Annotated in this window: 52 protein-coding genes and 1 pseudogene (2 of these 53 cut by a window edge); 33 read left to right on the top strand and 20 right to left on the bottom strand. The window is 68.9% G+C overall.

Translation table 11 applies throughout. From position 1 onward, the window contains the following. Positions 1-888: the 5' portion of a class II fumarate hydratase gene (locus ACMGFH_RS12605; protein ID WP_415378796.1), read on the bottom strand. 522 nt of this gene lie to the left of the window's left edge; 888 of the gene's 1,410 nt are visible here — the first part of the coding sequence; its start codon is at positions 886-888; the stop codon falls past the left edge of the window. A gap of 112 nt (positions 889-1,000) precedes the next feature. On the opposite strand from ACMGFH_RS12605, the pseudogene ACMGFH_RS12610 reads away from it, so the two are divergent. From ACMGFH_RS12610 to ACMGFH_RS12625, 4 genes and pseudogenes are all read left to right on the top strand, one after another. After that, positions 1,001-1,447, top strand: a pseudogene (locus ACMGFH_RS12610) (DUF5680 domain-containing protein). Between the two features lie 43 nt (positions 1,448-1,490). Then, entirely contained in the window at positions 1,491-2,240 is a 750-nt protein-coding gene (locus ACMGFH_RS12615) for a hypothetical protein (protein ID WP_415378797.1), read from the top strand. A gap of 102 nt (positions 2,241-2,342) precedes the next feature. Continuing rightward, positions 2,343-4,823, top strand: a complete 2,481-nt coding sequence (locus ACMGFH_RS12620; protein WP_415378798.1) for a GAF domain-containing protein — start codon at positions 2,343-2,345, stop codon at positions 4,821-4,823. Between the two features lie 130 nt (positions 4,824-4,953). Beyond that, positions 4,954-6,597: a methyl-accepting chemotaxis protein gene (locus tag ACMGFH_RS12625; RefSeq protein ID WP_415378799.1), complete on the top strand. Its 1,644-nt coding sequence runs from the start codon at positions 4,954-4,956 to the stop codon at positions 6,595-6,597. A 90-nt stretch (positions 6,598-6,687) separates the two neighbouring features. Here the strand turns inward: ACMGFH_RS12625 and ACMGFH_RS12630 are convergent, their stop codons facing one another. Both ACMGFH_RS12630 and fen read right to left on the bottom strand, forming a co-directional pair. Further along, positions 6,688-7,872 carry a twin-arginine translocation signal domain-containing protein gene (locus ACMGFH_RS12630; protein ID WP_415378800.1) on the bottom strand — a complete coding sequence of 395 codons (1,185 nt, stop codon included), beginning with the start codon at positions 7,870-7,872 and terminating at the stop codon, positions 6,688-6,690. 215 nt (positions 7,873-8,087) lie between these two features. After that, positions 8,088-9,068, bottom strand: coding sequence for a flap endonuclease-1 (fen, locus tag ACMGFH_RS12635; protein ID WP_415378801.1), 981 nt, complete (start codon positions 9,066-9,068; stop codon positions 8,088-8,090). A 102-nt stretch (positions 9,069-9,170) separates the two neighbouring features. On the opposite strand from fen, the gene ACMGFH_RS12640 reads away from it, so the two are divergent. The 5 genes from ACMGFH_RS12640 to ACMGFH_RS12660 all read left to right on the top strand — a co-directional run bounded on the left by ACMGFH_RS12640 (position 9,171) and on the right by ACMGFH_RS12660 (position 14,899). After that, positions 9,171-9,965, top strand: coding sequence for a hypothetical protein (locus ACMGFH_RS12640; protein WP_415378802.1), 795 nt, complete (start codon positions 9,171-9,173; stop codon positions 9,963-9,965). Continuing rightward, positions 9,962-11,293, top strand: coding sequence for a hypothetical protein (locus tag ACMGFH_RS12645; RefSeq protein WP_415378803.1), 1,332 nt, complete (start codon positions 9,962-9,964; stop codon positions 11,291-11,293). The genes ACMGFH_RS12640 and ACMGFH_RS12645 overlap by 4 nt, the downstream gene beginning before the upstream one ends. A gap of 61 nt (positions 11,294-11,354) precedes the next feature. Further along, positions 11,355-12,764 carry a hypothetical protein gene (locus ACMGFH_RS12650; RefSeq protein ID WP_415378804.1) on the top strand — a complete coding sequence of 470 codons (1,410 nt, stop codon included), beginning with the start codon at positions 11,355-11,357 and terminating at the stop codon, positions 12,762-12,764. A 9-nt stretch (positions 12,765-12,773) separates the two neighbouring features. Beyond that, positions 12,774-13,580, top strand: a complete 807-nt coding sequence (locus ACMGFH_RS12655; protein WP_415378805.1) for a hypothetical protein — start codon at positions 12,774-12,776, stop codon at positions 13,578-13,580. Beyond that, positions 13,577-14,899 carry a hypothetical protein gene (locus tag ACMGFH_RS12660; RefSeq protein ID WP_415378806.1) on the top strand — a complete coding sequence of 441 codons (1,323 nt, stop codon included), beginning with the start codon at positions 13,577-13,579 and terminating at the stop codon, positions 14,897-14,899. The genes ACMGFH_RS12655 and ACMGFH_RS12660 overlap by 4 nt, the downstream gene beginning before the upstream one ends. Positions 14,900-14,938: 39 nt before the next feature. Here ACMGFH_RS12660 and ACMGFH_RS12665 read toward each other — a convergent pair whose 3' ends face one another. Further along, positions 14,939-15,388: a TIGR00725 family protein gene (locus ACMGFH_RS12665; RefSeq protein WP_415378807.1), complete on the bottom strand. Its 450-nt coding sequence runs from the start codon at positions 15,386-15,388 to the stop codon at positions 14,939-14,941. 108 nt (positions 15,389-15,496) lie between these two features. Here ACMGFH_RS12665 and ACMGFH_RS12670 point away from each other — a divergent pair, with 108 nt between their 5' ends. Next, positions 15,497-16,762, top strand: a complete 1,266-nt coding sequence (locus tag ACMGFH_RS12670; RefSeq protein ID WP_415378808.1) for an alkaline phosphatase family protein — start codon at positions 15,497-15,499, stop codon at positions 16,760-16,762. Between the two features lie 39 nt (positions 16,763-16,801). Here the strand turns inward: ACMGFH_RS12670 and phaC are convergent, their stop codons facing one another. The 4 genes from phaC to ACMGFH_RS12690 are packed head-to-tail and all read right to left on the bottom strand — an operon-like array spanning position 16,802 to position 19,653. Then, positions 16,802-18,217, bottom strand: coding sequence for a class III poly(R)-hydroxyalkanoic acid synthase subunit PhaC (gene phaC / locus ACMGFH_RS12675; RefSeq protein WP_415378809.1), 1,416 nt, complete (start codon positions 18,215-18,217; stop codon positions 16,802-16,804). A 1-nt stretch (position 18,218) separates the two neighbouring features. Further along, on the bottom strand, positions 18,219-18,764 hold the full coding sequence (locus ACMGFH_RS12680; protein ID WP_415378810.1) for a poly(R)-hydroxyalkanoic acid synthase subunit PhaE: 546 nt from the start codon (positions 18,762-18,764) through the stop codon (positions 18,219-18,221). A 38-nt stretch (positions 18,765-18,802) separates the two neighbouring features. Beyond that, positions 18,803-19,351, bottom strand: coding sequence for a hypothetical protein (locus ACMGFH_RS12685; protein WP_415378811.1), 549 nt, complete (start codon positions 19,349-19,351; stop codon positions 18,803-18,805). 5 nt (positions 19,352-19,356) lie between these two features. Beyond that, on the bottom strand, positions 19,357-19,653 hold the full coding sequence (locus ACMGFH_RS12690; protein ID WP_415378812.1) for an AbrB/MazE/SpoVT family DNA-binding domain-containing protein: 297 nt from the start codon (positions 19,651-19,653) through the stop codon (positions 19,357-19,359). A gap of 473 nt (positions 19,654-20,126) precedes the next feature. Between ACMGFH_RS12690 and ACMGFH_RS12695 the strand changes: the two genes are divergently transcribed. Then, positions 20,127-20,681, top strand: coding sequence for a MaoC family dehydratase (locus ACMGFH_RS12695; protein WP_415383245.1), 555 nt, complete (start codon positions 20,127-20,129; stop codon positions 20,679-20,681). A 121-nt stretch (positions 20,682-20,802) separates the two neighbouring features. Here the strand turns inward: ACMGFH_RS12695 and ACMGFH_RS12700 are convergent, their stop codons facing one another. After that, entirely contained in the window at positions 20,803-22,176 is a 1,374-nt protein-coding gene (locus tag ACMGFH_RS12700; protein WP_415378813.1) for an NADH:flavin oxidoreductase, read from the bottom strand. A 126-nt stretch (positions 22,177-22,302) separates the two neighbouring features. Here ACMGFH_RS12700 and ACMGFH_RS12705 point away from each other — a divergent pair, with 126 nt between their 5' ends. Both ACMGFH_RS12705 and ACMGFH_RS12710 read left to right on the top strand, forming a co-directional pair. Further along, positions 22,303-22,731 (top strand): universal stress protein, encoded by a 429-nt coding sequence (locus tag ACMGFH_RS12705; RefSeq protein ID WP_415378814.1) that lies wholly within the window; start codon positions 22,303-22,305, stop codon positions 22,729-22,731. Between the two features lie 72 nt (positions 22,732-22,803). Then, on the top strand, positions 22,804-23,307 hold the full coding sequence (locus ACMGFH_RS12710; protein ID WP_415378815.1) for a phosphopantetheine adenylyltransferase: 504 nt from the start codon (positions 22,804-22,806) through the stop codon (positions 23,305-23,307). Positions 23,308-23,390: 83 nt separating this feature from the next. On the opposite strand, the gene ACMGFH_RS12715 is transcribed toward ACMGFH_RS12710, so the two are convergent. The 3 genes from ACMGFH_RS12715 to ACMGFH_RS12725 all read right to left on the bottom strand — a co-directional run bounded on the left by ACMGFH_RS12715 (position 23,391) and on the right by ACMGFH_RS12725 (position 26,941). Then, the gene (locus ACMGFH_RS12715; RefSeq protein ID WP_415378816.1) at positions 23,391-23,831 is read right to left on the bottom strand and encodes a universal stress protein; all 441 of its coding nucleotides are present in this window, start codon (positions 23,829-23,831) and stop codon (positions 23,391-23,393) included. Between the two features lie 100 nt (positions 23,832-23,931). Continuing rightward, positions 23,932-24,453, bottom strand: coding sequence for a KEOPS complex subunit Cgi121 (cgi121, locus tag ACMGFH_RS12720; RefSeq protein WP_415378817.1), 522 nt, complete (start codon positions 24,451-24,453; stop codon positions 23,932-23,934). 19 nt (positions 24,454-24,472) lie between these two features. Then, positions 24,473-26,941 (bottom strand): ATP-dependent DNA helicase, encoded by a 2,469-nt coding sequence (locus tag ACMGFH_RS12725; RefSeq protein WP_415378818.1) that lies wholly within the window; start codon positions 26,939-26,941, stop codon positions 24,473-24,475. Positions 26,942-27,303: 362 nt separating this feature from the next. On the opposite strand from ACMGFH_RS12725, the gene ACMGFH_RS12730 reads away from it, so the two are divergent. The 6 genes from ACMGFH_RS12730 (at position 27,304) to ACMGFH_RS12755 (ending at position 33,218) form a co-directional block, all read left to right on the top strand. Further along, entirely contained in the window at positions 27,304-28,623 is a 1,320-nt protein-coding gene (locus ACMGFH_RS12730) for an MFS transporter (RefSeq protein ID WP_415378819.1), read from the top strand. Positions 28,624-28,710: 87 nt separating this feature from the next. After that, entirely contained in the window at positions 28,711-28,953 is a 243-nt protein-coding gene (locus ACMGFH_RS12735; protein ID WP_415378820.1) for a ferredoxin, read from the top strand. A 205-nt stretch (positions 28,954-29,158) separates the two neighbouring features. Further along, entirely contained in the window at positions 29,159-30,283 is a 1,125-nt protein-coding gene (gene nadA / locus ACMGFH_RS12740; protein ID WP_415378821.1) for a quinolinate synthase NadA, read from the top strand. Positions 30,284-30,285: 2 nt separating this feature from the next. Next, on the top strand, positions 30,286-31,845 hold the full coding sequence (locus ACMGFH_RS12745) for an L-aspartate oxidase (RefSeq protein WP_415378822.1): 1,560 nt from the start codon (positions 30,286-30,288) through the stop codon (positions 31,843-31,845). A gap of 16 nt (positions 31,846-31,861) precedes the next feature. After that, complete coding sequence (gene nadC, locus ACMGFH_RS12750) at positions 31,862-32,689, top strand: carboxylating nicotinate-nucleotide diphosphorylase (RefSeq protein WP_415378823.1); 828 nt, start codon at positions 31,862-31,864, stop codon at positions 32,687-32,689. 76 nt (positions 32,690-32,765) lie between these two features. Beyond that, positions 32,766-33,218 (top strand): hypothetical protein, encoded by a 453-nt coding sequence (locus tag ACMGFH_RS12755; protein WP_415378824.1) that lies wholly within the window; start codon positions 32,766-32,768, stop codon positions 33,216-33,218. 150 nt (positions 33,219-33,368) lie between these two features. On the opposite strand, the gene ACMGFH_RS12760 is transcribed toward ACMGFH_RS12755, so the two are convergent. Together ACMGFH_RS12760 and ACMGFH_RS12765 are read right to left on the bottom strand one after the other, a co-directional pair. Further along, entirely contained in the window at positions 33,369-35,576 is a 2,208-nt protein-coding gene (locus tag ACMGFH_RS12760; protein WP_415378825.1) for a glycoside hydrolase family 3 N-terminal domain-containing protein, read from the bottom strand. Between the two features lie 81 nt (positions 35,577-35,657). After that, positions 35,658-36,503, bottom strand: coding sequence for a TrmB family transcriptional regulator (locus tag ACMGFH_RS12765; protein ID WP_415378826.1), 846 nt, complete (start codon positions 36,501-36,503; stop codon positions 35,658-35,660). A gap of 101 nt (positions 36,504-36,604) precedes the next feature. Between ACMGFH_RS12765 and ACMGFH_RS12770 the strand changes: the two genes are divergently transcribed. Beyond that, entirely contained in the window at positions 36,605-36,943 is a 339-nt protein-coding gene (locus tag ACMGFH_RS12770; protein WP_415378827.1) for a DMT family transporter, read from the top strand. Between the two features lie 64 nt (positions 36,944-37,007). Here the strand turns inward: ACMGFH_RS12770 and ACMGFH_RS12775 are convergent, their stop codons facing one another. Then, a complete protein-coding gene (locus ACMGFH_RS12775) occupies positions 37,008-37,178 on the bottom strand; it encodes a DUF5786 family protein (RefSeq protein ID WP_274322675.1) in 171 nt (56 codons plus the stop codon). A 150-nt stretch (positions 37,179-37,328) separates the two neighbouring features. Here ACMGFH_RS12775 and ACMGFH_RS12780 point away from each other — a divergent pair, with 150 nt between their 5' ends. The 4 genes from ACMGFH_RS12780 to ACMGFH_RS12795 all read left to right on the top strand — a co-directional run bounded on the left by ACMGFH_RS12780 (position 37,329) and on the right by ACMGFH_RS12795 (position 40,517). Further along, the gene (locus ACMGFH_RS12780) at positions 37,329-38,015 is read left to right on the top strand and encodes an RNA 2'-phosphotransferase (RefSeq protein ID WP_415378828.1); all 687 of its coding nucleotides are present in this window, start codon (positions 37,329-37,331) and stop codon (positions 38,013-38,015) included. A 71-nt stretch (positions 38,016-38,086) separates the two neighbouring features. After that, positions 38,087-39,025 (top strand): carbohydrate kinase family protein, encoded by a 939-nt coding sequence (locus tag ACMGFH_RS12785; protein ID WP_415378829.1) that lies wholly within the window; start codon positions 38,087-38,089, stop codon positions 39,023-39,025. Positions 39,026-39,092: 67 nt separating this feature from the next. Beyond that, positions 39,093-39,566, top strand: coding sequence for a TIGR03668 family PPOX class F420-dependent oxidoreductase (locus tag ACMGFH_RS12790; RefSeq protein WP_415378830.1), 474 nt, complete (start codon positions 39,093-39,095; stop codon positions 39,564-39,566). 39 nt (positions 39,567-39,605) lie between these two features. Next, positions 39,606-40,517, top strand: a complete 912-nt coding sequence (locus ACMGFH_RS12795; protein ID WP_415378831.1) for a dihydrodipicolinate synthase family protein — start codon at positions 39,606-39,608, stop codon at positions 40,515-40,517. A gap of 72 nt (positions 40,518-40,589) precedes the next feature. Here ACMGFH_RS12795 and ACMGFH_RS12800 read toward each other — a convergent pair whose 3' ends face one another. Continuing rightward, complete coding sequence (locus tag ACMGFH_RS12800; RefSeq protein ID WP_415378832.1) at positions 40,590-41,159, bottom strand: NADPH-dependent FMN reductase; 570 nt, start codon at positions 41,157-41,159, stop codon at positions 40,590-40,592. Positions 41,160-41,459: 300 nt separating this feature from the next. Between ACMGFH_RS12800 and ACMGFH_RS12805 the strand changes: the two genes are divergently transcribed. The 3 genes from ACMGFH_RS12805 to ddh all read left to right on the top strand — a co-directional run bounded on the left by ACMGFH_RS12805 (position 41,460) and on the right by ddh (position 44,656). Then, on the top strand, positions 41,460-42,239 hold the full coding sequence (locus ACMGFH_RS12805; protein WP_415378833.1) for a hypothetical protein: 780 nt from the start codon (positions 41,460-41,462) through the stop codon (positions 42,237-42,239). A gap of 189 nt (positions 42,240-42,428) precedes the next feature. After that, positions 42,429-43,637 (top strand): CynX/NimT family MFS transporter, encoded by a 1,209-nt coding sequence (locus ACMGFH_RS12810; protein ID WP_415378834.1) that lies wholly within the window; start codon positions 42,429-42,431, stop codon positions 43,635-43,637. Between the two features lie 89 nt (positions 43,638-43,726). Continuing rightward, entirely contained in the window at positions 43,727-44,656 is a 930-nt protein-coding gene (ddh, locus tag ACMGFH_RS12815) for a D-2-hydroxyacid dehydrogenase (protein ID WP_415378835.1), read from the top strand. Positions 44,657-44,689: 33 nt separating this feature from the next. Here ddh and ACMGFH_RS12820 read toward each other — a convergent pair whose 3' ends face one another. Next, complete coding sequence (locus ACMGFH_RS12820; protein WP_415378836.1) at positions 44,690-45,655, bottom strand: NADPH:quinone reductase; 966 nt, start codon at positions 45,653-45,655, stop codon at positions 44,690-44,692. A 120-nt stretch (positions 45,656-45,775) separates the two neighbouring features. Next, complete coding sequence (locus ACMGFH_RS12825) at positions 45,776-46,765, bottom strand: ferritin-like domain-containing protein (RefSeq protein ID WP_415378837.1); 990 nt, start codon at positions 46,763-46,765, stop codon at positions 45,776-45,778. 1,496 nt (positions 46,766-48,261) lie between these two features. Between ACMGFH_RS12825 and ACMGFH_RS12830 the strand changes: the two genes are divergently transcribed. Both ACMGFH_RS12830 and ACMGFH_RS12835 read left to right on the top strand, forming a co-directional pair. Next, positions 48,262-49,467, top strand: a complete 1,206-nt coding sequence (locus ACMGFH_RS12830) for an enolase C-terminal domain-like protein (protein WP_415378838.1) — start codon at positions 48,262-48,264, stop codon at positions 49,465-49,467. A 6-nt stretch (positions 49,468-49,473) separates the two neighbouring features. After that, a complete protein-coding gene (locus ACMGFH_RS12835) occupies positions 49,474-50,505 on the top strand; it encodes a TIGR03560 family F420-dependent LLM class oxidoreductase (RefSeq protein WP_415378839.1) in 1,032 nt (343 codons plus the stop codon). Between the two features lie 102 nt (positions 50,506-50,607). Here ACMGFH_RS12835 and ACMGFH_RS12840 read toward each other — a convergent pair whose 3' ends face one another. Together ACMGFH_RS12840 and ACMGFH_RS12845 are read right to left on the bottom strand one after the other, a co-directional pair. Continuing rightward, on the bottom strand, positions 50,608-50,865 hold the full coding sequence (locus ACMGFH_RS12840) for a hypothetical protein (RefSeq protein ID WP_415378840.1): 258 nt from the start codon (positions 50,863-50,865) through the stop codon (positions 50,608-50,610). 107 nt (positions 50,866-50,972) lie between these two features. Further along, on the bottom strand, positions 50,973-51,176 hold the full coding sequence (locus tag ACMGFH_RS12845) for a hypothetical protein (protein WP_415378841.1): 204 nt from the start codon (positions 51,174-51,176) through the stop codon (positions 50,973-50,975). 175 nt (positions 51,177-51,351) lie between these two features. Between ACMGFH_RS12845 and ACMGFH_RS12850 the strand changes: the two genes are divergently transcribed. The 4 genes from ACMGFH_RS12850 to ACMGFH_RS12865 form a co-directional block, all read left to right on the top strand. Continuing rightward, positions 51,352-53,211 (top strand): ABC transporter substrate-binding protein, encoded by a 1,860-nt coding sequence (locus tag ACMGFH_RS12850; protein ID WP_415378842.1) that lies wholly within the window; start codon positions 51,352-51,354, stop codon positions 53,209-53,211. A 90-nt stretch (positions 53,212-53,301) separates the two neighbouring features. After that, positions 53,302-54,297: an ABC transporter permease gene (locus ACMGFH_RS12855; protein WP_415378843.1), complete on the top strand. Its 996-nt coding sequence runs from the start codon at positions 53,302-53,304 to the stop codon at positions 54,295-54,297. Beyond that, positions 54,284-55,414: an ABC transporter permease gene (locus tag ACMGFH_RS12860; RefSeq protein WP_415378844.1), complete on the top strand. Its 1,131-nt coding sequence runs from the start codon at positions 54,284-54,286 to the stop codon at positions 55,412-55,414. The genes ACMGFH_RS12855 and ACMGFH_RS12860 overlap by 14 nt, the downstream gene beginning before the upstream one ends. A 73-nt stretch (positions 55,415-55,487) precedes the next feature. Continuing rightward, positions 55,488-55,790 carry the 5' portion of an ABC transporter ATP-binding protein gene (locus tag ACMGFH_RS12865; RefSeq protein WP_415378845.1) on the top strand. It continues 1,842 nt past the right edge of the window, so the window shows 303 of its 2,145 coding nt (coding positions 1-303); it begins with the start codon at positions 55,488-55,490; the stop codon falls past the right edge of the window.

A 55,790-nucleotide genomic window follows, 5' to 3' on the forward strand; every position in this document is an offset into this window, starting at 1 on the left:
CAGGTCGTTGGCGATCTTGTTCAGGCTGCCGGCGACGGTGCGCAGGGCGCCGTGGGCCTCGGACATCGCGTCGTGGGCGGCCTGGGCCTCGAAGTGGTTGTCGGCCTCGCGGAACTCGATGCCCGTCTCCTCGCTGATGTACTCGGCGGCTTTGGAGGGGAACTCGGGGTGGGTGTTGAGGCCCGTGCCGACGGCGGTCCCACCGAGGGCGAGTTCGCTCAGGTGGTCGGTGACGCTCTCGACGCGCTCGACGCCCTTCTCGATCTGGGTGCGATAGCCCGAGAACTCCTGTCCGAGGGTGATCGGCGTCGCGTCCTGGAGGTGCGTGCGGCCCGTCTTGACCACGTCGTCGAACTCGGCCTCCTTGTCGGCGAGCGCGTTGGCGAGTGTCTCCAGCGCGGGGAGCACGTCGTTCTCGACCGCTTCGAGACTGGCGACGTGCATCGCGGTCGGGATCACGTCGTTGGACGACTGGCCGTAGTTGACGTGGTCATTGGGGTGGATCTCGCGGGAGCCGATCTCGCCCCCCGCGAGTTCGGTCGCGCGGTTCGAGATGACCTCGTTGGCGTTCATGTTCGAGGAGGTGCCCGACCCGGTCTGGAACACGTCGACGGGGAACTGGTCGTCGTGCTCGCCGGCGATGACCTCGTCGGCCGCGTCGACGATGTGGCCCGCCGTCTCCTCGTCGAGGAGTCCCAGATCGCGGTTGGCCTGCGCGGCGGCCTTCTTCACGACCCCGAGCGCGCGGACGAACCGGCGTCCGAACGTCTCCTCGCTGATCGGGAAGTTCCCGATCGCGCGCTGGGTCTGAGCGCCCCAGTAGGCGTCTGCCGGAACCTGCATCTCGCCGAGGCTGTCCTCCTCCGTGCGATAGTCCTCGTCTGACATACGCGGACCGACGGCTGGAGAGGCGTAAAAGGCACCGAAGACGGGCGGGGATCCGTCGCCCGCGGCCCCGCCGGCACACATGCTTTTCTCGCTGCCGTCCCCGACCGCCACCATGGAGACCGACGAACTCCGCGCGTTCGTCGTCGACGCTCACGCGAACGGATACGCGACCACCGAGGCCGCCGAGACCGGCGACGGACAGCGGGTGATCGAGTACGAGCGCGGCGACTGGCGGTACGTCGACCGCTACGTCGGCGGCCGGGACTTCCTCGGCGCCGAAGCGGTGACCTACCGGGACGACCCCGTCTGGGGGATGCACTACGACGGGTATCTCACGACCGACGACGCCGACACCGACGAGGTCTAAGACTTCCTCCGTGACGCGCTCGAACGCGTCTCCGCGTCCGACCCGTTTCGCGGCCCCGACTTCGAGCGCGGCGAGTTCACGTACGAGTGCCGAACGAACGGCGATCTCGGGCGATTCGAGGGTGCAGAGGAAATTCGACTCGCCGGTCGGACCGTCTACGAGGGCCGTTTCGCCGGCGGACGTGTGGAGTGACGGCCACCCAAGACATTTGTCGGCGGCCGCGGATCGGCCAGCCATGCGTCGTCCAGCCCTCCACCTCGCGATTGCTGTCTGCGTCCTCCTGGCCGGCTGTTCGCTGCTCGGGCCGGATCACACCCGCGACGAGCGCGCCGAGTCCGCGCTCGCGGACGCCAGGGACGCGGTCAACGACACCGAGACCTACCGGTTCGACGGCGACCTCTCCGTCGTCGCGACCGTCGACGACCGGACCGAACGCGTCGACGTGCGACTGAACGGCACCGTCGACGCGGCCGCTCAGCGGATGCACGGCTTCGCCGAGCGCGACGGCGAGGTCGTCGAGTCGTACCTGCACAACCGGACGCGGTACCAGGAGTGCGGCGGGATGATGGACATGTGGGCCGTCACGGAGCGCGATGCCGACGACTGGTCGACGCTGACCCCCGCCGACCGGCAGCTCTCCCTGCTCGAATCCGGATCCCTGTACTACAACGGGACAGAGACCCTCGACGGCGAGGAGACCGTCCTCCTCGTCGGCGAACCCACGACCGAGGCGCTGACGCGATATCAGGAGCGCCGGTCGCGGTCGCTGCTCGGCGGCCCCACCGTCGAGAACGCCGAAGTGCGGGTCTGGATCGACGAGGAGACGGACCGGCCGCGCGAGACGCGCGTCCGGTTCGAAGTGTCCCAGGACGGGAACACGGCGACCGCGACGATGACGACGCGATTCCACGACTACGGCTCGGACGTCTCGGTCGACGTGCCCGTGATCCCCGAGGAGGAGCGCTGGTCGGGCGAGTGCCCGTAGCGTAGCGAAACCCTCCACGGCGGGCCCGTCGAATCTCTTCGTTGATACTGACCCCACGACGTTTATGCCGGGGTACGTTGTCGGTGTCCAACAGACACACGGATGCGAGACGCTCCACGGGACGGGAGCGGGGTGGCCGACGCCTCGGACAGCGACGACGACGACGGCGCGGGGCGAGTCCCGAGTCTGCTGGCGCTGGGACGGACGGCGCTGGACGCGAGCGGCGGCGCACTCCTCCGGGTGGACGGCGACCGGTGGGCGGTCCACACTGCCGTGTCCGACGACGACGCGACGCCGAGCGTGCTCGATGACGCAGTGCGGGCGGCGGCGCGAGCCGACGCGCCAGTGACCGTCGAGCGACCGGATGGCGACGCCGGCGTCGAGACCCGGTTCGTCGCGACCAGAGTGCCGCTCGACGACCGGTCGGGCGTCGTCTACTTCTCCGACGCGGCCCAGTACGACGACGCGGCGGCCGCGCCCGCCCGAGCGGTGGTCGAACTGGTCGGCCGCCTCGTCGCGGTGGAGTTCGGTGCCACGACGGCCGGCCCGGGGTGGTCCGAACGCGCGTTCACCGAGACGCTCTTCGAGACGGTGACGGACCTGCTGTACGCCTTCTCGGCCGACGGGACCATCGTCCAGTGGAACGACGAGTTGGAGGCGGTGACGGGGTACGACACCGCGGATATCGCGGGGATGGACGTCCTGGAGTTCGTCGCCGAACCGGACAGGGACCGCGTCGCGAGGTCGATCCGGGATCTGGGTCCCGGGACCGAACCGGAGCCGGTGGAGGCGGACCTCGTGACCGGCGACGGCGAGCGGATCCCCTACCAGTTCAACGGGGCGCCGATCGCCGACGACGGCGAAGTCGTCGGGTTCGCCGGCGTCGGCCGCGACGTCTCCGAACAGCGCCGCCACGAGGAGACGCTGACCGCGCTGCACGACGTGACCCGCGAACTCCTCCCGCTGGACTCCGAACGGGCCATCTGCGAACGGGTGGTCGAGGCGGTGACGGACCTGCTCGATATCGAAGTCGTCGGGACGTTCCTGTTCGACGAGGCGGCCAACGAACTGGCGCCCGCCGCGCAGAACGCCGGCGCCGACGAAGTGGTCGACAAGGTTCCAACATTCGGTCCGGGCGAGGGGATCGCCTGGGAGGTGTTTATGCGAGGGGAGGTCGCCATCTTCGACGACGTACGCGGCGCAGAGGACGTGTACAACCCCGAGACCGCGGTCCGGTCGGAGCTGTTCGTCCCGCTGGGCGAGCACGGGATCTTGCTCGCGGGGTCGACGGCGACCGGCGCCTTCGACGAGCGGACCGTCGAACTGGCCGACCTGCTGGCGGCCAACGCGGAGGCGGCCCTGGACAACGTCGCCCGCAAGCGCGAACTGGCCGACCGCGACGACAAACTGTCCCGCCAGCACCGCCGGCTCGAACGGCTCGTCGAGGTCAACGATCGGGTCCGCCGGATCGGCCACGCGCTGGTGGGCGCCGACAGCCCCGAGGAGATCACCGACCTCGTCTGCGAGCGACTGGCCGCAGTCGAGCGATTTTCGCTGGTCGGCCTCTCGGCCCCGGACGGGCCCGGCGATGTGGCGCTGCGGGCGACGGCCGGCCGCGGCGAGGACTACTTCGAAGCGGTCGAAGCGGCGGCCGACGCCGACGCGGAGACGCCGATGCGGCGCGCAGCCCGGACGCGCGAGCCGGTGGTGGTCAACCGCGTCGGCAGCGATTTCCGCGACGAGCCGTGGCGGCGGGCGGCGCTGTCGCGGGACTTCCGGTCGGTGGCCGCCTTCCCGCTGGTCCACGACGCGGTCTCCCAGGGCGTGATCGAGGTCTGTGCGGACACGCCGGAAGCGTTCGACGAGGAGACGGTGACCGTGCTGGCCGAACTCGCGGACATGGTCGCGGAGGCGACCGGCGAGGCCAAGCGACGCCGGGCCGCGAGCGCCGGCGACGAGGTCGAACTCGTCGTCCGCATCGACCCCTGGCCCGACCCTATCGGGCCGCTGGCCGACGCGGTCGGCGCGCCGGTGACCGTCACCCGCGCCGTCCCGGCGGCCGACGGCTCCTGTCTCCTCTACGTCCGGACCGACGCCGACGCCGACACTCTCGCGGACGCGCTCGCGACGGCGCCGGGCGTCACCGACGGTCGCGTGGTCGCGTCCGGCGGACCGACGCGGTTCGAACTGACGACCGCTCGCCGCACGGTCGCGGCCGCGCTTCGCGACGCCGGCGGGCGGTTCGTCCGTCTCGATCTCTCGGACGGGGCGGCCCGACTGGTCGCCCGCGTCCCGGCCGCGACGGACGTGCGCGAGTTGGTCGAGCGCCTCGGCGACGACGGAACTGTCACGGTCCTCGCCCAGCGGACGGACCCGGCCGACCCGGACCCCCGCCCGCTCGACGCGCTCACCGACCGACAGCGGGCGGCCCTGCTGGCCGCCTACGACGCCGGGTTCTTCGAGTGGCCCCGCGAGAGTTCCGGGGAGGAGGTCGCCGCCGACCTCGCGGTCTCCCAGCCGACCTTCGTCGAACACCTCCGGCGCGCCCAGTCGAACCTCCTCGCGGACCTCCTCGACGAGTGACCCGCTCGACCGATTCTCAGGACCGATACTGGCTGCCCCGGACGGTCCCTATCCACATTGGGGTTGGTCCGGGCCGACCCAATCCCGATAGGAGCGACGCTCATTGGGGATAATTCACATACTTCGAGGTATGTTGTCGCTACTGGCGTCACGCATCGAGACCGGCAGTCCCTCTGACGAGCGCGACCCGACGGGACCGGACGCGGATCGATCACGAGACGGAGACGTCGAGACCGGGACCGACTCGTCGGCCGCGGCGCTGGTCGAGAGCGTCCTGAACGGGCTGACCGAACCGACCGTCGTGGTCGACACCGACGGCGAGATCTCACACGTCAACAGCCAGGCGCTGTCCCTGTTCGGGACGGCCGAGGATGCGGCGACCGGCGAACACCCCCACGAACTGTGGGACTCCGACGTGTCGGACGTGGTCGGTGAGGCCCTGGCCGAGCGCCGCGACGTGCAGGACGACGAGGCGACGCTCGTCGTCGACGGCGAGGAGACGCCGGTCAGCCGGACGGTGACGCTGCTGTACGACGACGACGGGAGTTGCGTCGGCGCGATGGCCGTCTACGACGACAGCTCCGAGCGCCGGCGCGAGCGCCGACGGAAGCGGGCACTGGAGGGGTACCAGGAGACGGTCATGGACGACCTGCAGGACAAGCTCGACCGCCTCGCGGAGGGCGACCTGACGGTCGACCCGACGACCCCCGAACCGGAGGCGGACTTCGAGGCGGTCCGGGCGATGCACGAGAGGGTCGAGGCGATGAACGGCGATCTCGGTCGCGCGGTGTACAACATCCGGCAGGTGATCGATGCGCTGACCGAACAGTCCGACGACCTCGCGGGGACGAGCGACCAGCTGGCGGCCTCCTCGGAGGAGGTCACCAGTTCGATCGAGGAGATCGACGCCTCCAGCGCCGAACTGGCCGACGGAGCCGAGGACCTGGCCGGCCGCTCCGAGCAGGCGAACGGCACCGTCGACGACCTCTCGGCGTCCATCGAAGAGATCACCGCGACCGTCCAGGAGATCGACGCCCAGTCCGAGGAGGCCTCGGAGCTGGCCGAAGAGGGCGTCGGGGAAGTCGACCGGGCGGTCGGCGAGATCCGCGAGGCGACCGACGCGACCGCCGACGTGACCGACCGGATCGACTCGCTGGAGGCGTCGATGGAGGAGGTCAACGACATCGTCGAGATGATCGCCGACATCGCCGACCAGACGAACATGCTGGCGCTGAACGCCAACATCGAGGCCGCCCGCGCCGGCGAGGCCGGCGAGGGGTTCGCGGTCGTCGCCGGGGAGGTCAAGACCCTCGCCGAGGAGTCTCAGGACTCCGCCGAGGACATTACCCGGATCATCGAGCGGGTCCAGGCCCAGACCGCCGACCTGGTCGACAGCATCCACGAGGCCAACCGGCAGGTCGACGAGGGCGCCGACGCCGTCGAGACGGTCGGCGAGCGCCTCACCGCTATCCGCGAGCGGGTCGACGCCACCAGCCAGGGCGTCACGGAGATCACCGGCGCCGTCGAGACGCAAGCTCAGAACGCCGAACGGGTCAGTTCCATCGTCGAGGACAACACCGCGCTGGCCGAGGAGATCGCCGCCTCCGTCGAGCAGATCTCCGTCGGCCTCGACGACCAGACGACCGCGATGGACGAAGTGGCCCAGTCCGCCGAGCACCTCAACGCCATGGGCGAAGACGTGCACGACCTCGTCGACCGGTTCCGTCTCGCCGCCGCCGAGAATGCGACGATTGACGAGGCCGACGCGGTCTGAGCGATCTCTGGGAGGCGGTCACGCCGCGACCGACTGGCGCCGGTCGGCCCGCGGCGGGCGCGACGGCGATCCCGAGGCCGCGACGACCGCTCAGGACTCGTCGGTGTCAGTCGGCGTCTCGGTCTCGGTCGGGGTGTCGGTCATCTCGCCGTCGTCGGTCGGCGTCTCGGTCTCGGCGCCGGCCGTGCCGGTCGCCGTCCCCTCGCTCTCCGGCAGCACGAACCCGAGGTCGACGACCGCCTGGCCGATCTCGGTGTAGGGGCCGTCCTCGGCGCCCTCGCTGGTGACGAAGTCGTAGGTCTCGTCGTCGTCCGTCTCCAGGTGCGGCATGGGGATGAGCGGCTTCACCGGCGCCGGCGGGAACGGGACCTCGGCGACCGCGTCCGGGTCGTCGAGCGTGACCTCGATCATCCGGTGGCGACCCGGTTCGAGGTACTCCGAGACGCCGACGACGCTCTCGAGCGTCTGCCCCTCTACCAGACGCGCGTCGTGGAGCGCGACGTACCCGCCTTCGGAGAGCACCGCCTCCCCGACCGAGACGGTGTCCCCGTCGAGCACCTGGTTCTCGAAGTCCACGGTCGCGAAGGGCATCGCTTCCTCGTCGGTGGCCGTGTCCGTCGCGGTCTCGCCGACGTTTCCGCCGGGCGTGTCCGTATCGGTGCCAGCGGGCGTCTCCGTGCCGGTGCCGGCGGGCGTCTCCGTCGCGGTACCCTCGCCATCCCCGGTCGCGCCGACGAACGCCAGATCGACGACTGGCAAGCCGGCCTCCGCGATGGGGCCGTCCTCCTCGCCGTCGCTCTCGACGAAGTCGTAGGTCTCGTCGTCGCCGGTCTCGGCGTGGGGCATCGCGACGAGCGCGCCCATCCCCTCGAGACTGTCCTCCTCGAAGTCGGCGCCGGGCACGTCGAACAGTTCCGTCTCCGTCTCGTAGTGGACGCCCGCATCCAGCCGGTCTGTCACGCCGACGACGCTCTCCAGCACGTCGCCCTGGAAGAGGCTCAGGTCGTGGAACGCGACGTAGCCAGGCTCGGAGAACGTCGCCTGGTCGACGACCACGTCGGTCCCGCCGGTCTCCTGATTGCTGAACTGCACCGACGCGAACGGAGTGGTCTCCGACTGGCTGTCGCCCTCCTCGTCGTCGCCTTCCTGGGCCGTCCCGCTGACGACGGCACCGGTCCCGATCGCGAGCGCGCCGGTCGCCAGCGCGCCGGACTTCATGAACGTTCGTCGGCTCGTTTCACCGGTAGCTGCTCGGTCTGTGGAGTCGTCTGTCATGGTTTTCTCCGCCGACACTTAGGATTTTCCGTGAATAAACCCGGGAAACCGTTTTTCCGGTAATCTCGCGGTACGGCTCGGTAGGTCGGCCTACTCAGAGTAAGCCGGCTCACAGCAGAGTAGCGACCGTTTTCGCGGGCGGACGCCGGACAGACGGCCTTGCATACGCGCGCCGCAGTTCGTGCGGCCGGCCGACGGCTCCGGTTCGGGGTCGGTCAGGTCCAGCGGTCGAGGCCGGTCTGGACGACCGACTGCTCGATGCGCTCGAAACCGCGCTCGACCTCGTCGGGGTCGACCTCCCACTCCTCGCAGACGTACGCGCGAGCGGCCTCCATGTCCGGCTCGATCTCGCGGTCGAAGTCGTACTCGTCGGTGACCGCCGGGTTCAAGAAGAGATCGCGGATGCGGTCGGCGTTGTCGACGTACACGTCGCGGGCCTCGAAGACGCCCCAGATGTCGCCGTGCTCGCGGACGGCCTTCACGGCGGTCTTGGGACCGATCCCGGAGACGCCCTCGTTGAAGTCAGTGCCCATGAGGATGGCGGCGTCGACGAGTTGCTCCCACGTCAGATCGTGCTCGTCCAGCGTCGCCTCGAAGTCCATCAGTTCGGGGTCGCCCTTGCTGGTGAGCTGGCGGAGCGTCAGCGGCGCGCCGAGCAGGAGCGCGTCGTAGTCCTCCGTCCCGACGTAGTCGACGCTCCCCTCGCGGGCCATGTGGGCGGCCTGGGCTTCGCCCTCGGCGGGCGCCTCGATCACGGGAACGTCGAGCAGTTCGAGGATCTCGCGGGTTGTCGTGAGGATGGTGTCAGTGAGCCGCTGGGTCTGCGATTCGAGGCGTGCGACCGCGATCCCGTCGCCCTCTTCGCGGGCCGTCTCCAGTTGCTCCTCGCGCTTCTCGCGCTCTTCGCGGCGCTGTTCGACCTCGTCGTCCTTGAGGTCGACGACGGCGCCGTCGAAGACGAACACGGGCGTCACGTCGTGCTCGAAGAACTTCGGGAGGCCCTGGACGATGCCGACGAGGTTGGCGACCTCGTCGCCGTCGACGGTGGTGTAGATGTCGTCGTTGGTCCACCGGACCGTCGTCGTCAGGTACCGGTACAGCCAGTTGTGGGCGTCGACGGCGACGACCGACCCCGCCAGGTCGTCGAACGGCACGTCCTCCAGCGCAGCCAGGTCGCGCAGATCTGCGTTTCCCATCGGCCCTCGATACGGCCGAGGCCGATTTGAATCCCCCGACACGCCGACCCCACCGACCTATCCATGAGATATATATTTCTGGCGAAATGACATCTCGTATCGATGCGCCCATTCACGCGACGCCGCGCCCTCCAGGCCGCTGTCGGCCTCACCGCCGGTTTCGCCGGGTGTAACGACTCCGGCGGCGGCGGTGGTGGTTCGCCGACGCCCTCGGCCGGTCGGCGCCCCGACGACGACCACGTCGCGCTCGACCCCGAATACGTGACTCTCAGGGCGAGCGACTACGAACTCGGCGAGCGGTTCGCCTGGTTCGTCGACCCCGAGGCGCGACCGACCGACGGCGGGACGGTCGAGCGCGGCGACCGGCTGTTCCGCGGGCTCGTCGCCGACCGCGCGACGGCCGACACGCTCACCATCGATGAAGACGCCGTCGCCGAGACCGAGATATCCGACTCCCCCGGTGCGGTCCGGGAGTTCGTCGCCGAGACGGACTTCGACCGGGAGACGCTGCTCCTCGACCGGCAACTGACGTACGAGTGTTACCGGCTCATCCTGTGCTACGTCAGCTGGGCCGACCGCGAGGTCGAGACCCGCTACGGCCGATTCCTCCGCGACCACGACGTGTCCTGCGAGGCAGACGCGCGCGACGGACACCTCACGTTCGTCCGGATCCCGACTTCCCTCGACCCGGAACGGTACGAACACGGCGGAACCGGGGTCGGGAACGGGCACTGTTTCCCACCGCCCGGCGAGCGCGGACGGCCGACGCCGCCCGTCACCCACCCCGGGACGACAACCGGCTCGGGGACCCCGGCAGAATCCGAGACCGTGACGGACTCGGAGGCCACGGGGGAGACCTCGGCAGACGCCGTGTCCCGTGACGGGGGGACGCGGTGAGCGACGAGGCGCCACCGGCCGAGGCGCGCGTGACCCGACGGGGTGCCCTTGCGCTCGGCGGCGCGACGCTGCTCGCGGGCTGTGGCGTCCCCGGGAAGCTACTCGGGACGGGTCCGGTGGAACTCGACGGCCCGGAACTCCGGGTCGTGACCTCCCGCGAGGCACCGGCGGTCTCCCGACCGTTCCCGGTCGAGGTCGCCGGCTCGCACGTGACCGCCTCCAGAGAGCGAGCGTACGCGACGCTCGACGCGGTCCCCCTCCCGCTCACCGCCGACGAGGTGCCGAACGGGGCGATGCGCGAGGAGGTCGCCGACCACGCCGAGCGGGCGCGAAGCCGCCTCGCCGAGGCGATCGAGGCGCCGGGCGTCCGCGATCGCCTCGAACGGCTCGGCGACGCCCGCGGGTTGGCCCGCGTCGCCGAGGGGATCTGGGCGGTCGCGAACGACGACCTGACGGCGGCGGACGTGCGGTCGTCCCGCCGCTCGACGCGCGAGGCGATCGACGCGTTCCGCGAGGACTGGACGTACGTCGGCGACGACGCGGTCCGGGCGCTGCTCGTCCACGACCTCGTCGAGGGGTGGGGCGCGAGCGCTCGCACCGCGATCGAACCGGACGACCGCCACGCCGAGGGGGTCGTCAACGCGCTCGTGGTCGGTGAGCGAGCCGGGTCCGTCGAGGGAGCCCGCGCGACGCTCGCGGACACGGAGCACGTCGGCGACCGATTCAGGGAGTCGCTGACGGACCCGCGGTCGCTGCGTTCGACGTTCGCGGACGCGCACGACTCGCTGGCGTCCGCCGTCGACTCGCGGCTGGCCGACCTGCCGGGCGCGAACGCCGACGTGAGTTCGATGGTCGACGGCGACGCGGAGGGGACGGTCGCCGGCCAGGCTCTCGCCGACCTCCACGGTGATCTCCACCGCGAGAGCCGCCGGACGTCGACCGACCGGCCGGCCGGCAGCGTCGTCGAAGCCACCGAATCACTCGCCCGGGTTCGCGCCTTCGAGGCGCTCCGCAACCGGATCGAGGCCGACGAGTACCATACGGTCCAGAGCGCCGAGGACGTGCAGGCGATCCGGTCGGCGGCGGCGGAAGCTGTCGAGGACGCGCTCGCAGAGGGCACCGACGAGCGCCTCGCCCGGGCCGTGTTGACCGGGCCGGTCGGCTGGTTCGACTACGTCGGCCGGTACGTGGAGCGGTACACCGGCGGCGACTCGGTCCGCCTCGACCTGGTGGACAGGGACATCGCCCTGTACGTCCAGATCGAGGTCATTGCCGCGGCGACGCCCGCCGCCGTCGACGAGGCGCTGGCCGCGCTGGGCGTCGAATGAGGCGCCGCCGCGCGTCCGTCGGCCACGAGACTTTTACCGCACCGCCTCGCCGCTCCTGTCAATGGACGGACTGACGCGACGGCGGTTGCTGGCGGTCGCGGGGACGACGGCGCTCGCGGGCTGTCCTGATTTCGGCGCCAGCGGGGAGGCGGAGACGACGCCGTTCGACGCGACGGCGGTCCAGACGGCCGTCTCGGGACCGCTCCCGGAGGTGCCCGAACCGTTTCCCGTCCTCGTCGCCCCGTCGCACTTCGACGGCGCTCGACGGGCGGTCCGGTCGACGCTCGACGAACTCCCCGATCCGATCCCGTCGGCGGGGACCCTCGACGAGACGACGCGGGCGCCGGTTCGGCGCAGCGTCGAACGCGCTCGCGAGAAACTGGCGGCGGCCGACGACGCCGCGACGACGCGGGAGCGGCTCGGCAGCCTCCGCTACGCGCAGTACTCAGCCGAGCGCGCCGCGAGCACGTGGGCGTTCGCGACCGACGAACTCTCTCGCGAGGCGGTGCGCTCGCGCGGGATAACGCTCGAACGCAACGTGGACTCGTTCCGCGACGACCGGACCCTGGTCGGCGACCCCGACGACCCCGTTCGGGCGCTGCTCGTCCACCCGATCGTCGAGTCGCTGACCGAAGACGCGGCCGACGACGCCACGCCGGAGTGGGACGACTACGAGCCGGCGTCGTCGGACGCGCCGACGGCCGATGACACCGAGGCCGAGCAGTTGCCCGACGCACTGGCCGTCGGGCAGCGCGCCGCGGCGGTCGCGATGGGGCGGGCGCGACTGGCCGACGCCCGTCACCTCGCCGAGCGATTCGCCGACTCGCTGACCGATTCGCGCTCGATGAGACCGCGCTTCGTCGACGCCCGGGAGTCGCTAACGACGACGCTGGACGGGCGGGTCACGGACCTCCCGGGAACGGAGGCGAACGACGCCGAGGAACTGGTCGGGTCCGACGCGAGCGGCGTCGGCCGTGCGGTCGAGTCCGCGCTCCGAAAGCTCCACGCTCACGCTCACTACTTCGCCGACCGCGACCCGACGGCAGACCCGGCGTCGGACGTGCTCGCGCGCTACGAGGGGATCGCGACTGTCGACGCCTTCCTGTCGCTGCGCGATCGAGTCGCGAGCGACTCGTCGTTCGCCGTCGACAGCGCCGCAGCGCTTCGGGAGCGACGATCGGCGGCCGTCACCGGCATCGAGAACGCGCTCGAAGCCAGCGCCGACCGCCGGCTGGCGCGGGAACTGCTGGCGTTCCCGGTCGCCAAGCTGGCGAGCACCGACGCGGCGCTCCGGGAGTGGGGCGAACCGGCTATCCAGCGAGCCGCCGTGGGCGACCGGGCCAGGTACTACGTCGAGTTCGCCGCGCTGGCCCGCGCCGTCCCCGCAGCCGTCGACGAGACGCTGGCAGCGCTGGGGGCCGGCGGGTCAGACCGAGCCACGAGATATTTACCGCGCAGGAACGGACGGTGAGTACGTCAGATGTCCCCGCTCACGCGACGCCGCGCCCTCCAGGCAGCCGCCGGCCTCACTGTCGGCCTAGCCGGCTGTAACGACACGACAGCCGGCATCGGCCGCGAGAACCCGCCGAGCGGCACGCCCGCCGTCCCCCGACGGGGCGGCGACCAGGTCGCCAGTGACCCGGACTACCTCGTCCTGCGCGCCGAGGGACGGGATCGAAGCGAGCCCTTCCTCTGGTTCGCCCACGACGCGGACGAACTCCCGACCGACGCGGAGACCGCGAGGAAGGGGAACCGCGTCAGCGACGGTCTCATCGCCGACGCCGCCGTCGCGGAGACGTTCACCGTCGACGACGACGCCACCTGGAGCGACCTCTCGGACTCGCCCGACGCGGTCCGGGAGTTCGTCGCGGCGACCGACTTCGAGACCGAGACGATACTCGTCGACAACTATGCCGTCCGCGCGTGCTACCGGCTCGAACTCTGTCACGTCACCTGGAGCGACGACGACGTCGGGACACGCTACGGCAGGTACCTCCGCGACCACGACGTCCGGTGCGAGGCCGACGCCCGCGACGCGCGGGCGACGGTCGTCCGCCTGCCCGTCGCACTGGACCCCGACCGGATCACCGGCAGCGGGACCGCCATCAGCAGCGGCGGGTGTTTCGCCTCGCCGGACGAGCGCGGCGAACCGGGCGCGATGGCCGCGGGCGCATCGGGAACCGAGACCGAGACGACGGGCGAACCCGAGACCGAAGCGGCGGCCGGGCCGGCGACTGGAACGCCTACGCCGACCGGCACCGCGGAGACCGACGGGGGCGACCGATGAGCGACGGCCACGAGGGCGCGGTTGGGCCGCGCGTGACTCGACGCGGTGCGCTCGCCGTCGGCGGCGCTGCCCTCCTCGCAGGCTGTGGTGTCCCGAAGTTCCTCGGGTCGGGGCCGGTCGAGGTCGACGGCGGCGAGGTGGCCGATATCGCGGGTCGCGACTACCCGCAGATCACCGAACCGTTCCCGGTCGACGTGACGCAGTCGCACGTCGCGGCGTCGCGCGAACGGGCGCACTCGCTGCTCGCGGCGGCGCCCCTGCCACTGACCGCCGACGAACTGCCGAACGGCTCGATGCGCGACGACCTGCACAACCACGCCGAACACGCGCGGACCCACCTCGCGGAAGCGGTCGAGACCCCGTCGACTCGCGAGCGCCTCGAACTTCTCGCACACGCTCGCGGACCCGCGCGAACCGTCGCGGCGACCTGGGCGTACACGCGCGACGAACTCACCGCCGCGGACGTGCGCGAGGCGTGGGAGTCACACGCGGCAGACCTCGAGGCCTTCCGCGAGCGGCGCGAGTTCGTCGGCGCGGACCCGGTCCGCGCGGTGATCGTCCACGACGTCGTCGATCGGTGGCTGACGGACGCCGAGGACGACGGCGTGCTCCGGTCCACGGGGGATAAGCCCGCCACCGCTCTCGTCGTGGGCGAGCACGCCGGCACGGTGGAAGAGGCGGAGGCGGCGCTCGGCGACGCTCGTCACGTCTACGAGCAGTTCGTCGACTCGCTCTCGGACCCGACCTCGATCCGCGAGCGGGTTCTCGCCGCGCACGACTCGCTCGCCGAGACGATGGACTCTCGGCTGGCCGACCTGCCGGGGGAAGACGCGGACGTGCTCGCCGAGTTCGAAGGGGACCTGGAGCGGACCGTGGTCGGCGAGACCCTCCGGAGCCTCCACACGGACCTCCCGTACGAGGTACGAGTACCGCAGGACACCGGCGCAGCGACGACCTTCCTCGGCCGAGTGGACGGTCTCGCGACGATCGGCGCGTTCGAGGCGGTGCGCGACCGCGTCGAGGCCGGCGACTACCGGACGGTCGAGGACGTCGAGGACGTCCTGGCGATCCGCCAGGCGGCGGTCACCGCGATGGAGGACGCGCTGGGAGCGTGCGCCGACGAGCGACTCGGGCGGACGGTGCTCGCCGATCTGACGGGCTGGTTCGACTACGCCGAGCGAGATATGAGCCGCTACGACGACCCGGTCGAAGTCGAGGACATCGCGGACGAACTCGCCATCTACGTCGGCGTCGAGACCATCGCGGCGGCGACGCCCGCCGCCGTCGACGAGGCGCTGGCCGCGCTCGATGTCGCCTGAGCGACCGAAGCCCCACGGGTCCCGGCGCGCGGGCTTCTCTCACGCGCGCCGCTCGACAGATTCGACCGCCTCCTCCGGTGTCTCGACGTGGTCGATGCCGTCGACGCCATCGATTCGGTGTGTTCCCAGGCCCGCGACGGGTCTGCCGAAATCGAGCGCGTGGCCGAGTTCCGAGAGGGTTCCCGTCCCGCCGTCGACGGCGATCACCGCGTCGCCGTTCATCACGACGAGTACGTTCCGCGCGTTGCCCATCCCGGTCGCGATGGCGGTGTCGACGTGCTCGTTCGCGTCCGCGCGGCGCTCGGTCGGCAGGATGCCGATAGTGTGGCCGCCCGCCTCGCTCGCGCCGCGACAGACCGCCTCCATCACGCCGCCCAGCCCGCCACAGACCACTTCGTGCCCGCGGTCGCCGAGTTCGCGGCCGAGCGTTTCGGCCGTCGTCGCCTCCTCGTCGGTGACTCGTCCGCCGCCGATGACGCTGACTCGCATAGCGACGGCTGGGGCCCGACCCACCTAAATCGATCCGCTGTAACCGGTCCCGGCGATAATGTAACCCATACGGAAAGCTTACTTAATCGAAATGTGTAACACAGGCTAATGCTTCGCCACGGCGAGACCGCGACCCTCCTCGAACGGCAGGCGCGAGACGGGCTCGTGGTCCCAGACTACGAGGGATACTGCTTCGCGAACGTGCCCGGGACGGCGGGAGACGTGCTCGGCGTCGACGTCGGCCGGGCGCTCCCGGCGGACGCCCTGTCGGGGATCGAGACAGCGGTATCCCACGTGGTCGTGGCGGTGCTGGACAGCCTCGGCTGGCACCGGTGGCGCCGCGACGCCGACGACCATCGGTTCCTGTCCCGCCTCGACGAGCGCGGCGCGGTGGCGCCGTTGACCTCCGTCGCCTCGGCGTCGACGGCCCCCGCGATCACGAGCGTCCACACCGGCGCGACGCCGGCCGAACACGGCATCCTCGGCTGCGACGCCGCGCTTCCCGGCGCGGAGACCATCGTCCGACCGTTCCAGCACGACGTCCGCCCGGACGTCGCCGGGGCGTCGACCGAGCCCCCTGTCGAGGCCGGCGAGTGCATCCGCGTCGAACCGGTGTACCCGCGTCTGGAGCGGGAGGGCGTCGAGACGCGGGTCGTCCAGCCCGCCGAGACGCTGGACACCGAGTACGCGGAGGCGACCCTCCGCGGCGCGACGCAGGTGGCTTACGACGACCCCGCCGACGGCGCGCGGACGCTCCGGCGGGCCCTCGCCGACGCTCGCGGCCCGTCCTACACGTACTGGTACACGCCGGTACTCGACGAGCTCACCCACGAGTACGGCCCGGACTCCGGCGCGTATCACGACGCGCTCGGCCGGGTGACGCGGTACCTCTCGCGGGCGCTGTACGACGGCGTCGACGCCGAGACCGCGGCGGAGACGCTGCTGATCGTGACGGCCGACCACGGGGCGATCCCGCTCGATTCGGGACCCGCTGGGTCACTCCGGGTGCTCGACGTCGAGGGGATCGGCCAACGGCTCCAGCGGCGCGGCGGCGACGCGGTCCCGCCGTTCGGCGACCCGCGAGCCTGCCACCTCGCGGTCGAGCGCGGCGAGACGGGCGCGGTCGTCGACGCGGTCGAATCCGCCGGCGCCACGGCCGTCACTCGCGAGCGCGCCCGCGAACTGGAACTGTTCGGTCCGGCCGACGCGCCGGGCTGGGAGCGCTGTGGCGACGTGATCGTCACGGACGACGACCGGGCGCTCGTCTACCCGAGCATGGAGAAGGTCGCGGACTTCGCCGGCATCCACGGCGGGTTCACCCCCCGTGAGATGGGGGTCCCGTTCGCGGCCGCGCGGCTGTCCGAGTTGCAGTAGCATCGGGAAACGCGAAAGCGGAATCGAGAGTGAGCGACCTTACTCGACCTGCTCGAACCAGTCTTCGACGCGGGCGACGGGAGCGCCGGTGACGTCGGCGACCTCCGCGGGGTCGCTGGCGACGAGGTCGGCGACGGTGGCGATGCCGGCGTCGCGCAGGCGGTCGGCGTAGGTCGGGCCGATCCCGGCGACGGTGTCCACGTCGGGGCTGTCCGGCTCGTCCTCTGCGGACGCCTCTTCCTCCGCGGCGGCCTCGTCGTCGGATTCGACCGCCGCTTCGGCGTCTGCCGCAACGGCCTCGACCGCGGCTTCGGCCGACTCCTCGTCGTCCTCGGCGGGCGCACGGTCGGCGTACCACTCGCAGACCTCGGGCCAGACCTCGTCGTGCGACGACGAGGACACCGAGAGGCCGATGTGACCGGTCGCGTACTCGATGGTGGTCACGTCGTCGGAGCCGACGACCTCGTTGAACGGCTTCGAGGCGTCGGCGGGGATGAGGTGGTCGTACTCGCCCATGATCTGCAGGACGGGCATGTCGATGTTCTCGACGTTCACGTGCTTCCCGTCGAGGTACATCTCGTTGTTGTAGAGCTTGTTCTCCTGGTAGAGGTCGGTGAGGAACTGGTCGTAGGCCTCGCCGGCGACGTCGATGCCCTCGGAGAGCCACCGCTCCATGCGACCGAAGTTCTCGACGAAGTCCTCGTTCTCCAGGTTCTCGTAGAAGCGGACGTACTTCGAGACGTAGTTGTCGACCGGGTCCATCAGCGCGAACCCGACGTCGAGGAACTCCGCGGGGACGTTGCCGAACGTGTCGGTGACCTCCTCGGGGTCGTAGTACTCGTCGGCGCCCCACTGTTCGAGGACGCCGCCGGTCCCCCGGAAGCACAGCCCCGCGGCCATCAGGCCGAGGGCGTTGACCTTCTCGGGGTGGAGCGCGGCGTACATGGCCGACATCGTGCCGCCCATGCAGTAGCCGAGGATGTTGATCTTGTCCTGGCCGGAGCGCTCACGCACCTCGTCGACGCAGTTCTCGATGTAGCGGTTGACGTAGTCGTCCAGCGTCAGGTGCTGGTCCATCCGCGAGGGCTCGTTCCAGTCGATGAGGTAGACGTCGTGGCCCGCTTCGAGCAGGCGTCGGACCACCGACCGCTCAGGCTGGAGGTCGAGGATGTACGGCTTGTTGATCAGCGCGTAGACGATGAGGATGGGGACGTCGTGGGTCTCCTCGGGCTCGATGCCGGTCTCCTCGGGCTTGTAGTGGAGGAGTTCGAGCTTGTTCTCTCGGTAGACGACCTCGCTCGGCGTCTGGCCGACGTCGACGGTCTCGACGGTCGTCAGCGCCTCGGGGAGGTCGGCGTTGCTCTCGGTCGCCTGGGTCATCGTCTCCAGCGCGGTGCGCTGGGCGTCCAGGGCCATCGAGATGGGGTTGAACGGGTCCGCGCGTTCGCTCGCCATCTTACTCCTCCAGGTGGTCGAGGATGCGATCGAGCTTCTGTTCGACGTCGTGCTGGCGTCGCTCGAGTTCGACGAGTCGCTCGCCGACCTCGTCGATGTCGTCGCGAGTCGAGAACCCCATCTGGGAGAGGGTGTCCTGGCTCACGTCGTCGGCCTCGCGGCGCATCTCCATCATGCGCTCGACGAGCTGGCCGTTCGCGGCGGCGAAGGCGCTGGTCGACATGACCTCCTTGAACGCCTCGTTGGCCGACTGCAGCCAGATGTCCCGGTACTCCGCCGGGGCAACGTCCTCGCCCTGAGCGGCGTCGGTGCTCCGCTCGAACATCTGCTCGGCGGCGTCCATCCACACCTCGTAGGCGCGGTTGTACCCCTGGATCCCCTCGGCCATCGCGTCCTCCTCGGGGACCGAGTCCTCGACGGCCTCGGCCCACGACTCGACGAAGGCGGCCTGGGCTTTCATGTTCTGTTCGAGGGAGTCGGCGACCGCGTCGTTCATCTCCTCGACCATCTCGGTCCACTGCTCTTGCACGTCGTTTGCGTTACTCATGGTATGTGTTCGTGTATGCTGAAAGAAAAAACCGTGTTCTACGCCTCGACGGCCTGTGCGGCGCGCTCCTGGACGTCGCTGACCTGGTCCTGCAGGTCTTCGACCTGGTCCTGAAGCGTCTCGAGCTGGTCGCCCCACTGCTCGGCCACGTCGACCGACTGGGACTCCAGTTCCTCGTGGGCCTCGACCAGCATCGCGACCTGCTCGTCGACCGCTTCGACGTAGTCGGCGGTCAGCTCGTCGTAGGCGTCGGCGCCCTGCTCGTACTCTGCGGCGACGGTCTCGAAGACCTCCGCGTGGTTCTCGAGCAGGAAGTCGTACTGCTCGTCGACGGCCGCGCGGACCTCGTCGACGCTGCCGGCCGCGCCGGGCACCGAGGACTCGACGACGTCGAGGTAGCTGTGGAGCATCGTCTGGGACAGCTCGACGCCGCGGCGCTGGGCCGACTCCTGGCTGTCGAAGCTGTCGACGACGGCCTCGTTGACCGTCTGCTGGAAGTCGATGGTCTGCTCCAGCGCCTTCTGGCTCTGCTCGATCGTCGCGCGCTGCATCTCGAACGCCGTGGTGATGGGGGTCGTGTATGCCATGTGTATCACTCTCGATTTCGCTTGACCGGGATGACGACGGTCTGGACGATGTCTCCCTCCTCGATGTCGAGCGCCTCGCGCTCGGCGTCGGGGATGGAGATCCGGCCGCCGGACTGCACGCGAGTCTTGAAGGTAGCCGTCTGACTCATCGCGCCGAGCTGGTTCATGTCCAGCCCGCCGGCGCCCGCCTGCATCATCTGACTGAGGAACTCCTGTTGGGTTTCCATCGCCTGCTCGCTCATCTCCTGCATCCCGCTGAACATCGTCGGCGGCCACGCCGGACCGTCGTTCTCGTCGGTCATCAGTCAACTGTCGGTACACCCCTCAGATACATAAGGGTTGCGCTGAATACCATTCAATACCATCGTGTACCACTCAATGGAACACCATCGCGATATCGACCGCTCCAGAGAGGGAGTGATCCGGTCGCACCGGCGAGACATTGCCCACGTAGGCACCACTGATCGAAGCCGAAGAGCCGGACAGAACGGGATCCGGGGGAGACCCGGACGGGAACCGGCCGGTAATCGGTCGTTACCGCTCCGTCGGCGCCGGAGCGAATCGACGGTGACCGACCGAGTCCGAGCGAGCGGAAACCACCGGGTGGTAAGACCATCGTATCCCACCAGGAAGCCACAGAGACGCGTTCTCGGCCGATTTCGTGAGACCACGTACCACTACGTTTTAATAGCATCAAACCCAAACGAGGGTATCGATGAGTTCTGAACCGCACCGAAACGCGCTGCTTGACACGTGGACGCAGACGTCGTCTCACATGTTCAACAGCGTGGTCGCGGCCAACCGGGCGGCGTTCGCGGCGTTCGGCGTCTCCCCGTCGTCGGAGGAGGACGGAGTGGACGCCGTCGACCGGATCGAGGCCGACGAAGACCTGCCCGAGTGGCACGTCGAGTTGACGGAACACGACCGCGGACGCCTCGGCGTCGGCGACCGCGTCGAATTCACCAAGACGATCTCCGACCGGGACGTCAAGTCCTTCGCCGCCGCCAGCGGCGACACCAACCCGCTCCACCTCGACGACGAGTTCGCGAGCAAGACCCGCTTCAAGGGCCGCATCGCCCACGGGACGCTCGTGGGCGGCCTGATCAGCGCCGGCCTCGCCCGCCTGCCCGGCCTGACTATCTACCTCTCCCAGGATCTCGAGTTCCACAACCCCGTCCGTCTGGGCGACCGCCTCACCGCCGAGTGCGAGATCGTCGAGGACCTCGGCGACGACCAGTACCGCCTCACCACCCGCGTCGTCGACGATGGCACAACCATCATCGACGGCGAAGCCGTCGTCCTCGTCGACGAACTCCCCGACGACGACTGAGGACCTTCTGTCCGTGTTCGACCCGTTTGCCGCCGACCCGTGAGCGCCGTCGCTGTCGCCGCTGCGAGACGGTTCACCGCGGTTCGAACGGACCGGACCTACACACCGGCCGGGATCGCCGTCACCGACCGCTTTCCGACCCTTCGTTCGCCCCCCGGTCGTAGACGCCCGCTCCGTCCAGCCGAGCGCGCTCGCGAACGACCGAAGGAGTTCGACAGGTCCCCGGTGCGCCGGTCACCTGCGGGACGGTGCAGTTGTTGCAACTGGCACAGAGCGCCCCCGAGTTCCCGCGCCGCCCGCTCTCTCCGAGCAGTCGCGCACCCAGTCGCGGTTCGGCGTAGAAGGGCCGACCCATCCCGACGAGGTCGCAGGCCGGTTCGCCGCCGGAGGCGCCCAGCAGCTCGTCACACGTCTCGCGCTCGCGAATCCCGCCTTCGCAGAGGACGGGTACGTCGACGCGCCGCCGAACTCGACGACAGAGGTCGGCGTTCCAGCCGGGTTCGCGGGGGAAGCGGCGACTCTGGAGCCGGTTCAGCGCCGCGACGGCTTTCGCGTGCAGCGGGCCACCGAACGCCGCGGCGTAGTCGCGCTGCAGGTCCGCGGCCGCCCACGCACGGTCCGGGTAGGCGCCCCTGACGACGCTCATGTCCCAGAACGTCGAGACCGCGACCGGGACCACGGCGTCGTATCCAATATCGGCCACCCGTTCGCAGATCCCGACCGCGTCGTCGCGCGAGAGCCGACGGCGGACGAACCGCGGGGCGGCGGTCTCGGCCGGCACTTTCGTCGCCAGCGGTACGTCGCCGGCGTGGTCCCGAACGGCGTCGTGGACCGCTTCCAGAAAGCGCACACCGCCGCTACCCGGCGGTTCGCCGGGCCCGTCGCCGAACTCGTCGTCGCGGCGGTTGTAGAACGGCGAGAGGAACTGCTGGACGACGCCCATGTTCGCACCGGAGAGGTGGATCCCGTCGTATCCGGCGTCGGCCGCGTAGCCCGCGGCCCTCCCGAACTGCTCGGCGAGGTCGTACACCTCCGCCGTGGACATGACTCTCGGCTCGAAGTCGACGAGCCCCAGTCGGTCGAGCGCGCGCAGTTGCGGAGGGGGCCGGGAGACCGCGAGTTCCTCGTGGTCCGGGTTGCGTGCGCGGTGGCCGGCGTGCCAGACGGCCATGCTCCGCAGGCCGCCGTGGGCCAGCTGGACGAAGATGCGGCCGCCGTGGTCGTGGACGGCGTCGGTCAGCCGCGAGCAGCGCGCGACGAACTCGGGGTCGTGGAATCGGGTCATGTTCGGCGCCGCACAGCCGCTCTCGGCCGTGACGACGCTGGCGCCCTGGAAGATGAGCCCGACGCCCGACGCCGCTGTCGGTCCGAGCTCGTCGATGAACGTATCGACGGCGTCGGGGCCGTTGCCGGCGCATTCGAGCAGCGGCGCTCGGTAGAGGCGGTTGGGAACGTCGACCCCGCCGACGGAGACCGGATCGTCGAGCGTCGCCATACGCGAACTACCCGAGTGGACAGGTTAAGCCTACTCCCGACGTATGCCGAGGGCTACCGCTGCCGGGAGCGGTCGAACCGTCGCGCACCTATTTACCGCCGATCCGCCTCGGTCCGCACGAGGACTATGACCGATCGAATCCTGCTCTCGCTGGACGAGAGCGCGGCGAAAGGGGGAGACGCGACCTGGGTAGCGGTCGACCACGCGCTCGACCTGGCGGCACGCAGCGGGGGCGTCGTCCACGCGCTGTACGTCGTCGACACGAGCCGGTACGGGGAGCCGGCGCTGAGCAGCGGCGAAATCCTCGTCGACGAGGCCGAGGACGCGGGCCACGACCTGCTGGCGATCGTCGACACACGGGGTCGCGAGCGCGGCGTCCCCGTTCGCACGCGCCGTTGCCACGGCCGCCCGAACGAGGAACTGCCGGCCTACGCCGTCGATATCGACGCCGACGCGGTCGTCCTCGCCGGTCGGCGCCGGCCGGGACGCGTCCGTCGCGAACTCGAACGGGTCGCCGAGAGCGTCGTCGCGCCAGGTACCGTCGTCCGTCGGTGACCGCTACGGGCGAGGCCCGTGTCCCGGTTCCGATGCCGTGAGACACTTCTCCCGGGGACGCCACGGGTAGGTATGCGCGTCGCAGTCGCCGGCACCTTCGGCCCGATCCACGACGGACACCGCGCCCTGTTCAGGAAAGCGCTCGAACGCGGCGACGAGGGCGTCCTCGTCGCGCTGACCAGCGACGAGTTCGCCCGCGGGAAGCGCGAGCGGCCGGTCCCCGACTTCGCGGACCGTCGCGAGCGGATCCGCGAGGAGATCGAGACGCTCGACGAGTGGGGCCGCGAGGTCGAGATCCGGGAACTCCACGACGAACACGGCATCGCGTCGACGGACCCGTCGCTCGACGCGCTGGTCGTCTCCCCGGAGACGGCGGGCGAACTGGCCGACATCAACGACGAGCGCGCCCGACGCGGGCTCGACCCGATGGAGGGATTCGTCGTCCCGTTCGTCCGCGCCGCGGACGGCGAACGGATCTCCTCGACTCGGCTCGTCGGCGGCGAGATCGACGAGCACGGGGCGCTCACCGCCGACGGGAACGGAAACGAGAACGAGAGCGAAAACGAGAGACACTGAGGAGTTCCTCGGGTCGATGCGTCGCTCGGCTACACCGCGCTACCCATCGGTCTCGTCCCCGCTACCCAGCGGTCACATCCGCGTTATTCCTCGGTTTCGTCCTCGCTCGCGCGGATCGTCAACACCGGCACCTCGGCCGTGCGAACGACTTTCTCCGTGACGCTCCCGAGGAGGTATCGCTCCAGCCCGGTCCGCCCGTGCGTGCCCATCACGACGAGGTCGATCCCCTCCTCGTCGACGTAATCCAGGATCGAGCGGTGGGGCGTCCCGGTCGTGACCGAGCCGACGGCGTCGACGCCGGCGTCGCGCGCCCGGGTCACGGCCGCGTCGGTAGTGTTCTCGCCCATCTGCTCGAACGACTCGACGAGGTCGACGGTCCCGGTCTCGGGACCGACCGCCGACACGTCGACGACGTACAGCGAGTGGACCGTCGCATCGAACTCGGCGGCGATGTCGACCGCCTCGTCGAGGGCCCTGCTGGCGCCCGCACTTCCGTCCGTCGGAACGAGGATGTCCTCGTACATACTCGAACGTTCGGCTCACGGACGTAAACTGGTGGCGCCGGTTCTCACCGCCCGGGAACCGGCCACTCGGTAACGGGGTCGTCCGAAACGGGCCGGCGCCCTACTTCTCGACGTCGAGGAGCGCGACGCGCTCGCGGACGATATCGGCGAGCGTCCCATCGACCGCGCGGAGTTCCGCGTCGCCCACGTCGAAGAACTCGCGGACGCGGTCGCCGTCGTACTCCCCGAGCGTCTCGGCAGGGTCCAGCGTCGCCGGCCCGTCGAGGTCGCGAACGGCCACCGCAGCCCGGTCTTCGGCGTCGCCGACCGCCCCGTCTCCCGCGTCGACAAGGACCACGGTCGGGCACTCGCCCTCGCTGACGCCGAGTTCGAGCGCGCGGTCGATCTGGCGCGTCCCGGCGGCGTACAGCAGGATCTCGACGCTGCGCTCCCGGGCGACGTTCTCGCCGCGGTCGATGGCCCGGTTGGCGAGTTCGACCGAGCGTTCCAGATGCGCCCGATCGACCACGTACCGCGCGTCGAACGCCTGGACCGTGACGCCGTGCTCGTCGCCGATCTCCCCGAGTCGCGCGACGAACCCGTCCAGGTCGGCGACCGTCGCGACGGCCTCGACCAGTTCCATCAGGCGCTCCCTCCGGCCATCAGAAGTCACCCAGGCTGGACTGGTCTTCCTCGTCGTCCGGCTCTGCCGCGCCCTCGCTGCCGCCGTCGGCGTCGCCGTCCTCGTCCGGACGGGCGCTCGCGTCGGGGTCGACGCCCTCCATCGAGGGGTCACGGTGGCCGGCGTTCTCCAAAACGGTCTCAGCCGTGCGCTCGCGGCCGCGCAGCGCGCCGAGGACGACCGATTTGTCGGCCTCGCGCAGGTCGGCGCGGTCCTCGATGCCCGCCTGGTAGAGCCGGCGGGCACGCTTGCGGCCGACGCCGCGGACCCCAGCGAGGTCGGTTAGCTCCTCGCGGACGCCGTGTTCGGCGCGGACGCGCGCCTCGCGGATGGCGGGCGCGAGCCCGAGCCCCAGTTCGCCCGCGAGCGACTCGGCGGCGCCGAGCAGCCACTGGGCGGTCTCGACCTTGCCGCGGACGTCGCCGGGGCCGACGCCGTAGCGGTCGGTTATCTCGTCCTCGTCGACCTCGCTGGCCCAGTCTTCGAGCAGGCGGGCGGTCTTCAGCGCCGAGAGCCAGTCCTCGAAGGCGGGGTCGAACTCGCTCGGCATCGACCCGAGGAACTCCTCCTCGCGCTCGAAGGCGAGCATCTGGTACTCCTCCTCGTCGCCCGAGCGCAGGTAGAGCTCGTACATGTCCGGGGTACGCGCGACGAGGTGGTAGAGGCCCATGGCGGTGGGGTCCGGGCGCTCGGCCTGCTCGTCTTGATCGGCGTCATCGGCCAAGTCGCTCGCGGTCGTGAACCCCGACGGCTCCGCGTCAGGGTCGGCGCCGGCGTCCGGCGCTAGCGTCGATGTCGGCTCCGACTCCGAGCGCGCCCGGCCGTCGCCGCGTTTCCACGCGCGCAGGCCGTCGATGATCTCCGCGGCGCTCATCGGGTCGAGGTAGAGCCGCGAAACGGTGTGGCCGAGCGAGGTGGCGGTCAGTCCACCGCCCGCCTCGTGCTCCATGAACTCGTTCACCTCCAGGTACTCGATCATGTCGTCCATCACGCGCTCCAGGCGCCCCCGCTCGGTCGTCTGGGAGGCGTACAGCGTCTGTTCGAGGAACTCCAGCAGTCCCTCGCGGGAGTTTGCGAACCCGGAGGCGACGGTGGCGAGGATGTGGGTGCGCAGCGCGGGCTCGGCGGCGAGTTTCGACTGGACGGGCTCGGGGTCGGCCCAGACGTACCGCTCGAACAGTTCGTCGAGTTCGTCGTGGCTGTTGGCGATCAAGAGGGCTTCGCCGTAGGGGTCCAGCCCCGGGCGGCCGGCGCGGCCCATCATCTGGTGGACTTCGAGCACAGAGAGCGGCTGCATCCCGCCGGCGGTCCCGTCGTAGCGGCGCCAGTCGCGGACGACGACGCGCCGCGAAGGGGTGTTCACGCCGGCGGCGAGCGTGGGAGTGGCGGAGACCACCTTCACTAACCTATCGCGGAAGGCGTCCTCGACCAGCGAGCGGTGGCCGCTCGCGAGGCCGGCGTGGTGGAAGGCGGCGCCGCCCTCGACGGCGTCGGCCAGGTCGTCGCTCGTGTCCGTGTCGCTCACGTCGCGGATCTCGTCGGCCACGTCGGCGAGCTGCGCCTTCTCGTCCGGTGTGAGGTGCGGTTCGACCGTCGAGGCGAGCCGTCCCGCAGCGGCCTCGGCGTTGCGCCGCGAGTTGACGAACACGAGCGTCGATCCCTCGTCTTCGAGCGTGTCGCGGACGATGGCCGCGGTCGGTTTCTCCGAGTTGCGGACCGATAACTCGCTCTGGCTCCCGTCTTCGAGATGGAGCGCCTGCCCGTAGTGGACGCCCTTCTTGAGTTCGATGGGCCGCCAGTCCGAGTCGACCAGGGCGGCGTCGAGCCACTCGGCGAGCGCCTCGGCGTTGCCGATGGTCGCCGAGAGCGCGACGGTCTGCAGGTCGGGGTTGAGCTGTCGCAACTTGGCGAGCGTAACCTCCAGCGTGGGGCCGCGCTGGCCGTCGTCGACGAGGTGGACCTCGTCGGAGACGACGCAGGTGAGGTCCTCCAGCCACGGCGCGTCGTTCCTGACCAGCGAGTCGACCTTCTCGCTGGTGGCGACGACGATGTCCTTGGTCGCGAGCCAGCCGCCTTCGGACTCGTAGTTACCGGTAGAGACGCCGACGTCGAGACCGTACTGCTCGAACTGTTCGAACTCCTCGCGCTTTTCGCTGGCGAGCGCGCGCAGAGGGACGATATAGAGTGCCTTCCCCCCGCGCCCGCTCGCGGCTTCGTCGTTCTCGCTGTCCGGCGCGCTTCGGCCCCCGCGCTCGACGCTGGAGAGCATGGCGAGCGTGGCGACGAGCGTCTTCCCGCTGGCCGTGGGGACGCTGGCGACGAGGTTCTCGCCCCGCGTCACGCCGGCGTCGACCGCCTCGGCCTGCGGCGGGTACAGCGACTCGATGCCGTCGGCGCGCAGGTGGTCGGGCAACCAGTCGGGCACGCCCGGGATGTCCGCGACGTCCATTACTCGCGTGGTAGTGCGCTCCGCGATTTAAAGTGTCGCACTCTGTCCCTTCCGGCGGGCGTGACCACTTCGACGGACGCGCCCGCCGCCTCCAGTCTCGCCCCGCCGCCAGTGATCCCGTCTGTCACCGGTTCCTCCCGCACTCACTTTCCTTAAGGAGTCCATATCTGATCCCAGACTGGGTGACAATGCAACCGCTACCGCATAACTTCCACAACCTAGACGGTTAGCGTTATTAGGTGGACCTACGCCGAGAAATATGAGAGGATGAGTTCAAGCATCCATATTCCGGGCAGAATGGTGGTCAAATGGTCAGAGGGGGCCGTGCGTCACTTCGAACCGGTCAGCGCGGAGGTGGGTTCATGGGCCTGATCCGAATGACCAAGTGGCGGACGCTGGTGCTCGCCACGGTCGGGTTCAACTTCTCGTTCCTGATCTGGTTCTCGTTCGCGCCGTTCACGGGGCCGATGGCAGACGAGTTCGGGCTCTCGCTGGCCGAGATCGGGATCCTGGCGAGCGCGGCCATCTGGCTGGCGCCGTTCGGCCGCATCCTGACGGGCTGGCTCTCGGACAAGTTCGGCGCGCCGGCCGTGTTCGCGATCGTGCTCACGTACGTCGGCGTGTTCTCGATCGCGAGCGCGTTCGCACAGAGCTACACCGTGTTCTTCGTCGAGCGGCTCATCGTCGCGACGGCGGGGATCACGTTCGTCATCGGCATCCAGCACGTCTCCGAGTGGTTCGAGGAAGAACAGCTCGGGACGGCCGAGGGGATCTACGCGGGCATCGGTAACGCCGGCGCGGCGGGTGGTGCGCTCATTCTCCCGCGCGTGTTCGGATCGAACTGGAGCGGGCCGCTGTTCGACACGAACTGGCGAGCGGCCTTCTTCTACACGGGATGCGTCTCGATCCTGCTCGCGGTCGTGTACTACGCGCTCGGCGAGGCGGCCAAGAGCGACGAGAAGCGACAGGCGACGGCGGACAACGCGAGCTTCAAGGGCTGGTTCTACACGGCGACGCGCTACGGGACGGTCGTCCTCGCGCTCGCGTACGTGATGACCTTCGGACTCGAACTGTCGATGAACGGGTGGCTCGCGACCTACTACCGCGAGGGGTTCAGCACGGACAACCTCGTGCTGGCCTCGACGTTCGCAGCCACGTTCTCGGTCGCTGCGGGCCTGCTGCGACCCATCGGCGGGTACGTCAGCGACGTGCTCGCGCGCAAGGAGAAGAACATCATCCCCCTGTTCACGGGCCGCTACCGCGAGCAGTGGACGTTCGTGACGCTGTGTTTCGTCGTCGTCTCGATGTTCGGCATGACGCTGGCCGGCCTCTCGGGGCAGGTGCTGGTGGCGGTCGGCGCCGGCTTCGTGGTCGGGATGGCCTGCGCCTTCGCCGAGGGTTCGATCTTCGCGCAGGTGCCGGCGATGTTCCCCAACAGCTCAGGGGCCGTCGCGGGCGTCGTCGGCGGTATCGGCACGGTCGGCGGCATCGTCTACCCGCTCGTGTACTCGGCGCCGTTCCTCGCGAACCTGCACCTCGGGTACTCGATCGTCGCCGTCTCGATGATCCCCATCGTGCTCCTGACGGCGTGGGTGTTCCAGCCGAAAATCGCCCGCGTCGCGAACACGAGCGGGTTCGTCGGGAGCGACATCGACCAGTCCACCGCCGGCGCGGACGACTGACCGCCGTTCTCGGTCCCGCGAGGACCGGCCGCCGGACACACGGGGCCGTCCCGCCATTCCTATGCCGTTCGCCGGCCAACGCCCGGTATGCGCATCGAGTACGACCGCGACACCTGCATCGGGATGTTCCAGTGCGTCGCCGAGTGGGACGGCTTCGAACGCGACAGCGACGCCGGGAAGGCGATCCTCCGCGACAGCGAGGAGCGCGAAGAGGACGTGTTCGTCCGCGAAGTCCCCGAGGACGCCGAACTCGACGCGAAGTTCGCCGCCCGAGCCTGCCCCGTCGACGCCATCGAAGTCTACGACGACGACGGCGAACAGATCGTCTGAACGGTTCTGCGTTCCCATCGGTCAGCTGTTTTGCAACCCCTGGAAACACACATCCCTATCCATCAATACCACCATTCACAACCGATATCTGGTCGAAATGGCATCAGACCATTTCTGAGTCACCAGTCCGCACGTTTGAAGACAAAACTTTTTCAATACAGTGGTCTATAGACTCACCTAACCCAAGTGACCACTCGTGCCGGAAATGGAAACAGCGCAGTTCGAGACTGACCTCAGTCTCTTCAAGTACGACAACCTGGAACAGCTACCGCCGGCCTACCGCGAGTTAGACGAGGCCGAACGCACCGAGCGCATCGAGGCCGCGCTCGACGAGCTCGGCGACGACGTGGTGATCCTCGGCCACAACTACCAGCGCCGGGAGATCGTCGAACACGCCGACTTCGTGGGCGACTCCTACCAGCTCTCGAAGGAGGCGGCCAACGCCGACGCCGACTACGTGATCTTCGGCGGCGTCACGTTCATGGCCGAGTCCGCGGACATCATCACCGACGACGACCAGTCCGTCATCCTCCCGAGCATGGAGGCGTCGTGCCCGATGGCCGGCATGGCCGAGGCGCTTCAGGTCGACGCCGCGTGGGCCGAGATCACGGGCGCGGCGCCCGACGAGGAGATCATCCCGATCACCTACATGAACAGCTACGCGGATCTGAAGGCCTTCTGCGCCGAGCAGGGCGGACTCGTGTGTACGTCCTCGAACGCCCACAAGGCCTTCGAGTACGCCTTCGAGAAGGGCGACAAAGTCCTCTTTCTCCCCGACAAGCACCTCGGGGAGAACACCGCCTACCGGCTCGGCATGGAGGACGAGATCGCGGAGTGGGACCCGTGGGACCCCGAGGACAAGGACGCCGACGAGGTCGTCGAGAACGACATCGTGCTCTGGGACGGCTACTGCCAGGTCCACGAGCGCTTCCGGGAGGAACACATCGAGGACCTGCGCGAGCGCCGCCCGGACGCGAACGTCGTCGTCCACCCCGAGTGTCGCCGCGAGGTGGTGGAAGCGGCCGACGTGGTCGGTTCGACGTCGACCATCTGCGAGGTCGTCGAGGAGGCAGACCCCGGCGACGCGTGGGCCATCGGCACCGAGATCCACCTCGCCAAGCACCTCGACCGCTGGCACCCCGAGGTGGAGGTGCTGCCGCTGTGCGGCGACGCCTGCATGGACTGCAACGCCATGCGCCAGATCGACCCGAACTACCTGACGTGGGTGCTCGAAGAGCTCGTCGCGGGCCGCGAGCGCAACGTCATCGAGGTCGCGCCGGAGGAGAAGGAACTCGCGCAGGTCGCCCTCGACCGCATGCTGGAGATCTAAATATGGCCGACGAGACAACGGAACTCGAAGACTACGACGACTACCAGGCGACGGACGTGCTCGTGGTCGGGTCAGGCATCGCGGGCCTTGCGGCGGCGCTCGGTGCCGCTCGCGAGGGCGCCGACGTGATCGTCGCGACGAAGGCCACTCGCCCGGAGGGCGCCTCCTCGTGGTGGGCACAGGGCGGCATCGCCGTCTCGCGGGACGACCCCGGCCAGTTCAAAGAGGACATCCTAGCGGCCAGTGCCGACACCTCCGACCCCGAGGCCGTCGACGTGCTCGTCGACGAGGCCAACGGTGCCGTTCAGGACGTGCTGGTCGACACACTCGGCGTCGAGTTCGACACCAGTGACGGGGACGGGGCGGAAAGCGACGACTTCGACTTCGGCCGCGAGGCCGCCCACGACGAACCCCGAATTCTCCACGTCGACGCCTCGACGGGCAAACACATCCACGTCCCGTTCCTGAACCACCTCGACGACCGAGAGGGCGTGGAGATCCTGGACGACACCGCCGCGCTCGAACTCGTCAGCCACGAGGGCCGCGTCCACGGCGCGCTGCTCGAACGCGAGGACGAGGTCACACCGACGTTCGCGGGTGCGACGATTCTCGCCACGGGCGGCATCGGCGATCTGTACCCCCGGTCGACCAACCCCGACGGCTCGACGGGCGACGGCATCGCGATGGCCGCGCTCGCGGGCGCGGAGGTGGAGGACATGGAGTACGTGCAGTTCCATCCGACGGTGTATCCGGGGAGCGATACCGACCCCGACGACGGCCCGTTCCTCGTCAGCGAGGCCGTCCGCGGCGAGGGCGCCGTCCTCCGGGACGGGGAGGGCGAGCGCTTCATGCCCGACTACCACGAGGACGCCGAACTCGCCCCCCGCGACGTGGTCGCCCGCGCGGTGCAGAAAGAACGGGAGGCCACCGACGAGGTCGTGCTGGACGTGTCGCCGCTCGACTTCGCCGGCGAGTTCCCCGACCTGGCCGCCAAGTGCGAGGAGCGCGATGTCGACTGGGAATCTGGCATCCCGGTCGGGCCCGCCGAGCACTTCCTCTGCGGCGGCGTCGACGTGGACACTCGCGGACGGGCGTCGCTCGATCGGCTCTACGCCGTTGGCGAGTGTTCCCGCACGGGCGTCCACGGCGCGAACCGGCTGGCCTCGACCTCGCTGCTGGAAGGACTGGTCTGGGGTCTCCGGGCCGGTGAGGACGCTGCCGACTACGACCCCGAAGTCGTCGAAGCGCCGGAGCTGCTCGACCGTGACCCCGCGCTCCCCGAGAACTTCGCCCGCGAGAAGTTCGTCCGCCTGCGCCGCGTGATGGACGAGTACGTCGGCCTCCGCAGGAATCGGGACGACCTCGGCCGCGCGCAGGCGGTCCTCCGGCGGCTCAAGGGCGAGGTCGACGCGTACGTCCGCACGCGGACCTCGCGGTCGCTGTACGAACTCCGCCACGCCTCGGTGACGGCCCTGCTCGTCGCGCGGGCCGCCGCGGAGAACGAGGAGTCCGTCGGCACGCACAACCTCGTCGAAGCGCCCGCCAAACCCGGGGCGGACTGAGAGGGTTCGACCCGAGATGATCCCCGATTCGCAGATCGAGCAGTGGCTCCGCGAAGACGTCGGCCACCACGACGTGACCAACCAGGTGCCCGGTGAGACGACGGGCCGGCTCGTCGCGAAAGACTCGGGCGTCGTCGCCGGCCTCGACGCCGCCCGCGCCGTCTTCGGGTACCTGGACGTGACCGTCACCGACAGCGCGGGCGTCGGCGGCCGGATCGAACCCGGCGACGCCGTCCTCGAAGTCGAGGGGCCCGCCCGCGACGTGCTGCGCGGCGAGCGCGTCGCCGTCAATATCACCGGCCACGCGTCCGGCATCGCGTCGAAGACACGGCGGGCAGTCGACGCAGCCCGGTCCGAGAGCGACAGCGTGCGGGTGGCAGGAACGCGGAAGACCACCCCTGGTCTCCGCGGTATCGAGAAGCGCGCGGTCGTCGCCGGAGGCGGGGACACGCACCGCCTGGACCTCTCGCACATGGTGATGGTCAAGGACAACCACGTCGCCGAGATGGGTCTCGAATCCGCCGTCGAGCAGTTCCGCGAGCGGGCGTCGTTCGCGACGAAGATCGAGGTCGAGGTCGAGGAGCCCGCAGACGCGCCGCGAGCCGCCGAAGCGGGGGCGGACATCGTCCTGCTCGACAACATGGACCCCAAGACGACCGAGCGCGCGGTCGGACTGCTTCGCGACGCGGCCGACGAACTGGACCGCGAGGTGCTCGCCGAGGCCTCGGGCGGGATCACCGTCGAGACTGTCCCCGACTACGCGGCCACCGGGGTCGACGTGATCTCGATGGGGAGTCTCACCCATTCCGCCCAGACGCTCGACTACTCCTTCCGGACGGGATAAGCGGCACCCGTTCCGGAGGAGACCACAGCGGGCGCCGTCCCCTATCGTTTTATTGACAGAGAGTGATCGCACGGGCATGGCAGAATCGACGATGGACGAGAGCGTGATCTCCCCGGGCTTCGTCGGCGGGGCCGCCGCCGTGCTCACGTTCGGGATGCTCGCGTACGTGACCGTCCTCCTCTTCGAACAGATCGCCGTCGGGGTGCTCGTCGGTGCCCTCTCCGGCGTCGGGATATTCTACACCGTCCCGTACACGATCCGGCGTGCCGACGAGAACTACGTCCGCGACGGCCACGAGAATCTGGCGCGGAGCTTCCACCCCGGTGCGGCGGGGTACGCGCTCTCCGGTGCCGGAATCGTCGTGCTCGCGCTGCTGTTCGTCTTCGAGAGCGCGGTCGTCCCAGTCGCGGTCGCGCTCGCGCTCGCGATGGCGGAGTACGTGATCCTGTCGCGGGTGCTCCCGCGCGCCGGTGAGTCGTCGGTCGAAGACCACGAAGACGCGTGGTCCAGCGACGCGTGGGACGAGTGAGGGTAGCGCGCGTTCGGGATCCACTCGACCAGTCGCCGGATCGGTCGGTCTCGTCCGGACCGGCGTTGGGTGGGTCTACGCGCGCCAAGGCAACGAGCGCGACGGCCGATGCGAGAAGGGCACGTGACTCCGGTGCCCGTTCGCCCCGCGTCACCGGCGGTAGGGACGACGACGCGCCACCTCGAACGAGTCGACAAGGTCGCCGACCCGGATCTCGATGGTCCCGGGTTCGACCGTTTGGCTTCCGTCGTTCTCGACGATGCCGAAGTCGGCCACGTCCAGAGAGAACGGGATCGTCGCCCGCTCGCCGGCGTCGAGGTCGACGCGGTCGAACGCCCGCAGTTCCCGGACCGGCGTGACCCGGGTGCTCACCACGTCGGTACCGAACACCTCGACGGGTTCCGTCCCGGCGCGGTCACCGACGTTGGCGACCGTGACCTCGACGTCGACGCTTCCGTCCGGGCCGACCTCCGCCGGTGAGACGGTCAGGTCCTCGTACTCGAAGTCGGTGTAGCTCAGCCCGTGGCCGTACTCGAAGAGCGGATCGTAGGAGGAGCGGTGGGCCTCGTGGTCGACGGTGGGGTGCGTGAGGTGGTTGAACCGGACCGGTACCTGCCCCTCCGAGCGCGGGACCGAGAGCGGGAGCCTGCCGGTGGGGTTGTGCTCACCGAACAGCACGTCCGCGACGGCGCCGCCCTCTGATCCTGGCTGGTACGCGAGGAGCAGGCCGGGGACGTGTTCGGCGATCCACGGCGTCGACAGCACGCGGCCGGTGACGAGGACCGCGACGGTCGGCGTCCCGGTCGCCTGGATCGCCTCGACCAGTTCCCGCTGGGCGTCGGGCAGCGTCAGGCTCTCGCGGTGGGGGAACTCCTCGGCCCCGAACTCCTGCGAACTCGCCCGGAACTCGTGGACGTAGTCGGGCTCGCCCACCACGACGACGGCCGCGTCTGATTCCTGCGCAGCCTCGCGAGCGGCATCGACGTCCAGCGTCTCGTCGATCCCGGCGCCCCGTTCGTGGACCACGTCGGTCCCGTCGGCGACCGCCGCCTCGATCCCCTCCAGAACGGTGTCGCCGAGTGGTCGCGGGTCCTCGACGCTCCCCCAGCCGCCGTGCTGGGCGGCGATGTCGTCGGCGTTCGGGCCGGCGACGAGCATCTGGTCGAGGTCGGGACTGAGCGGGAGGACATCATCCTCGTTCCGGAGGAGCGTCATCGACTCCCTGGCGACTTCGCGGGCCAGTTCGCGGTGGTCAGGTCGGCCGAGCATCGTCTCGGCGTCGTCTGAGTCGACGAACGGGTCCTCGAATAGGTCGAGCGCGAACTTCACCCGGAGCACGCGCCTGGCGCTCTCCTCGATCCGCGACTCGCTCAGTTCGCCGTCCTCGACGAGCGCGAGAATGTGCTCGCAGTACTCGACGCCGCCCGAGGGGAGCAGGTCGATCCCCGCGCGGATCGCCCGCCACAGCGACTCCTCCAGCGATTCGGTGGCGCGATGCCCGCCGTGGAGGTCCTCGGCGCCGGCGTAGTCCGCCAGCGTGAATCCCGTGAACCCCAGGTCCTCGCGGAGGAGGTCCTGCAGAAATCGGGGCGAGCCGTGGACGGGCTCGCCGTCGATCACGTTGTAGCAGGGCATGATCCCGGCTGTCCCCGCCTCGATCCCGGCCTCGTAGGGCGGGACGTGGACGCGCCGGAGCGTGTACTCGGAGATGTCGTTGGGCGCCTGGTCCTCGCCGCGGACCCCTTCGCTGTATGCGGGGAAGTGCTTGGTCACCGCGAGGACGGAGTCGTCGCGGCCGTTGTCCTGGTACCCCCGGACCATCGCCTCGGTGAAGGCTGCACAGAGATGCGGGCTCTCGCCGAACGTCTCGGCGATGCGGCCCCAGCGCTGGTCGCGGGCCACGTCGCCGATGGGGCTGCTGGTCGACTGAACGCCCGTCGCGCGCATCTCGACCGCGGCCGCGCGGGCCGCGCGCTCGGCGAGGTCCGGGTCCCGCGTCGCACCGAGGCCGAGCTGCTGGGGGAAGACGGTGCTCCGCGAGATGGCGGCGTGGCCGTGCTCGGCCATGGCGCGCACGAACAGCGGGACGTCGAAGCGCGAGGCGTCGATGGCCGCCCGCTGGAGTTCGTTGACGAACTCGGCCTTCTCTGCGGGCGTGTTGTGCGGCGTCCCGCCGAAGTGGACCGAGCCGACGTGGTGGTCGGTGACCGCCTCCCTGGCTTCGTCGACGTCGGCGAGCGCCGGGACGCCGACGATCTGGCCCACTTTCTCGGCGACGGTCATTTCGTCGAGGATCTCCTCGACCCGCCGTTCGTCCTCGTCGGCGAGCCGCTGGCCGAACGCGCTCCGATCTGGCATGCGTTCACGTGCGCCACTCACGTCAATCAACGTTCGGGTGCCGGAAACGGCCGGGTCCGGCGAGGCGTCCGAACCGGAGACTCAGCCGTCGAGATCGGAGACGCCGTCGACCACGGCGCCCTCGCTCTCGTCCTCGACGACCGCGGACAGCGGCGCGGCCGCGGCCCAGGCCTGGTCGAACACTTCCGCCAGGCGACCGGCCATCGCCGCGTCGCGGACGTGGATGACCCCCAGTCGTTCGCCGCTGTCGAGCGGATGCGGAACGTGAAAGCAGACTTCGTTGCCGTCGACCACGTCGAAGGTGACCTCCAGATCGGTCGTGACCCGCAGCGAGACGTTCGGCGGCGCGTCGAGGGTGTCCGCGACGACGTCGGGCGGCGCGGCCTCGACCATCGCGGCGTGGCCGAGCATCCGCACCTCGACCCCGTCGTCGAGGGCTGCGTAGAACGGGTCGACCTCCGGCTCGTAGCGCTCCCACGGCGCCTCGGCGTAGGGGACGCTCATCGCCGACCGGATCGAGTCACCTGCGGTCGCGAACAGGTCGCGTTCCAGCGAGACCGCGGTCTCGCTCCCCAGCGGCGCGCTCCAGAAGCGGCTCTCGGCAGGCTTCGTCGCAGCGAGTTCGGGCCCGATTTCGGCGGCGATCGCCTCGTAGCGGTCGGTCCGCGCCGACAGTTCCCGCCGGCGCTCCTCCAGCAGTCGCTCGACCGCTTCCTCCGGGTCGACCGCCGCGTACGTCGTCGGCTCGGTCGACTGACTGCGGACGACGTCGCGGGCGTCCAGCCCGTTGAGCACGTCGTAGATGCGCCCCATCGGCACGTCGCTCGCCTCCGAAACCTCCTGTGCCGTCGCGGACCCGAGCGACAGCAGCGCCCGGTAGACCTTCTCCTCGTAGCTCGACAGCCCCAGCTCTCCCAGGTCTGACATGGCCGGCGGTGGGGAGCGCGCCGACTAAACTATTCGGGAACGGACAGGAAGTGGCGGCAGGTTCGACAAGCGGTTTGCCCCCAGGTGGGCTCCGTTCGGGCATGCGACCGTATCTGACGCTCGCGCTCGCGATCGCCGCCGAGGTGACCGGCACGACCGCGCTGAAGGCCAGCGACGGGTTCTCGGAGCTCGCCCCCACGGCCGTCGTCGTGGTGGGGTACGTGGGCTCTTTTTACCTGCTCGGCCTGACGCTCGAAGACCTGCCGGTCGGGCTCGTGTACGCGACGTGGGCGGGCCTCGGGATCGTGGCGACGGCGCTGGTGGGCGTGGTGGTCTTCGAAGAAAGCGTCGACGCGGCCGCGGTCGCCGGGATGGCGCTCGTCGTCGCCGGCGTGGTCGCGTTGAACGCGTTCTCGGACGCGTACGCACCGGCGCACTGAGCAGAACGCGACGGCCGCGGACACCGGTCCGCGACGGGCGTCGAAGTGTCGAACCGACCGGGGGTTACTTCATGTCCTGCAGGCGGTCGACCAGCTCGTCGGCCGAGTCCGCACCCTCGACCGACACCTCGCCCTCGTGGTCGTGTTCGTGGACGTTGACGGCGTCGTCTTCGTCGTAGTCGGCGTCACCGCTCTGGTTCTCCTGTTCGGATTCGTCGTAGCTCCCGAAGCCCATTGTGTATCGACGTAGCGGAATGGGACGGAAAAACGGTGCGGTCCGAACCGCCACTGCGGCGTGCCATCGGGCGCCATACCCGGCGACGGCGACGGGTCTGCCCGTGCGACGGAGAACGCGTTTTCCCACCCGGCGACGAACTGGCTCCCGATGACAGCCGTCCGCGCCTGCGACGACCACGGCTTCTTCGAGGGCGAGGCGTGCCCGGTCTGCGAGCGCGAGGGGCGCGCAGTCCTCGGCGCCGAGCGGCGGCGTCGCCTCTCGAAGTTTCTGTCGGGTGCACTCAGGCACTTCCCGGACGACGCGGGGCTCGCGCTGGACGACGCCGGCTGGACGCCGTTCGACGACCTCGTCGACGCGGCCGAACGACAGTACGACTGGGCGGACCGCGAGCGCGTCGCCGCCGTCGTCGCGACCGACCCGAACGGCCGCTTCGAGCGAACCGGTGGCGGGGTCGGCGGTGGCGGCGCTTCGAGTGATGATTCGGCGTCCAGCACCGACCGCGTCCGCGCGGCCTACGGCCACTCGGTGGACGTGGACCTGGCGTCGGGCGACGGCCCGGTCCCGGACACGCTGTATCACGGTACCGCCCCGCGGAACCGCGACGCCATCCTCGCCGAGGGACTGAGACCGATGTCGCGCCAGCTCGTCCACCTCTCCGGCAGCGTCGACGAGGCCCGCCGCGTCGGCGAGCGACACGCAGACGACCCGATCGTTCTCACCGTCGACGCCGACGCGATGCGCACCGACGGCCGCGAGATAACCCGGCGCGGTCGGGCGACCTACACGACCGAGCGCGTCCCGCCAGAGTACCTCTCCGTCCGCGAGTCAGGCTGACGGTCCGTTCCCGCCCCCTCCCCGCGGTCGAACCATGCGGACTCTTGTCTGAGTGGCGAGTACGCTGGCCCATGGACCCGACCGTCCTCGTCGCCGGCGAGACGCTCGTGGACTTCCTCCCCGCGACCGAGACGCCGCTCGCCGACACCGACGAGTTCGCCCGACAGCCCGGCGGCGCGCCGGCCAACGTCGCCGTTCGCCTCGCGCAGCTCGACCGCCCGCCCTGGTTCTGGACCCGCGTCGGCGCGGACCCGTTCGGCGACTTCCTCGCCGACGCGCTCGCCGACCGCGGCGTCCCCGACCGCTTCGTCGAGCGCGACCCCGACGCCAAGACCACGCTCGCCTTCGTCAGCGGCGACCCCGAGGAGGGGCCCCGGTTCACCTTCTACCGCGACGGCACCGCCGACACGCGGTTCGAGACCGGACGCGTACCCGACGAGGCTCTCTCCGGCGTCGAGTGGGTCGTCGTCGGCAGCGTCCTCCTGGCGAGTTCGCCCTCGCGCGAGGCAGTCCACGACCTCGTCGAGCGGGCGAACGACGCCGGCTGTACCGTCGTCTTCGACCTGAACGCCCGGCCGGAGCTGTGGACCGACGCGGACTTCGAGGAAGCGGTCCGCCGGCTCCTGCCCGCGGTCGACGTGCTGAAGACGTCCCACGAAGACCTCGAACCGGCTGGATTCGACGGGTCGACGCTCGACGCGGTCGCGCCACGCCTCCACGAGCTCGGGCCGCACACGATCTTTCTGACGCTCGGCGAGGCCGGCGCGGCCGCCGCAGCGTCCGAGGAAGCGCCGTGGGGACCGGACGAAGCCGTTCACGAGGGGTACGCCGTCGACGCGGTGGACACGACGGGCGCGGGCGACGCCTTCACCGCGGGCGTCGTCGACGCGCTCGCGGCCGGCGACCGCTCGCTCGCCGCCGCGCTCGACCGCGGCAACGCCGTCGCCGCCGCCTCGACCACCCGCGCCGGCGGAATGGCCGAGTTGCCAGACCCCGACAGCGTCCTGTAGAGCGGCGGTCGAGTCGAAACGATGCCATCGGCGGAGCGCTCTTTCCTGACGGCCTCCTGGTTTCGGTATGTTCACCGACGCCGAGCGACGCTACCTCGAATCCGCACGGGTCGCCCGCCTCGCCACCGCTGACGCGGAGGGGCGTCCGAACGCGGTCCCAGTCTGTTTCGCGCTGGTCGACGGCGAGAGGGACGGGAGCGCTCCCCCCGACGGCGAGACCGCGCCCTGGATAGCCACCCCGATAGACGAGAAACCAAAAGACGGCGCCACCGAGAGCCTGCGCCGAGTCCGCGACGTGCGCGAGAACGCCCGTGTCGCGCTGGTCGCCGACCACTACGTCGAGGACTGGGACCGCCTCGGCTGGGTACAGGTCCGGGGCACGGCGTCGGTGCTGGCGCCCGGGGACGCGGGCCACGGCGCGGCCGTCGAGGCCCTGCGCGACGGATACGACCAGTACGCGGACCACGCGCTCGGCGAACGACCGGCGCTCCGGATCGACCCGGGCCACGTCCGCTCGTGGGGTCGCATTACTGACCTGTAGCGGTAGTTTCATACTCACCGCCGCGGGATGGATCGACAGATGACGGATCAAGGTCCGACACGTGACGTTTCGATTCGCGGCGTCATCCCGCCGACGATCACCGCCTTCGACCGCGACGAGGAGCTCGCGCTCGACGCGACCGCGGCCCACGCCCGGTTCGTCGTCGACCGCGGCGTCCACGGCGTCTTCCCGCTCGGGACCAGCGGGGAGTTCCCGATGCTCAAGCCCGACGAGCGCGCGGCGGTCATCGGTGCGGTCGTCGACGAGGTCGGCGACGAGGTGCCCGTGATCACCGGCGTCAGCGCGCCGAGCACGAAGAACACGGTCTCGTACGCGCTCGACGCCGAGGACAACGGCGCGGACGCGGTCGTCGTCGGCATTCCCTACTACTACCCCATCGACAGCGAGGCGATCGTCGAACACTACGAGGAGGTCACCGACGCCGTGGACATCCCGGTCTACATCTACCACTTCCCGGCGCGGATGGGCAACAAGCTCGACCTGGACACGCTCGACCGGCTCGCCCGGATCGACGGCATCGTCGGCGTCAAGGACTCCAGCGGCGACGTCGCGTGGCTCGGCCAGGCTATCGACCGCCAGCCCGAACTGGCCTACCTCGCCGGCCTCGACTCGCTGCTGTTCGCGGAGCTGGAGATCGGCTGTTCCGGCCTGGTCAGCGCCGTCTCGAACGTCTTCCCCGAGCTGACGGTCGAGCTCTACGAGTCCTACGTCGGCGGCGAGGAGGGCCGCGCCCGCGAACTCCAGAGCACGGTCTTCGACGTGTGGAAGGCCATCGACAGCGGACCGTACCTGGGCGGCGTCAAGTCGGCGCTGGACCTGCACCCCGAGGTCGACTTCGACCCCGGTCCGATGCGGCGGCCGCTCCAGCGGATGGACCGCGACCAGGAGGTCCAACTGGAACGGACGCTACGGACGCTCGACCTGATCTGAGGGCGAAGCGAGTACGGGCGAAATCGCCGAGCATCTAGCGCGTGGGGGCGAAACCGTCGAATTCGAACCCGTTCAGTCGTCGCACTCGGCGGGAGCAGCGGGGCGTGCGGACGGTTCGACGTCCGCGTTCGCCGTCACCTCGCGACCGAGTTCGCGGATCCGGTCTTCGAGGCCCGGTTCGGTGACCTCCTCCCCGTCGAACTTGTCGTAGGCGCCGCGGATGCCCACCTGCGTGGGGACTGTCCAGCCGTGGACAGAGCGAACGACGACGCGCAGGTGGTCGAGCGTACTGGCGTAGCTGCCGCCGCCGGCGGTCGCGAGCAGTCCGACGGTCGTGTCGGTGAACTCGTCTTTGCCGCAGTAGTCGAGCGCGTCCTTCAGCGTCGCCGAGTACGAGCCGTGGTAGACGGGTGATCCGAGGATGACGGCGTCGGCCTCGCGGACGCGGCGCTTGAACCCGGAGACCGCTTCGCCTTCCTCGGCGTCCGGGTCGAATGGGGGCAGGTCGATCGTCCGCAGGTCCAGCAACTCGGTGTCGGCGCCGGCGTCGGCCGCCGCTTCGAGGGCGACCCGGAGGGCGCGACGGGTGTAACTCCCCTCGCGACGGCTGCCGCAGACGGCGACCACGTCAGGGCGGGTCATGTACATCGATCGTGGCACGGCGCGAATAAAGGTTCGCTGAAGGGGGTTTTGGTAGGGTATTTGATGGTTTCCGGGGCCGCGACCGTGCTGCCGTGGTGCGACCGTGCCGCCGTGGTGTAGGACCGAGCGGACGCGAGTCTGGGCGGGCAGACGAGTGATCAGGGAACGCCCGGGCGTCCGCCCGTCGGAGCAGCGTTCGGACGGGGGACGCTATATACGGCTACTTCCCGGTATAGACGGCTCATAGCAACCGCTTACCCGTCCGGGCGGGCGGATCCGACAACGACCGCCCGACAGCACATGACAGCCTCGAACCCCTCGCTCCTCCGGGACGCGATCGACGTCGTCGACAGGGAGATCGAATACGCGACCGACGAACGAGCGGCGTTCGACCGGTTTCGCGCTCGCCTCTCGAACCTCGACCCGACGCCGCCCAGCGCGCCGAGTGCGACCGCGGGGTCCGGCGTGGCGACGATGCCCGCGGCGGTGGCGACGCGCGGCGATCCGGGTCCTGCGGCCCCGCTCCGGACCGTCAGGACTGCCTACCGGGAGACCGTGATGGACGTCCCTCACTACGAAGCGGAGTACGGCGACACGCTCCGGGCGAGCCTCGCCTCCGAGTTCTGCCCGGAAGTGGCGACGCAGGTGACCGACGGCCGACAGCTCACCCCGCCGCTGTACCGCGCCCTCTGGGACGGCAGCGAGTCCGCCAGCGACGACCGCGAGCGGTTCCGCCGCGCGCTCGAACGCGAGCGGGAGTCGCTCGTCGATATCGCGGGCGCGCTGGCCGACTGCGACCGTCGACTCGCCGAGATCGAGGCCCAGATCGACGGCGCGGCGACCGAGCGGCTGAGCCGACTGGACGACCGGCTGGCCGCGCTCGAAGCGACGTGCGCCGACCTGGCCGAGGAGCGCCAGTCGCTCGTCCACGGCCGGCCGGACGTGCACCTCTCCGGCGTCGCCGGGACGAGCCTCGTCACCTTCCTCTACGGCGAGTTCGAGACGCGCTGTCCGGCGCTGTCGGCGGTCGCCGACCGCCTGCAGCGGATCCGCGCCGACCGCACGCGCTGTCTCCGGTGACCCGCGGGTACCGTGACCGCGGCGCAAACGGGAAACATCGGCCGGGAGCGAGGGGTTCAAACGCCCGTAGAATCGACCGGGGAACGTGACTCCCCCCATCGATACCGTCGCCCGTCCGTCCGCGGACGGTCCGTCCGAGTCGTCGCCGACTCGGCGAGCGCCAGCGCTCACCCTACCGACGCGATCGCGATGAGCGAGTCGAGCGCGGGGGCCGAGGCCGGTCGGACGGTCCCCCGCGGTCGCGCGGGCGTGTTCGTCTCTATCTGCGCCTTCTCCTTCCTGGTGAACTTCGGGCGGATCGCCTTCGCGCCGCTGGTGGACTACTTCATCCGCACCGGCGTCAGCCCGGCCACCGCCGGGCTGGCCGCGACGGCCGTCTGGGTCGGCAGCGCGCTCCCGCGGCTCCCCACCGGGTACCTCCTGACGAAGGTCGCCCGTCACCGCGTCCTCGTCGGGATGGGGCTCTTTCTCGCTGCGGCCGCGGGATTCACCGCGTTCTCGCCGGACATCCGCGTCACCGTCGCCGGCGCGCTGTTCGTCGGTCTCGCCTCCGGGGTCTTCTTCATCGCCGCCAACCCACTGGTCAGCGAGCTCTACCCCGAGCGCGTCGGTCTGGCGGTCGGCTTGCGGGGGATGTCCTCGCAGATCGCCGCCGTCACCGCTCCGTTCCTCGTCTCGCTGGCGATCGGATTGGGGTCCTGGCGGCTCTCGTTCCGCGCGCTGGCCGTCCTCTCGGTCGCCCTGACCGTCGTCTTCGTCTTCGCGCTCCGGCGGGCCGACCTGCCGGAGGCGGGCGTCGACGATCGGGAACTCCTGGGCGCCATCCGCGCCCAGTGGCGTCTGGTCGCGGCGGGCGTCGTCTTCGTCGGCTTCAGCGGCTTCGTCTGGCAGGGCGTGTTCAACTTCTACGTGACCTACCTCGGCGCGAAGGGGTTCGCTTCGGGTCCGGCGAACACGCTCCTGACCGTGACCTTCGCCGCGGGCGTGCCATCGTTCGTCGTCGCCGGCCGCCTCGCCGACCGCTTCTCCTATCTCTCTGTCCTGCTCTCGATCCTCGCCGGGTTCGTCGTCACGCTCGTCGCGTTCACGCTCGTCACCGGCTGGCTCGCCGTCGCCGCCGTCTCGGTCGTGATGAGCCTGATCGTCCACGGGCTGTTCCCGGTCGCCGACGCCTACCTGCTCGACTCGCTGCCCGACGAGAACCGCGCGAGCGCCTACTCCGGCTACAGCGCGGTCATGATGCTGATGCAGGCGCCGGGGAGCGTCGCCGTCGGCTCGCTCGCGGAGTTCGGCTTCTCGTACTCGGGCGTCTTCCGCGGCTACGCCGCCCTCGTCGCCGTCATCACGATCGCGATGGCGGCGCTCGCGCGCGCCGGGCAGCTTCCCACCGGCGAGTGAGCGACCGGCGAGTGGCCGCTCCACTGTTGTCGCCGCTCGCGCCCCGGTTCGGAGCAAACGTTACTGTCCGACGCCGAGTAGCCGAATTCATGCACATTGACCGGATCGGGATCGACGAATCGGTCGCGGCGGTGTTCCCGCCGGAGCCGCTCGCCCAGCGCCTCGCGGAGGCCTCGGTCGACGTGACCGTCGTCGACGGGTCGCCCGACTCCCTCGCCGACTGCCAGGCCGTCGTCACGCTCGACCATCGCGACTCGTTCCTCGACCTCGAGTGGGTCCACTCGATACAGGCCGGCGTCGACAGGTTCCCGCACGACCGCTTCCGGGAGGAGGGCGTCGCCCTGACGAACAGCACCGGCATCCACGGCGACGCCGTCGGCGAGACGGTCGCCGGGTTCGTCCTCGCGCTCGCCCGCCGGATCCACGAGCACGTCACCCACCAGACCGACCGCGAGTGGTCCCGGCCCGACTGGGACGACGGGTGGACCGTCGCCGGCGAGCAGGCGTGCGTGGTCGGCCTCGGCGGTCTCGGCCGCGGCGTCGTCGACCGCCTGACCGGTCTCGGGATGGACGTGGTCGGCGTCCGCCGGTCGCCCTTACCCGAACCCGGCGTCGATCGGGTGTACACAGTCGACAGACTCCATGAGGCCGTCGCGGACGCGCAGTTCGTCGTCCTCGCGGTCCCCCTGACCGACGAGACCCGCGAACTGATCGGTGCCGAGGAACTCGCCGCCATGCGCGAGGACGCCTACCTGATCAACGTCGCCCGTGGCGGCGTCGTCGACCAGCCGGCGCTGGTAGAGGCGCTTCGGGACGGCGAGATCGCCGGCGGAGCGCTCGACGTCTTCGAGACCGAACCGCTCCCCGAGGACTCGCCGCTGTGGGACATGGACGACGTGATCGTCTCGCCGCACTGCGCGGCGTACACCCGCGACTACTACCGCCACGTCGCGGCTATCCTGGAAGAGAGCGTCCGCCGGATCGCCGACAGTGAAGACCCCGTGAATCGGGTGCTCTGAGGGGTTCCGGACGTCCTCGTCCGGTACTCTCCGTTACGGCTCGATCACGAGCTTGCCGAGGAACGAGTCCTCCAGCACGGCACGCTGGGCCTCGCCCGCTTCGTCCAGCCCGTACGTCCGCGCGAGTTCGATGGAGAGCGCGCCGCGCTCCATGAGGTGGGCCACGCCGCGGAGCGGGACCCGCAGGTCGGGGGTGTTGAACATCGACATGAACTGGTAGGAGACGTCCTTCGAACGGGCGGCGCCGTCGTTCGTGAACGCGGGGTCCGGGCTGTTCTCGCCGATACCGACGACGCGGGCGCCGGTCGCGGCCACGTCGGCGTCGAACTGGAGGTAGTCGTCGAGTCGGTGGTCGAGAATGACGTCGACGCCGCCGCCGGACGCGTCCGTGACGGCATCGGCCAGGTCGTCGCGGCCGTAGTCGAGGACAGTCTCGGCCCCCATGTCGGCGAGTTCGTCGTGGTACGCCTCCCGGCTGGTGGTTATCACTCGGGCGCTCACCGCGTCAGCGACCTGGACGGCCGCGTGGCCGACGCCCCCCGATCCGCCGTGGATCAGGCAGTGCTCGGCCGGGTCGAGGGCCGCGTGGTCGACGAGCGCTCGCCAGGCCGTCACCGCCGCGACGCCAGCGGCGCCGGCCTCGGTCAGATCCGCCCCGTCGGGTAGATGGACGACTCGATCGGTCGGGACCGTCGCGTACTCGGCGCAGGCGCCCTGGTGGCCCCCGTTGCCGATACCCGTCCCGAAGACGCGGTCGCCCTCGTCGAACTCGTCGACGCCGTCGCCGGTGACCGCGACGACCCCGGCGACGTCGACGCCGGGCGTGAACGGCAGGGCGACCGGTTCGTACGATCCGTCGCGGAAGTACGTGTCCACGGGGTTGACGCCCGCGGCCGCGACCTCGACGAGCAGTTCGTCCGGACCGGGCTCCGGACGGTCGACGTCCTCGACTGCGAGCGCTTCGGGACCGCCGTGTTCGTTGAGCCGAACAGCGCGCATATCGGTTCTACCGACGGAGCGGACCGCCATAACTGTGGGCGACGCGTGTCTGTCAGCCGACCGGACGAGCGAGCCGGTGGAAAAATGGGGGGTGTCGCGGCCCGTTTCGGCCGGTCTCCGTTACTCCGAGTCGGTCGGCGTGTACGTCTGCGTCGGTGTCTCCGTTCCATTGGGCGTCCCGTCCGGTGTTTCCGTCGGCGTCTCGGCCGGCGTCTCTGTCTCCGCCCCCGGTGGCGTCTCGGTGTCGGTCGGCGTCTCGGTATCGGTCTCCGTCGGCGTCTCGGTATCGGTCTCCGTCGGAGTCTCGGTCTCAGTCTCCGTCGGCGCCTCGGTTTCCGTCCCTTCGTCAGTGCTCTCGTCCTCGCCGTCGTCCTCCGACACGATGAACTGGCTGACGGCATCGAGCACTTCCTGCTGTGAGAGCGCGGGGTCGAAGGCCTGCGGGAACGGCGACATATCGGTGACCTCGTTGAAGATGGCGGCGTGGCGCGCCTCGACGCTGTGTATCGACAGCGCGGCGCCGAGCAGGTCGGGACTCTCGATGTACGGCGCCGCGCCTGCGTACGCCCCGACGCCGGTGTTTTCGAGAACCTGCCCGAGCGAGAGGAAGTCGTCGACGGTCTCGACACCGAAGTCGTAGGTCCCCTCCTCCGCGGGGTCGCCGCCCAGCAGCTCCACGGCCTGCGTGAGCACGTCCGCGTGGGCCGTCTCGTGCTCGCCGACCGATTGCGCGTAGCCGTACAGCTCTCGGCGGAACTCCTCGTCGTAGGACTGCAGCTGTTCGGCCTCGACGAAGTCGTCTTCGTCGAACATCTCCAGCGCCTCGCGGTAGAAGGCGTCCTCGAGGTGCTCGAGCGTGAGCGCGTAGTTCAGGACGTCGACGTCGGTCCCCTCCACGTCGTCGAACGAGGCCGTCATCTCTTCGGCCATGCTCTCGTCGTCGTCCTGTGCCAGCGCGGCTCCTGCACCGCCGCCGAGCGCCAGCAACGTCCCGCCCGCCAACGCCGTGCGTGCCAGGAATCCTCTTCGGGAGTTGTTCTCTTCGAGCGGCGCTTTCACGGTGGATGCGATCTGTTCTGCGATCTCGTGTGTGTCGTCTTGGTCTGTCATAGGTTCGCTGGAGATCGGCGATCCAGCGTATCCTCGCAAGGAGTTCTTCCGGTTAGTTATGAGCCGAAGTGGGAGAATAAGCTGGACACACGTGTGAGTAACATCAAAAATCTGGATCTCACGCCGGTTATCGACGGTCCCGTGGCAGTATCACCTCGTGTCGAGTCGCGTGGCAGTTCCGCCTGCTCCCGTCCCGTCAGTGGATTCCTCGCCGACGGTCGCTTCAGTACCTAATCATTAAGGCGCTGCGAACTTCCGTCTCCGGCCCCTACTTCGGAATGGCTCGTGCCGATGCGAGCCCCATCCCACCACGGATGCACCCCACCCGCGACCCACCCTGTCCACACCCACCCGTTCCCGCGCTCGGGGGAGCGTAGGGACCCACCTTTCCGTCGTCCGCCTTCGCTCCCGCCGTTGCGCTCTTATCGATTCGTTGCGCTCCTCTCGATTCCCGGAGCTTCCGCCGTTCGCCGTTTCCGCCCGTCCAGGCTCCGCTTTCCCACCGGTCCGAACCCGTCCGCAGCTCACCCCTCTCGGTCGAGCCGCGACCGCGTGCCCCCCGATAGAACCCCGGGTTCAGAGATGAATGATATCTAATAGTCAGCGATACGTATTAGATATATTAGTATTGTGTGGCGGGTTTTTCACCCGAACGCCACGCTGTCGACTGTCGCTGTCTCGATCGGGTGTGCCGAGTGGAAGCCACCGTCGTTTCGGGCCGACGACCGGATATTACGGACCGTGATGGCTGCCGTGGGGAAGACGCGTCTTCGTCCCCTTCCGACACTCACTGCATCCGGAGAGCAGAGCGGACCCGTCACGAGGAGGCGCGATTGAAAAGATGCAGACCGTATCGCCGGCATCTCGGAGAGTTACGTTCCCTATCGGCGCCACGCGGTGCGTCCCCCAGGCATCGCTCGGAACGCGATCCACATCGCGGAAACATAGTTCATCGGATATGATACCGTATCAGTCAGTTCCGGCCGCAGCCTGCTGTCGTAATCGCCTTTCGACCTTTCCGACCCCCGGTCGGCCGACGCCGAAGGTGAACTCGTCCAGAAGCGCACGATTCGGTATTACCGGACGAGATTGTCCGCGTTGAATTACAGAATTAATCTTGTAATCCCACTCAGATCGACCGGTTCCCGCGGACTCGAACCGTGGAGCACTCCCGTTTCGGCGTGTCGTCAGGAGCGGCTGAGGTTACTTCCGGTAATCCCGGAAGAAGTGGCTGCGAGATCGGGCTATTGCCGGGATAGTTCGACATCTGGATGCGCGTATCGCGCTAATCGGAACGAAGGTTCCGGTAATGCCAGAAGTTATTGGAAACTGGTAACTCGCTGCAGGCACCGATGGCAAGTCAGTCCGGGGAACGCGCCCGGTAGTCGGACGCCGGTGGCGAAAGTCCCTCGATGGCCGCCGGTTCGGCGGCGAGTCACACAAGGATTATATAAAGGTTAGCCGATGTAACGGACGAACGGCGGTCAGCAGCTACTATGGAGATCACCGACATCGACGTTACGAGCGTGAGTACAGAATCCTGGGGCGAGTTCGTGGAGTTCCCCCTCGTCACAGTGATGAGCAAGTACGACGAGTACAACAACGCCGACGGGGACAACCCGCAGGCCCGCCGCAAGTGGATGGGGCCCGTGGGCGACGTCGTCGTCGAGGTCCACACCGACGCCGGCATCACCGGCGTCGGCCACGGCAACTGGGCGACGGGCGCCATCGAGACCATCGTCGAGGAGACCCTCTCGAAACTCGTCGTCGGCGAGGACCCCCAGGAACGCGAGCGCCTCTGGGACATCATGTACCGGGCAACGATCCCCTTCGGCCGGAAGGGCGCCGCCATCGAGGCGATCAGCGCCGTCGACCTGGCGCTGTGGGACATCGCCGGCAAGGAGGCCGACAAGCCCGTCTACGAACTGCTCGGCGGTCCCGTCACAGACGAGATCCCCTGCTACGCGAGCAACCTCCACCCGGTCGATATGGACAAACTCGAACGCGAGGCCCTCGAATACGCCGAGAAGGGCTTCGACGCGATGAAGCTCCGGTTCAGGCACGGTCCCGAGGCCGGCCGCGCGGGCATGAAGGAAAACGAGGAGATCGTCAAGACAGTCCGCGACGCCGTGGGCCACGACATCGCCATCGCCGGCGACGCGTACATGGGCTGGTCGGTCCGCTACGCGAAGAAGATGCTCGACAGGCTGGAGAAGTACGACATGGAGTGGGTCGAGGAGCCGGTCATCCCCGACGACATCGACGGCTACGCCGAGGTCCGCGAGTCGACGAGCATCCCGATCTCCGGCGGCGAACACGAGTTCACCCGGTGGGGTCACGAGGAACTGCTCGAACGCGGCGCCGTCGACATCCTCCAGCCCGACGTCCACCGCTGTGGCGGGCTGACCGAACTCCAGAAGATCGACGCGCTCGCGAGCACGCACGACGTGCCGGTCGTCCCCCACTCGGGGACCAACCCGCACCTGCACTTCATCGCCGCGTCGACGAACGCCCCGATGGCCGAGTACTTCCCCATCCCCGAGTGGTTCCAGGAACAGCAGGAGGAGAAGGACTCGACGTACGCCGACGCCATCTACGAGCACCCGCCGGACGCCGAGGACGGCGTCATCCCCCTGCCCGACGGGGTCGGCCTTAGTTCCGAGCTCAACCGCGAGGCCCTCGAGAACTACGCCGTGGAGTGACAAGCCGTGAGCGACATCAGCTTCGAGTACAACGTGCCGGTGTTCGCGGGCGCCCCCGACGAGGGCAGCGAGCCGATCCACCGCGACACGCCGGCCTACGAGTCGCTCGACTGGGAGACCACCCTGGAGGGCGTTCGACGCGCGGAGGAACTGGGGTTCGACGCCGCGTGGGCCCCGGACCACCTGATGCTCGGCCGCGACAACGCCGAGTACGAGTGCTGGACGCTGCTGTCGGCGCTCGCCGGCGAGACCGACGACATCGACGTCGGCTCGCTCGTCCTCTGCAACGATTACCGCAACCCCGCGCTCGTCGCGAAGATGGCCGCCACGCTCGACGTGGTCTCCGGCGGACGGCTACAGCTCGGCCTCGGCGCCGGCTGGCACGAGCCCGAGTACGACGCCTACGGCTGGGAGTACCGCGACGGCTTCGAGCGCCTCATGCGCCTCGACGAGAGCATCCGCCTGATGAAGCGGATGTGGGACACCAGCCCCGGCGAGGGCGCCGACTTCGACGGTGACCACTACCAGATCGAGGACGCTCACTGCGAACCCGGACCGGTGCAGGACCCCCACCCGCCGATCCTCGTCGGCGGCCAGGGCGAGGAGGTCACCCTGAAGCTCGTCGCCAAGCACGCCGACGTGTGGAACACCGACGTGTTCAACGGCGACGTGTCGACGCTGGAGCACAAGATATCGGTCATCGAGGACCACTGCGAGACGGTCGGCCGCGACCCTGATGACATCGAGTACTCCTGGGACGGCCACGTCATCTGCACCCGCGACGAAGCGAAATTCGACCGCCTGCTCGACCTGATGACGCCGATCCAGTTCGAGGAGGAGTACCAGGACCAGGCGCCCATCGAAACGGAGGAAGACGCCCGGGAGTACTTCGTCATGGGGACGCCCGAGGAATGCGCCGAAGCCATCGAGGACCGCGTCGAGGCCGGCGTCACGAAGTTCCAGTGCTGGTTCGTCGACTACCCGGACTTCGATGGCATGGAGCTGTTCGCCGACGAAGTGATGCCCGAGTTCGCCTGACCGCGTCTCGATTCTCCACCCGACGGGGACCCGGTTCGGCCGCTTTCCGGTCCTGTCGTAACGGCCCGACTCGTAGGAGGGAAACTGGCTCGATAGAGAGGCTCAACCCTTCGTCCCGCGCTGGGAGAGGTGGGTAAAGGCGTACGCGCCTACCCCTATCAACACCAGCGCGAATCCCCATATCGGTAACATCCCGGCCCAGACGCCGGTGTTGAGTGCGAACCCGATCGCGATAAAGACGGCTCCGAGCGCCGCGATCTGCAGCGAGAACGCGGAGCGGAGCGAACCGAGTGCGGTGAGCGAGCGCTGGGGCGAATCGTGCGAGTCCGAACTGGGACTCTCGTCGGCATCGACGGCCATAGGGAAACGTCACCCCACGTCCGGATAGTTGTTTCGCCGGCACGGACACACGGGACGCCCGGTTCCCCGTCGGATACTCGACCGTCGCGAGGGGCCGGCGGGACCCGTCAACCGAGGTCGAAAACGTCCCATTCGAAGTAGGAGATGAGCGCGACGAGCGCCAGCATCGTGAGACAGAGACCAGCGGTCATCACGGCGACGACGTACGAAGCGGTGCCCGGTTCGAGGTACGGGTAGGAAAACCCCAGTAGGAGCAAGAACAGAACGTTTATTCCGAACACTAACTTCAACACCGAGCGCGTGCGATCCATCGAAAACCGATACCGAACGAACCGACAAATAGCTTGTCTCCCTCCCTGCGTGTTCCCGTACCAACTAGCTACCAAGTCAGTGTCGAACGGCAATAATCTTCAACGAAATTTATTTATGTGAGTCCAGGGAAAATACGGCCGGATGTCAGACGATAACAGACGTCAATCCAGGTGGATGAGCCGACGGAACGCCCTGAAGAGCGGTCTCGCCGGTAGTGCGGCGCTGCTCGCGGGGTGTAGCAGTGATTCCGGCGGTGGCGACGGTGGAGACGATGGGGACGGAGACGGGGGTACCGGAACGCAGACCAGTGATCCTGTGCAAGAACGCGTCGACAAACGGTTTACCATGGCGCTCCACCGTGGGACCTACAACATGTCCAACGCCTCGTGGAACCCGTACGATCCCCAGGCCACGATGGCGAACTTCGACCCGCCGGGGCTGATTTACGATCCCACGTTCATCTGGCATCATAGCCACAACAAGGGCCAGGGTGTCATCGCGAACGACTGGGAGAAAGAGGACGACACGACGTTCCTCGTCGAATTGAGCGACGAGTGGGAGTGGCACAACGGCGATCCGGTCACGACCGCGGACTGGAAGACCGACCTCGACCTCAGCTTCCGCATCTCGGACATCACCTCTCCGGATTCGAACGCGCATTCCGTCATTAGCGATTACGAGGCCGTCGACGACTACGCGATGCGGTTCAACCTTCACGAGGCCTTCAGCACCGACCACGTTATCCAGCACGGCGTCGCCCAGAACCTGATGATCAAGGAGGACATGGGCGATCCGTCCTTCGGAGACTGGCGCGACGACCTCATGGACGCGGACGCAGGAAGCGACGAGGCGTCCCAGACCGTCGCCGACTTCCAGGAGTGGTCGCCGACTCTCGACCAGGTCGTCGGCAACGGTGCGTTCGAGATCAAGGAAGTCACGGACAGCACCTTCGTCACTGAAGTGTACGACGGGCACCCCAACGCGGAGAACATCAACTTCACCGAGTACGCCTTCGAGAAACACAGCGACCAGGTCCTGGCCTTCATGGAAGGAGAGGTCGACGGGATCAGTCTCAATCTCCCCGCTTCGCCGGACGTCATGGACCAGCTACCGGAGCACCAGCCGATCAACCGGGACTACAACCACGTCTGGTCGCTCCTGTTCAACCTCGGGGACTACGACTGGGCCAACTCGCCGGCCGAGAACCCGTCGAACGACCCGATCACGTCCGATCGGCGCGTCCGCCACGCTATCGCGTCCGCCGTCGACAAAGAAGAGATCTTCGCGTCGGTTCCCCAGCAGTACGAACTGTACGAGCTGCCGTCGACGTTCCTCAACCAGAGCACGGTCGACGAGGGAGTGGTCGACGTCGACGGGTACGATCACTACGAGACGGACAACGAGGAGGCGACGGCGCTCATGGAGGAAGCCGGATACCAGCGAGACGGCGGGAAGTGGTACGGCGAGGACGGGGAACCGGCCACGCTCAGGCTGATCGCTCAGTCCGGTACCAGCGTCCAGGTCGACGCGCTCGACTCCGCACGGCACCAGCTAGAGGAGTTCGGGTTCGACGTGACCCTCGACGCCGTCGACGAGGCCACCTACGGCGAAGCCCGGCTCAACGGGGACCACGACATTATCTTCGACAACCACCCGATTTTCTCGCTCACGGGCCTGACGTACGTCGGATTCGTCTGGGAGTGGTTCGCCAACCTGAACCACGCCGATTACGTCAATACGACCTGGGAGATCCCTGCCGAAGTCGGCAACCCCGACGCCAGCGAGACGATGGAGATCAACGTCATAGACAAAATCGAGGAGATTCCCCTCACCGAGAGCTCGGAGCCGCTGCAGCAGCTGACGTGGTTCACCAACCAGGTGCTGCCGATGTACAACTGCGTCGTCGGCCAGGACTACGGTGCGATCAACACCAACGATTGGGTCGTCGAGGCTCCGGACGCGCTGCTGGACAACCGCGTCTGCGAATTCAACCTGGCGCGGGTTCCCGACGCGACGCTCGCCCCGAAGCAGTAATAAGCCGCCTCTCCCCTTTCGGTAACTCAGTGAGATAGACAAGATGAGAACCGTAATGATTGTAGAAAGTAGCAATACGTTAGTAGACAGATGAACTGGAAGATACGCAGGATCGGTCAGGCCGTGTTTACCGTTTTCGCGGTTTTGACACTGTCATTCGTTATGATACGGATGATGCCGGGCAATCCGGTCGACGCGTTCGTCGCCCGAGTCGGCCCCCAGCTGGAGAACCCGCAGGAGGCCTACGAGCGCGCGGAGATGTACATGAACATCAACCCGCAGGAGCCGATGCACATCGCCTACGTGAACTACATGGCGGACATGATTCAGGGCGATCTGGGCCGCTCGATGAGCCAGAACGCCCCGGTCGGTGCCATCATTGCCGAGGCCGTCCCGTGGACGCTGTTCGTCATGAGCTGGGCGGTTTTCCTCGGCTTCGCAGTCGGCATCTCACTGGGCGCACTCATGGCCTACTGGGAGGGGAGCAAATTCGACAGTGCGCTCACCGGCTACGCTACCACCATCACGTCGATTCCCTTCTACGTGCTCGCACTCTTCCTGTTGATGACGTTAGGCTACCAGCTCGGTTGGTTCCCGACAGGCGGTCGGCGACCCGAAGGCGTCGCCGTCGGGTTTAATCTGCCGTTCATGATGGGTATCATCTACCACGCAACGCTGCCCGTCCTCTCAATGTTCGTCGCGTCGGGCGCGGCCTCACTGACGATGCGTGGGAACAGCGTCCGCGTCCTCGGTGAGGACTATCTGCGGGTCGCCCGGCTTCGCGGCCTCTCCGACCGAACGATCGCCATCCGATACGTCGCCCGAAACGCGATCCTCCCCATGTACACCGGACTGATGATCGCTATCGGCACGATGTTCGGTGGGGCAGTCGTCCTGGAGGAGATATTCTCGTACAGGGGGATGGGGTACTACATGATCCAGGCCGTGCGGGCGCGCGATTATCCGTTGATGATGGGGACGTTCACGGTCATCACGATCGCTGTCGTGATCGCGCTGTTGATCGCCGACCTGACCTACGGGAAGATCGATCCCCGTGCAGGGGGTGAAGACCGTGAAGCGTTCTGACGACGACGACCGGCGAGCAGGCGACTCGATCGACGAGTTCGTTCCCGCCCGCCCGGACGAGTCGAGCGGCGACGACTCCGCCGGGAGCGTCCGGAGCGACGGTGGGACCGTCGGATCGGAGTCGCCGTTCGAAACGACCTCGTCTATCGAGGAAACCCGCGGCGACCGGGTCAGGCGATTCTTCGACGAGTTCGTCCGTACCCCCTGGTCGATCCTGCGGGGCGACTGGCGGGCCCTGGCAGGATTCGTTATCGTGAGTGTCTACGTGCTGATGGGGACTGTGGGCGTCTACCTGGTGGAGACGACCTCTCCCGCGGCCGGGCCGAAGCTAGTCGGCGCGTTCCAGACCTCGGAGTTCCCGCTCGGGACGACCTCGGCGGGGAAAGATATCCTCTCGCTCACGGTGCACTCGACGCCGTCGATCATGATTATGATGACGTCAGGCGCCGTGTTCACGGTAGTCGTCGGGACGTTCTTCGGTGTCGTCACCGGCTACAAAGGAGGGCTCGTCGACACCGTACTCAGCACGATCACCGACGTGTTCATCAACATCCCCGGCCTCCCGCTCGTGATCGTCCTCGCGACGATACTCGAAGAGTGGATCAACAATCCCGTCACGCTCGGCGTGCTGCTGGCGATCGCGGCGTGGGCGGGACTCGCCCGCGCGATCCGGTCGCAGGTGCTGACGATCCGGAGCGAGTCGTTCGTCGAGTCGGCCCGGGCGATGGACCTCTCGACGAAGTGGATCCTCTCGCGGGAGATCGTCCCGCACCTGATGCCGTACATCGTGGTGAACATGGTGAACGCGGCCCGGCGGGTCATCTTCGCGGCGGTCGCGCTGTACTTCCTGGGCGTGTTGCCGTTCTCGGACGCCAACTGGGGCGTCATGCTGAACAACGCCTACAACGCCGGCGCGCTGTATCGGCCGTCGGCCTACCACTGGCTGCTCATCCCGATGATCGCCATCTCGGGTATCGCGCTGGGGCTCATCCTGCTCGCGCAGTCGCTGGACCGCGTGTTCAACCCGCGGGTCAGAGCCCGACATCAGGATACCGGCGACGGCGAGCGGCTCGAACCGAGTTCCGAGGACGAGACAAGCGACATGATGAACGTATGAGATCGATTCGACCACTGACGACGACTCGTGACGACCGCACCGAGAGACGAGCCCCCGCACCGGGGGTGGTCCGATGACGATCTCTCAGTCCGACGCGAGCGCCGCTCGACCGGCGGACGACGTCGTCATCGAGCTGCGAGACACGTCCGTCGAGTACGGGATGGACCGGGGGACGTCGAAGGTCCTCAACGAGGTGGACTTCGAGGTCCACCGGGACGAGATCGTCGGCGTCATCGGCGAGTCGGGCTCGGGGAAGTCCATGTTCGCCTCGGCGATGCTCGACGCGGTCCCGGAGCCGGGCGTCACGACCGGCGAGGTGATCTACCGCCCCGAGGACGGCGACCCCGTCTCCGTCACCGACCTCTCGAAAGAGGAG

Source organism: Halosimplex rarum, from assembly GCF_047715405.1.
In the GTDB taxonomy this organism is placed as follows: Archaea; Halobacteriota; Halobacteria; order Halobacteriales; family Haloarculaceae; genus Halosimplex; species Halosimplex rarum.

What these genes read in the sequence shown, in the direction of transcription:
- ACMGFH_RS12615 (WP_415378797.1), top strand. Translation starts at nt 1,491, where the DNA reads ATGCGTCGTCCAGCCCTCCACCTCGCGATTGCTGTCTGCGTCCTCCTG.
- ACMGFH_RS12620 (WP_415378798.1), top strand. Translation starts at nt 2,343, where the DNA reads ATGCGAGACGCTCCACGGGACGGGAGCGGGGTGGCCGACGCCTCGGAC.
- ACMGFH_RS12625 (WP_415378799.1), top strand. Translation starts at nt 4,954, where the DNA reads ATGTTGTCGCTACTGGCGTCACGCATCGAGACCGGCAGTCCCTCTGAC.
- ACMGFH_RS12630 (WP_415378800.1), bottom strand. Translation starts at nt 7,872, where the DNA reads ATGACAGACGACTCCACAGACCGAGCAGCTACCGGTGAAACGAGCCGA.
- fen (WP_415378801.1), bottom strand. Translation starts at nt 9,068, where the DNA reads ATGGGAAACGCAGATCTGCGCGACCTGGCTGCGCTGGAGGACGTGCCG.
- ACMGFH_RS12640 (WP_415378802.1), top strand. Translation starts at nt 9,171, where the DNA reads ATGCGCCCATTCACGCGACGCCGCGCCCTCCAGGCCGCTGTCGGCCTC.
- ACMGFH_RS12650 (WP_415378804.1), top strand. Translation starts at nt 11,355, where the DNA reads ATGGACGGACTGACGCGACGGCGGTTGCTGGCGGTCGCGGGGACGACG.
- ACMGFH_RS12655 (WP_415378805.1), top strand. Translation starts at nt 12,774, where the DNA reads ATGTCCCCGCTCACGCGACGCCGCGCCCTCCAGGCAGCCGCCGGCCTC.
- ACMGFH_RS12660 (WP_415378806.1), top strand. Translation starts at nt 13,577, where the DNA reads ATGAGCGACGGCCACGAGGGCGCGGTTGGGCCGCGCGTGACTCGACGC.
- ACMGFH_RS12665 (WP_415378807.1), bottom strand. Translation starts at nt 15,388, where the DNA reads ATGCGAGTCAGCGTCATCGGCGGCGGACGAGTCACCGACGAGGAGGCG.
- ACMGFH_RS12670 (WP_415378808.1), top strand. Translation starts at nt 15,497, where the DNA reads ATGCTTCGCCACGGCGAGACCGCGACCCTCCTCGAACGGCAGGCGCGA.
- phaC (WP_415378809.1), bottom strand. Translation starts at nt 18,217, where the DNA reads ATGGCGAGCGAACGCGCGGACCCGTTCAACCCCATCTCGATGGCCCTG.
- ACMGFH_RS12680 (WP_415378810.1), bottom strand. Translation starts at nt 18,764, where the DNA reads ATGAGTAACGCAAACGACGTGCAAGAGCAGTGGACCGAGATGGTCGAG.
- ACMGFH_RS12685 (WP_415378811.1), bottom strand. Translation starts at nt 19,351, where the DNA reads ATGGCATACACGACCCCCATCACCACGGCGTTCGAGATGCAGCGCGCG.
- ACMGFH_RS12690 (WP_415378812.1), bottom strand. Translation starts at nt 19,653, where the DNA reads ATGACCGACGAGAACGACGGTCCGGCGTGGCCGCCGACGATGTTCAGC.
- ACMGFH_RS12695 (WP_415383245.1), top strand. Translation starts at nt 20,127, where the DNA reads ATGTTCAACAGCGTGGTCGCGGCCAACCGGGCGGCGTTCGCGGCGTTC.
- ACMGFH_RS12700 (WP_415378813.1), bottom strand. Translation starts at nt 22,176, where the DNA reads ATGGCGACGCTCGACGATCCGGTCTCCGTCGGCGGGGTCGACGTTCCC.
- ACMGFH_RS12705 (WP_415378814.1), top strand. Translation starts at nt 22,303, where the DNA reads ATGACCGATCGAATCCTGCTCTCGCTGGACGAGAGCGCGGCGAAAGGG.
- ACMGFH_RS12710 (WP_415378815.1), top strand. Translation starts at nt 22,804, where the DNA reads ATGCGCGTCGCAGTCGCCGGCACCTTCGGCCCGATCCACGACGGACAC.
- ACMGFH_RS12715 (WP_415378816.1), bottom strand. Translation starts at nt 23,831, where the DNA reads ATGTACGAGGACATCCTCGTTCCGACGGACGGAAGTGCGGGCGCCAGC.
- cgi121 (WP_415378817.1), bottom strand. Translation starts at nt 24,453, where the DNA reads ATGGAACTGGTCGAGGCCGTCGCGACGGTCGCCGACCTGGACGGGTTC.
- ACMGFH_RS12725 (WP_415378818.1), bottom strand. Translation starts at nt 26,941, where the DNA reads ATGGACGTCGCGGACATCCCGGGCGTGCCCGACTGGTTGCCCGACCAC.
- ACMGFH_RS12730 (WP_415378819.1), top strand. Translation starts at nt 27,304, where the DNA reads ATGGGCCTGATCCGAATGACCAAGTGGCGGACGCTGGTGCTCGCCACG.
- ACMGFH_RS12735 (WP_415378820.1), top strand. Translation starts at nt 28,711, where the DNA reads ATGCGCATCGAGTACGACCGCGACACCTGCATCGGGATGTTCCAGTGC.
- nadA (WP_415378821.1), top strand. Translation starts at nt 29,159, where the DNA reads ATGGAAACAGCGCAGTTCGAGACTGACCTCAGTCTCTTCAAGTACGAC.
- ACMGFH_RS12745 (WP_415378822.1), top strand. Translation starts at nt 30,286, where the DNA reads ATGGCCGACGAGACAACGGAACTCGAAGACTACGACGACTACCAGGCG.
- nadC (WP_415378823.1), top strand. Translation starts at nt 31,862, where the DNA reads ATGATCCCCGATTCGCAGATCGAGCAGTGGCTCCGCGAAGACGTCGGC.
- ACMGFH_RS12755 (WP_415378824.1), top strand. Translation starts at nt 32,766, where the DNA reads ATGGCAGAATCGACGATGGACGAGAGCGTGATCTCCCCGGGCTTCGTC.
- ACMGFH_RS12760 (WP_415378825.1), bottom strand. Translation starts at nt 35,576, where the DNA reads ATGCCAGATCGGAGCGCGTTCGGCCAGCGGCTCGCCGACGAGGACGAA.
- ACMGFH_RS12765 (WP_415378826.1), bottom strand. Translation starts at nt 36,503, where the DNA reads ATGTCAGACCTGGGAGAGCTGGGGCTGTCGAGCTACGAGGAGAAGGTC.
- ACMGFH_RS12770 (WP_415378827.1), top strand. Translation starts at nt 36,605, where the DNA reads ATGCGACCGTATCTGACGCTCGCGCTCGCGATCGCCGCCGAGGTGACC.
- ACMGFH_RS12775 (WP_274322675.1), bottom strand. Translation starts at nt 37,178, where the DNA reads ATGGGCTTCGGGAGCTACGACGAATCCGAACAGGAGAACCAGAGCGGT.
- ACMGFH_RS12780 (WP_415378828.1), top strand. Translation starts at nt 37,329, where the DNA reads ATGACAGCCGTCCGCGCCTGCGACGACCACGGCTTCTTCGAGGGCGAG.
- ACMGFH_RS12785 (WP_415378829.1), top strand. Translation starts at nt 38,087, where the DNA reads ATGGACCCGACCGTCCTCGTCGCCGGCGAGACGCTCGTGGACTTCCTC.
- ACMGFH_RS12790 (WP_415378830.1), top strand. Translation starts at nt 39,093, where the DNA reads ATGTTCACCGACGCCGAGCGACGCTACCTCGAATCCGCACGGGTCGCC.
- ACMGFH_RS12795 (WP_415378831.1), top strand. Translation starts at nt 39,606, where the DNA reads ATGACGGATCAAGGTCCGACACGTGACGTTTCGATTCGCGGCGTCATC.
- ACMGFH_RS12800 (WP_415378832.1), bottom strand. Translation starts at nt 41,159, where the DNA reads ATGACCCGCCCTGACGTGGTCGCCGTCTGCGGCAGCCGTCGCGAGGGG.
- ACMGFH_RS12805 (WP_415378833.1), top strand. Translation starts at nt 41,460, where the DNA reads ATGACAGCCTCGAACCCCTCGCTCCTCCGGGACGCGATCGACGTCGTC.
- ACMGFH_RS12810 (WP_415378834.1), top strand. Translation starts at nt 42,429, where the DNA reads ATGAGCGAGTCGAGCGCGGGGGCCGAGGCCGGTCGGACGGTCCCCCGC.
- ddh (WP_415378835.1), top strand. Translation starts at nt 43,727, where the DNA reads ATGCACATTGACCGGATCGGGATCGACGAATCGGTCGCGGCGGTGTTC.
- ACMGFH_RS12820 (WP_415378836.1), bottom strand. Translation starts at nt 45,655, where the DNA reads ATGCGCGCTGTTCGGCTCAACGAACACGGCGGTCCCGAAGCGCTCGCA.
- ACMGFH_RS12825 (WP_415378837.1), bottom strand. Translation starts at nt 46,765, where the DNA reads ATGACAGACCAAGACGACACACACGAGATCGCAGAACAGATCGCATCC.
- ACMGFH_RS12830 (WP_415378838.1), top strand. Translation starts at nt 48,262, where the DNA reads ATGGAGATCACCGACATCGACGTTACGAGCGTGAGTACAGAATCCTGG.
- ACMGFH_RS12840 (WP_415378840.1), bottom strand. Translation starts at nt 50,865, where the DNA reads ATGGCCGTCGATGCCGACGAGAGTCCCAGTTCGGACTCGCACGATTCG.
- ACMGFH_RS12845 (WP_415378841.1), bottom strand. Translation starts at nt 51,176, where the DNA reads ATGGATCGCACGCGCTCGGTGTTGAAGTTAGTGTTCGGAATAAACGTT.
- ACMGFH_RS12850 (WP_415378842.1), top strand. Translation starts at nt 51,352, where the DNA reads ATGAGCCGACGGAACGCCCTGAAGAGCGGTCTCGCCGGTAGTGCGGCG.
- ACMGFH_RS12855 (WP_415378843.1), top strand. Translation starts at nt 53,302, where the DNA reads ATGAACTGGAAGATACGCAGGATCGGTCAGGCCGTGTTTACCGTTTTC.